Here is a 57,249-nt window from a genome sequence, read left to right as displayed (position 1 = left end):
ATCGAGTGGAGCGCGGCGAGCCCTGACACGGCCGTCAAACCGGGCGAGTACGAGGTGTTCCGGGTGTCGGCCGGTCCATTGCCCAAGGCCGACCGGGCCGTCTTCAAGGTCCTCCAGACCTACAGTGACGGCCAGGTCGTCCGGTGGATCGACGAACCGGCGGTCGAGGGCGCACCCGAGCCGGAGCATCCGGCTGCGGTGCTCGCCCTCACCCCCGCCGGCTCCACGGCCGACAGCGAACACGCCGGACACCTCGCAACGGCCGCCGCGACCACGACGACGGGCGGCGGCACGCCACCCGTCGCGTGGTGGGCCCTCGCGGCCACCGCGGCCGCCGTACTGGCCGCCCTCTGGGCGGTGCTGATAGCGGTCCGCACCGCCCGGCGCAGAGGGGGTGATGAAGCGGCGGCGTAGCCGTCACACGCGGTGAAGGGTCCCTCCAGGGCGCTGAACGTCCTGAAGGGACCCTTCATGGTGATACCGTCCCCTCCATGGATTTCAAGCTCGAGCTGGTGATCGTGCCGGTGTCCGACGTGGACCGGGCCAAGGAGTTCTACGCGGAGAAGGCCGGCTTCACCGTCGACCACGACCACACGGTCAGCGAGAACCTGCGCTTCGTCCAGCTGACCCCGCCCGGCTCGCCGTGCTCGATCGCCATCGGCAAGGGCGTCATCGATTCCGAGCCGGGCACGGCCGCCGGCATGCAGCTCGTGGTCGACGACATCGACGCCGCCCGCGCCGAGCTCGCCGGCCGCGGCGTGGACGTCAGCGACGTCACCCGCGGCCCCGGTGGCGCGTTCGTGTTCTTCACCGATCCAGACGGCAACCGCTGGTCAGTGCAGGACACCTCCGGCTGATAATGTCCACTGGGGACAAAAGAGAGGCCGGGCCGGCCCCGACAGGGTCCCGAATCCCGGCAAAGTTGCCGCGAGCGCGGCAGGCTAGATATCCGTCACTTGACCGATGTCTCGACATGACCCTAGGTCAAGGGTGGCCTAGTGACTTCTCCCGACTGGCATGACGAGTTAGAGCTCATGGCCGAGCTGTCGAGCGTCAACAACCACATCGCTCGGTTCGTGCTCCTGCTCCTCGACGCGGATGCCGGCCGACGGGAGCAAGTCAGCGTGGCCGACGAGGCCCACCTGGCCGGACGCCTCGTAACCCTAGGCCGCGCACTGCAGGACCGGGCGAAGCGTCGTGGCCCGACACACCACAGCGACGCCGGTCCGGTAATCGAGGTCCCAGGCCCGCATCTGCGACGGCAGATCGAGCCCGGCCGAACAATGATCGCGGCCGGTGGCAAACCATGACCACTCGCAGGCACACGAAACCCACGGTTTGCCACTGGGACCTCGAGCCAGCCAGAAAAATTGGATTTCCCGCCAATTCGTTAGCCGTTGCTGGATATGCTGCCGTTGTGGTACATGTCTGGGTCGGCGCTGGCGACAGTAGTGCTAAGCACTCCAAACGTCACCAGCATCGATACCATGACAGCTACGATTGCCCTTGTAATACGCATTTTGGCCTCCCCGACATAGGCCCGATAAATGACAGTGAAAGAGAGGTTAGCGCACCCCTAAAACCTGGTGGCGGGAAGTTGGTATAGAGATCAGCTAACATACTCTTTCCACCAAAACGATCCCATGACGGATTTAAAAAGTCAATAACGAGTCAATACTCAGAGTTAAGAAAAGGTGTACAGATAGTAACGATTCCGTCACGGCGACAGCACCAACCAGGTCCGGCTGTCGCTCGGATGGACGTTGTCCATTTTCAGGTGACGTCGTACTGTCGAAGGATGCCGGGTGCGACCACCCTTGTCGGCAGGGACGTCGAGCTCGCCCAGCTCACCGGATGGGTCGACGACCTCGTGGACGGCACCGGTCGGGCCGCGTTGATCGAGGGTGAACCCGGTATCGGCAAGTCCTCACTTGTGCGGGCAGCTGCGGCGGTTGCCGAACGGCGCGGCTGCCAGGTTTTCCGCGCAGCGTGCGACGAACTAGGGCAGGCGCTGCCACTTCAGCCGTTGCTGGATGCCTTGCGGGCACGGGAATCCGCGGGAGAGCCCCGGCTGGCCACCATCCTGCGGCTACTCCAGGACGAGCTCGGAAGCAGCGCCGACGCCATCGTGGCGGCTTCTGAGCAGATGCTCACGCTGGTAGCCGAACTGTGTTCCACGATGTCGACCCTGCTGATCATCGATGACTTGCAGTGGGCCGATCCAGCAACCCTCAGCGTGTGGGAATGGCTTGTCCGCTCGGCCGAGCGCGCGCCGTTGCTGTTAATCGGCACGACGCGTCCGGTACCCCAGCGCGACGAGCTGCTCGCGGTGCATCGTGCGGTTGGGGCGGAGGGCACGATCACGCTCGGTCCGCTCCCAGCAGCATCCGTTGCCAAGTTGATCAGTGGGATAGTTGGCGCCAAGCCCGGTGCGGACCTGCTGGAGCTGGCGGATGGTGCGGCGGGAAACCCGCTGTACGCAAGTGAGTTGATAGCAGGCCTAGCTCGCGCGAAGCGCATCAGCGTCGACACTGCAGGGGTCGTCAAGGTGGCCGGCGGACCCGTTCCGGAGTCGCTGGTCGCCGCCATCGCACAACGGCTGGACTTCTTGTCACGGGAGATGCGTGCGGGACTCCAAGCTGCGGCCTTGCTAGGCGTGGAGTTCTTGGTGTCCGATCTGGCCATAGTGCTCGGCCAGCGCGTGACCGAACTGGTTCCCGTGATCGACGAGGCTCTCGCCGCAGGGGTACTCGAGGAGGCTGGGGAGCGCTTGTCCTTCCGGCATCCCTTGATCCGTGATGCGCTCTATGACGATATTCCGGCCGCAGTCCGTCCGGCCTGGCATCTGGATGCTGCCAAGGCATTGGCTGAGGCTGGCGTGCCGATCACCCGCGTCGCTCGGCAGCTGTTGCGTGCGGTCGAATCTCCAGGCGCTGGCCCGCTGGACGACACCCTACTGAACTGGCTGGTCGACGCGGCGCCGACACTCGTCGCGCGGGCCCCGCAGGCTGCGGTGCACCTACTGCGGCAGGCGACTCGCCGGCTGGCCGCGACTACGAGGCGGGGTGCGATTCTTGCCGGCCGGTTGGCAGATGCGTTGCACCGCAGCGGAAACAGCGTCGGCGCGGAGCGAGTCATCACCCGGGCTATGTCGGTGATCGGCGAGCCTGACCTACTCATCGATCTTCACTCGACGCTAACGCAGTGCCGAAGAATGATGGGCAAGTCTGATGAGTCCCTCGAAGCACTGTCTCAGGCGCTTGCCGTGCCAGCGATTTCGGCGCAGCAACGAGCCCGATTGCTCGTGCTGACTGCACGGGCACATTGGGATCTTGGTGAAGTCGGCGTCGCCGGCCAAGTTGCCACAGAGGCCTTGCGCACGGCCGAAGAGGCCGACGACCGATGGGCCATCGGCTGGTCCCTGCACGTGCTGACCATCGTGTTGGGGACGCGTGGGGACATCGCCGGTGCGCTTCCTCTGTTTGATCGTGCCTTGTCCGTCGTTGGAGACAACCCGGGTCTCACCGATCTCGGCTTACTGCTGCGCATCAACCAGACGGTTGCTCTCGGGGACACCGACCGCTACGCAGAGGCGATTGCGGCGGCCGAACGAGTCTGCCAGCTTGCTGATGAGGCGGGCAGCCTGGTTCGGCTGGCGCAGGCGCAAACTGCATTAGGCGAACTGCTATTCGAGGTCGGCCGTTGGGATGATGCGCTGACCGAGGTGGACATCCTTCCGGACGAGTTCAAAGATCCGAGTGCGACTTGCTGCGACCGAGGCATCGCTGCCGCCATTGCCTTCCACCGCGGCGATCCGGCAACCGCCCGGCAGTTGCTGACCATCGCCGAGCCCAGCGCGGAGCGGATTGGCAATCGAGTTGTGTTCTCGTTGGCACTGGCTCGTAGCCTCGACCACGAAGTCTCCGGCGCCCCCGACGCCGCACTTGCCGTGCTCACCGAAGGTGCTGCCAATCAAGTAGAAGAGCTGGGGGAGATGGAGGATCTGCTCCCCGAAGCTGCACGTTTGGCGGTAATCACGGGGAAGACCGACATCGCCACAGACATCGCCGACCAAGTGGACAGGCTTGCCGCTCGGTCTCAGGTACCGCACCGCCTCGCCGCAGCAGGATACTGCCGTGGGCTGTTGAACGACGACCCCTCCTTACTACTGCAAGCGGCCGAAAGCTACAACGAGGCCGGACGGCCGCTGCTGCGCGCCCGAGCTTGTGAGGCCGCCGCCATTGGGTTCGCCAGCCGCGGTGACCACAACTCCGCACGAGATGCGTTCACGCGTGCCCACGATACTTACGACGGGCTCGGCGCGAGCTGGGACCTGGGGCACTTGCGTGCACAGCTTCGGCAGCACGGAATCCGTCGGGGTCCGCGGGCAAAACACCGGCGGGCCACGACGGGTTGGGGTGCCCTCACGCCGACCGAGATGAGGATCGCCGAGATGGTGGCCGAGGGGTTGCCGAATCGGCAGATTGCGGAGCAGTTGGTGCTGTCGCCGCGGACGGTCGGCACGCATGTGTCGCACATACTGGCCAAACTTGGGGTTCGCTCTCGGATCGAGATTGCCCGCGAGGCCGCAGTGCGGTGAAAGCGTCCTTCCTCACGCTGGAGGTGAGGAAGGACGCTTTCATCGCCCTCCTCAGGCCGCGGGTTTGAGGCCGTAGGCGCGGATCACGGTTTGGTCGAGGGCGTTGCCGGTGGTGTCGGTTGCCTTGACGCGCAGGGAAACGGCGCCGGTGGTGTTGGCTAGTTTGGGGTGTTGGACGGTGGCCTGGTAGGACCCGTTGCCGAGGGCGACCAGGTCGATTTTGCGCCATGTGCCGCCGTCGTTGAAGGAGACCCAGGCTTGGACGGTCTTGATCTCCCCGGACGTGCCGGCCACGTGGCCGGGGGTGAGCCGGAACGTGTAGGCCGACTGGTCGGGCGCACGGTTCAGGTCGTCCAGCGCGAGGTCGAAGTCGACCTGCACCAGCGAGGGTAGCTCGGTCTCCTCGGCGGCCGGGCGGCTGGACTTGAAGGTCCAGGTGGTGTTGGTCTCGGTGGAGTACGTCGACCATGGTGTGGCCCGTTTTCCGCTCAATGTCAACCGGTAGGTGGCCGGGGACGCCGAGGCCGGGAAGGAGCCGACCGGGAAGGACGGGATCTCCTGGAGCAGCTGGCTGTTGATGAACAGCTTGGAGCTGTACACGTCGGTCCCGCCGCCCCAGCCGAAGTGGCCGCCGGAGTCGGAGTGCGGGAACAGGCCCATGATGAACTGGTCACCGGTCCGGGACACCGCCGGTCCCCAGAGCGGGGACGGACCGGGTCGGGACACCCGGCCGAACCAGGTCTCGGAGAGCAGCGCCCGCGGTGAGTAGGCGGTGTAGGCGTGGTCGAACTCGCCGTCGAACGGTGCGTTGGACCAGGCTACGTGCAGCCACTCGGTGTCGTTGGCGGACACGAAGTAGGTGCGCGCCAGCGGGCGGGGCACGTCCCGCACGAACCCGACGGAGAAGGTCGGCCACGGCCGGGAGATGTGTCGCACGTCGTCGCCGAGCACGGGCACGTCGGCGGTGTACGACGTCAGGATCTGCGCGGTGTTGCGCTTGTCGATGGTGTAAGTCAGCGAGTCGGGTACCCGTTGCTTCTCGGGGAGGAGCAGGTCGTAGAAGTACGGGCTGATCCGCGTCCCGGAGATCTCGACGTTGACCGGTCCTTGTTTGAGCAGGTCGGTGAGCATGGTGCCGGCGGCCTGCTCGATGGTGAGGCCGTGGATGGTCACCTCACCGGGATTGCCCGCGCCGGCGAGCAGAACCCCGGGCCGGTTGTTGAAGATGATCGCCGCGAACGCGCCGGCCGCGGTGGCGTTGGCGATCTTGGTGGCGAAGGTGAGCTCGCCGCGGGAGATCAGCGCGATCTTGCCGCGCACGTCCCGGCCTACGTAGTCCTCCGGCTTGCCGAGTCCGACGTAGACCAGCGGCAGGTTGTGCTTGCCGTCCACCGGCACGGCGTTGGACATCGGCTGCGGGTCGAGCTGGATCTTGTCCGGCTTGGTCACCCGGGCCAGCAGCGGCGGCGCCACCAGGTCCCACTTGCTGTAGAACTCGAAGTTCCCCTTGGTCACGGTGGACGTCGGCGAGGCGTAGCCGCGGGCGATCGGCGGGCTCAGCGTGAACGAGCTGTGGAAATTCAGCTCGTCCCCGTCATCCCGGTGGTAGGACAGCGTGAACGTGGTGGGCGCCACCGGTTTCGCGGTGTCCAGCAGCACCTGCTTCGCCGTCCGCGCGTCCAGCGTGATCGCCCGGTCGCCGGTCACCTCCAGCTGCGGGTCGGCCACGGTCGCCACCTCGAGCGCGAACGTGTTCGCCGCGTCCGCGGTGGCCAGGTAGCCGGCCAGGTTGTACGTCCCGGGCCGCACCCGGAAGGTGACCTTGTTGCTGTCCTGGGAGTAGAACTTCTGCAGGAACTGCCCGTCCCGCAGGCTCCACAGCTCCGCCCAGCTGATCACCGCGGCCGGCCGGCCGTCCCGGGCGATGCCGGTCACCTCGACGTTGTACATCTCCGGCTCGACGAGCGCGCCGATCGTCGTGTGCACAACGACGTCACCCGACGAAGCCACCAGATGACCGCCGAACTGGTCCAGCCGCCCCGCGGTCGGGTTGACCGTCACGGTGACGTCGGACTTCCCGCCCGCCGGCACGGTCACGCCGGGCTGGCTCACCGAGAACATCCCGTCCGGCGCCGGCCCACTGTCCTTTCCGGACACATCGAGCGACAGCGCGAGCGTCACGTCGGCCGCGGTGTCGTTGGTGTAGGTGACGGTCTTCGTCACCGGCTGCTGCCCGGTGTGCGGGAACGCGAAGTAGCCGAGGTTCAGCGTGCCGGGGCTGGCGTACACCTGCTGGCTGTACCCCCGGGCCACGTCCAGCCGCCCGCCGCCCTGCTCGTACACGGTCTGCTCGGGCTGCGTCTTCGACGTCGAGATCAGGGTGTCCTTGAGCTGTATGTTGCTGTAGCCGGGGAAACGCTGCGCCAGGATCGCCGCGGCGCCGGCCACGTGCGGGGTGGCCATCGAGGTTCCGGACAGCTGCTGGTAGTTGCCGTCCACGATCGGGCCGAGGTTGGTGCCCGCCGCCCGGGCTGCCACGATGTCCACGCCCGGCGCGGAGATGTCCGGCTTCACGCCGAAGTCGCCCAACCTGGGGCCACGGCTGGAGAACCCGGCCAGCCCGTCCTTCTTGTCCACCGCCCCGACGGTGAGCGCCTCGTCCGCCCAGCCGGGACTGGCGATCGTGGACTCGCCGCTGCCCAGGTTCCCGGCCGCGACCACGATCAGCATGCCGGAGGACTTGCTGATGGAATCCACGGCCTGGGTCAGCGGGTCGTCGCCGTTCGGCGCGGGGGAGTTGGTGCCCAGGCTCATGTTCGCCACGTCGGCGCCCTGCTCCGCGGCCCACTCCAGGCCCGCGATGATCTGGTCGAACGAGCCGGAGCCGGCGGAGTTGAGCACCTTGGCGTTGATCAGGCTCGCGCCCGGCGCCACGCCCTTGCGCACGGTCGGCGCGCCGACGCCTTTGCCCGCCACAATGGACGCCACATGGGTGCCGTGTCCGAAGTGGTCGGTGGCGTCGGTGTCGTCGGAGAAGTTCTCCGCGGCCACCACCTTGTCGCCGTCCAGATCGGGATGCGTGGCGTCGATGCCGGTGTCCAGCACGGCCACCTTGACCCCGGTGCCGTCGAAGCCGGCCGCCCACGCCTGCGGCGCGCCCACCTGCGGCACGCTGTCCGCGAGCGTGACGTTCGCCCTGCGGTTGAGCCAGATCTTCCGAACCGACGCGGCCGCCGCGGTCACCTGACCGTCCGAATCGGACAGTGTGGCCCAGAACGAGCTGGCGCCGGCCTTGCTCTCCTGAACCGACTGGGCGTTGATGCTGTTCAGGGTGTGCCGCGCGGTGGTGCCCACCGGCGCGGCGAGGGCCCGCGCCTGCGCCCGGTCCGGCGCGTACTGCACGATCAGCGGCAGCGCGCCGCTACGTGCGTCGTCGTAGCCGTTCGCCACCAGCGCGGTGATGTTGAACAGCTCCTCGTCCAGCTTGCCGGTGGCGAGCAGCGCCATCGCATCGGACGGGATCACGTACAGCTGGTCGGAGACCTTGCGGCTGGCGTAGCTGACGTTCGTCCGGCCGGCGGCAGGCTTGAGGGTGGCGTTGGCGTCGCCGTTGGAGAGGGTGTGCAGCTCGACGACGTCGCCGGTGACCAGGGTGACGGTGTGCCGGGCCGTCACGGTGGGCTGCCGTGGGGTCTGGGTGGGCGCCGCGTGGGCCGGCGCCGTGAGGGTGAGGCTCGCCGCGGCGGCGAATCCGAGGGCCGCGACGAGGGATCTGCGCATGCCGGACGGTCGACTCATCTGCTCCTCCTTGCAGGGTCGCTCGCTCGAGTCAGCGGAGTTGAGGACGGAGATGAAAGATCGCAATCCGACCCTGACACGGGCGCGGCGTCTTCCGGAAGACGTCACGGCTTCCTTTTCACGACACTGACGTGAAAAGGACACACAAGCCGTGGGATCATCCGGCGCGTGCTGGGCGTACTCGGTCTCACCCGGGCGGAGCAGGATCTCTATGAGCAACTGGTCGGCTGCCCGCCGCTGACCGCCGGGGAGCTGGCCGAGCTCGTCGAGGAGGGCTCCGCCGAGCCACTTCTCGCCCGGCTGCGCGAGCTCGGCCTGGTCTCGGCACACGGCACCCGGTGGACGGCGACCCCGCCGAACGCCGCGCTGCAGGTGCTGCTCAGCGACCGGGCCCGGGCGCTGGCCCAGGCGCGCCGCTACGTGGCGGAGCTGACCGGCCGGTTCGGCCACGGCGACAGCGAGCTGCCGGCCATGGTCGAGGTGATCTACGGCCGGGAGGAGATCATCCGGCGGTTCCAGGAACTGCAGCTCGGCGCCCGGCGCCAGTTCCGCGCCTGCGACGCGCCGCCGTACCCGGCCAACGACGCGGCCGTGGTGAACACGATGGAGGTGGACCAGTTGCGCAGCGGGCTGCGGTTCCGCATCCTCTACGACCGCCGCGCGCTGGACATCCCGGGCCGGCTGGCCGACCTGGAGGCCGGAGTGGCGGCGGGGGAGCACGCCCGGGTGACCGACGTGCCGATCAAGATGACGATCTTCGATGACACCGCGGCGATCCTGCCCCTGCGCTCCCCACCGGACGTGGAGTCCCGGCTGGTGATCTACCACCCGGTGCTGCTCGACGCCCTGTCCGCGCTGTTCGAGATGTACTGGGACCGCGGGCTTCCGCTGCACGCCGCCCGCGGGGCTGACGAGCCGTCCGCGGCCGAGCGGCACCTGCTGGTGCTGCTGGTGGGCGGGCTGACCGACCAGGAGATCGCCGCCCAGCTCGGGATCAGCGACCGCACGGTGCGCAGCCGGGTGCGCACCATGATGGCCCGGCTCGACGCCGCCACCCGGTTCCAGGCCGGCTACCAGGCCGTGCTGCGTGGCTGGATCGCCGATGCCCAGCCGTGAGCCCGACGGCGTCCTCGGCCTCGGGCCCGCCGAGCTCGCCGCCTACGAGCTGCTGCTCGGCCGCCCGCCAGCATCCCTGGTCGAGCTCGATCCCGAGTGGACCCGCCCCGAGCCGCTCGCGGACCTCCTGGCAAAGTTGGAAGACCGCTCGCTGGTGACCTGCGTGCCCGGCGGGTCTGCGCCCCAGTACCGCGCGATCGCCCCCGCCGTGGCGTTCGACGCGCTCCTCGCCGAGTACGAGGAACGCCTCGACCACGCCCGCCGCCACACCGGCACGCTCGACGCCGCCTATCAAGCCCGCCCTACCACCCGCGACACCTCCACCGTGGTCGAGGTCGTCACCGGCCAGCGCGCCGTCCGCCAGCGCCTGCTGCAGATCAAACGCTCCGCCCGCGGCCACGTCGCGATCCTGACCAAACCCCCGCACGCCGCCGACCCCGACTCCGACCGCGGCCCGCTCGCCCGCGGCGTCACCTGCCGCGCCATCTACGACCGCGCCGCCATCGAACATCCCGGCGCACTGTCCACAGTGGAACAACTGATCCACCACGGCCAGCAGGCCCGCGTCCTCCCCGACCTCCCCGCCAACCTCTACCTCGCCGACGACAAAATCGCGGCCCTACCCCTGCAACGCCACCAACCCGCCACCGACGCCATCATCCTGATCCACCCCTCCGCCCTCCTCGACGCGCTCACCAAACTCTTCGAAACCCTCTGGCACCGCGCTCTCCCGCTGCACCCGCCACCCACCACCTCCGACCCCGAACCCCAACGCCTCATCACCCTGCTGCTCTCCGGCCTCACCGACGAGGCCATCGCCCACCAACTGGGCCTCTCCCACCGCACCGTCCAACGCCGCGTCGCCAAACTCATGGCCGACCTCGGCGCCCACACCAGATTCCAGGCGGGTGTGCAGGCCGCGCTGTACCGGATGCGCCAGGGCTAGGGCGTGTTCGAAGTGCCGCGTTGGGGTACCGGGGTTCGGCGGTTGGGGGTGAAGTGGCCGATCACACCCCGGCACCTGCCAGGGCTAGGGCGCGCGCACCACGCGGAGGAAGCCGGGGAGGAGCCAGGGGCGGGGGCCGCTGATGCGGAGTTTGCCGGAGAGGACGGCGCGGGCTTTGGAGATGCGGTGGAAAAGCATCAGCATGAAGGTTTCGGGGTCGAAGGTCATGCGGATGTCGGGGCGGGAGTCGGGCTCTTCGGCGGAGAGCACCCCGTTCTGGAGGACCATCGTGACCGGAACGGTGTGTGGGGAGCGGAACTCGACGGCGACGCGGCGGGCACGGGGCGGCGCGTCGCTGTCGAGGAAGACGCCGGAGCCGTAGCGGGCCAGGCCGATGATGAACAGGTCGAACACCAGGGCGGCGTCGGGTGCGGAGATCGTCCAGGGCGTCCCGATCGGCAGGGCGATGTCGCGGCCGTGGATGAGGAGCTCGTTGGTCATGTGGGCGATGGCGCCGGCGAGCGGAACTTTGGCGCCGCCGAGCCAGGAGATCGGCATGGCCGGGTCGAGATCGGCGCTGGCGTTCAGCATGTGCTCGAGGTCGGCGCGGATCCGGTCGACGACCGCGCGCGGCTCCCGTTCGGTGTAGGAGTCGAGCTCGTCGTCGTTGAGCGAGGCGAGGTTGTCGACCGTGGTGGCCGAGATCAGGCCGGCGACCTGGGCCGGGTCACCCGGCGGGATCAGGTACCGGTACAGCCGCGCGGTGGTCGCGACGTGCGCGGCGGTGTCGGCGATCGACCAGTGCGCGGTGGCCTTGACGTGCGGGTCGGGGACGGACAGCACCAGCTCGGCGAACCGGTCGAGGGCATCCCGGAACGACGCGCGCACCGCCAGCCATCGCTCCTCCGGAACAGACGTCAGCACGCATCCCAGCATGGGTGCTGACGCCCGCCGAGGCTTATCGCGGCTTGCTCACTCGGGATCACCCGGGTATCGCCCTGTTCCGGACCGTCCCGGCGCCACGAGCACGACCTGCTTGCCGACCGTCCGGTTGTGCTCGAGGTCATCGTGCGCCCGCCGGATCTCGTCGAACGGGTACACCGTGGGTGCGCCGAGGTCGAACGTGCCGTCCGCGATCCGGTCCAGATAGCGCTGCAACACATCGCCCGGCAGGTCCCCGCTCTCCCCGCCGTACGCGGTCAGCCGCACCGCCTTGGGCAGGTACCCGATCGGGTAGAAGTCCGGCACGATCCACTCGTTGGAAAGCATTCCGGTGAAGCACACCGTCCCACGCACCCGGGTCGCCGCCAGCGTGTCCGGCAACGTCGGCGTCCCCACCAGCTCCAGCGCCGCATGCACTCCTTCCGGCACGATCTCCCGCACCCGCCCGGCCACCCGGCCGTCATCGACCAGCACGTGATCCGCCCCACGCTCGGTCAGCAAACTGGCCCGCTCCGCCCGCCGCGTCGTCGACAGCACCGCAGCCCCGAGATCCTTGGCCACCGACGTGGCCGCGATCCCGGTCGCCGACGTGCCGCCCCGCACCAGCAACGTCTCCCCGGCCTTCAGGTCCAGCGCGGTGACCAGCGACCCGTACGCCGTCTGCAGCGTTTCCGGCACCGCGCCCAGCACCTCCCAAGGCAGCTCCGACCGGAACGGGATCACGCCGACCGCGGCACCACCGTGAACTCCGCATAGCCGCCGTCGAACACGCGCCCCATCCCGCCCATCATCGCCGCCACCTGCTGCCCGGGCAGTAGCTCGGAACCCGGCGCCGCGTCGACGGTCCCCACGCACTCGATCCCCGGCACCCGCGGAAACGTCACCCCCTCCGCCAACCCCAACCGGGTGTGCAGCTCAGACCGGTTCAACCCAAACGCCCGCACCCGGATTCGCACCCACCCCGGCTCCGGCTCGGGCACCGGCAAGTCGACAATCTCCAAGTTCTCCACCGGCCCGGGCCGGCTCAACCTCACCGCGCGCATGAGGCGAACCATAGTCCACATGCGACAGCGTGAGCCGTGGTCATCCGCACTCGACGCACGAGGTGTGGGAAACCCGCCCAGCACGACGTATGGTCATCTTGGAAGAACGTTCGGATGCCAGGTGAGGGGGTACGTTGAACGACTCGGACTTCGAGCCGGAAAGCGACCTAGTCGATCTGACCGGCCTGCCACTCGAGGAGCTTCCGTCGTTGGGCGACGCGCCGCTGGCGCACTCCATCAGAAGGGTTCTGAAAGAAAGCAGCGAGGCCAGTTCGACAGTGGTTTCCGGTCATGATTCGAGCATCTGACCGACATCCTGTACCGATCGCCGAGTACGTGCTGAAGGTTGCCAGCCGGTGCAACCTGGCCTGCGACTACTGCTACATCTACACGATGGCCGACCAGAGTTGGCGCTTCCGACCCGTGCTCATCACGCCGGAAACCGTGCTCGCCGCCGCCCGTCGGATCGCCGAACATGCCGTCACGCACCGGCAGTCGATGGTCAAAGTAGTGCTCCACGGCGGGGAACCGCTGCTCGCCGGCCCGGAGCTGCTCGATCATGTGGCAGCGACCATTCGCGGGAAATTGCCGCCCACCACAACTCTGGATCTGCGGGTCCAGACCAATGGCGTGTTGCTTGATGAGCGGTTCCTGAAATTGTTCGAAAGCCACGAAATTCGGGTCGGTGTCAGCCTCGACGGCACCCGCGCGCAGCACGACCGGCATCGCGTCGGGGCCGCCGGTCGGAGCAGTCACCGCGACGCCGTCCGCGCCCTCCGGTTGCTGAACCGGCCCGAGCATCGCGACCGCTACGCCGGTCTACTGTGCGTCATCGACATCGAGCATGACCCCCTCGACACCTACGCGGCGCTGCTGGAGTTCACCCCACCGGTCGTGGATTTCCTGCTGCCGCACGGAAACTGGTCCGCGCCGCCGCCCGGGCGAGTACCGGACGACCCGCGCACCCCGTACGCCGACTGGCTGATCGCCGTGTTCGATCGCTGGTACGCCGCACCTGTCCAGGAAACTGCGGTCCGCCTGTTCCAGGAGACCATCAACCTGCTGCTCGGCGGTCGCAGCCGCACCGAGCAGGTCGGCACCGGCCCGGTCGCCTACCTGGTGATCGACACCGACGGGACCTACCAGCAGGACGACTCGCTGAAGTCCGTGCGCCCCGGCGGGCCGGAGACCGGCATGACCGTGTTCGACCACACCGTCGATGACGTCCTGGCTCACCCGGCCGTCCGCTCCCGCCAACTCGGCGTCACCGCCCTCGCCGAAGAGTGCCGACGCTGCGCCCTGGTCCGCGTCTGCGGTGCTGGCGACTATCCGCACCGCTTCCGCGCCGGTGGCGGCTTCGACAATCCGTCCGTCTACTGCCCCGACCTGCAGCGCCTCATCCGCCATGTGGCCACCCGGGTCCGCGCCGACCTGAGCACCGGGGCCGCCCGTTGACCACCCACACCCTGCCGCCGGGTCTTCTCGAGTCCATCAGCGGCCCCGGCAGCGCCGCGGAGATCGACATCCTGTGGTCGGGTCAGTACAGCCGCCGCCTGGTCCAACTCCGCACCATCCTCGACCTGGTCTCCGACCTGGCCCCCGACGCTGGCAAACGCGCTCACCTCCAGGACAACTTCGCCGCCCTGGCCACCGTTCAGCGGCACGCTCCGGACGTGGTCGCGGCCCTGCTCAGTGGGCCCCAAGCCGGCGCCTGGGCGGCGCGCTGCCTACGCCTGCTTGCCGGTGCTCGCTCGGCCGCTCCGCTGTGGTTTCACCTCGCCCACCTCGGCTCCATCGCCACTGCCGCCGGCATCCGGTCGGCAACAGGGATCGAAGCCCACGTCCCCCTTCGTTCCGGCATCCTCTGCCTACCCACCCTGGGCCAGGCCCTCACCGACCAGACCGCCCCCTGGATCCTTGCCACCTGCACCCCGTCCACGCCCTTCGTGGTCAACGGTTCCTCACCGCGCGAATGGCACCCCCTCCGTCTACTTGAGACAACGGCGTTCTCCATCCCGCTTGACGACACCGACCCGTACTGGACCTGCTTCAACCTCCCGCTCGCTCGCCTCACCGGTTCCGGACTGCACCGATGGCGCCATCAGCTCACCGACGCGGTGCAGATTCTGGCCGAGCGACACCCGGATTGGCTGACCACGGTCGCAGCCGCGGTTCGCTGCCTGGTACCGGTCGAAGCAAGCAGCCGGATCGGTGGAGTGAGCGCCAGCTCCCGCGATGCTCCCGGTGCGGTGGCACTCACCGAGCCGCTCGGCCCGGATCGACTCGCCAGCACGCTGATCCACGAGGTCCAGCATTACCGCCTCAATGCCGTACATGATCTGGTGCCGCTGTTCCGGGCAACGAAAGGCGAACTGCTGTACTCCCCGTGGCGAAACGACCCTAGGAGCCGGGCGGGACTCCTGCACGGAACGGCCGCCTTTCTCGGTGTGGCCGAGTTCTGGCATCGAGAATGGCCCATCGCTGGCTCCGGCGCCGCGTTGACCTACGCCAGAATGATCCGCCAGCTGCGCGCCGGACACCGATCTCTCAGCCACGGCCCCGACCTGACACCAGCCGGTACGACCTTGGTCGACGCGCTGCACGCAGCAATTGACCGGCTGCCGGAGACCGACCTTCCTTCCGGCATCCGCCGAATCGCCGATGACCTGGTCGCCCACCACCGGGCACTCTGGCGACTGCACAATGTGGTACCCGATTCGGTCGACGTCGCGAGGCTGGCCGACGAGTGGCAGCACCGAATGCCGATCACCGTACTGGCCGAGCCGGACGATCGGGCCACCACCACAGCCGCACCGGGCGGAGACAGCCCGCTGTTCCGGCTCGCCCTGGCCTGGGCGGAGGGCCCCGACGACGTGCAGGCGTACGCGACCGACCTGAAGGCATTCTCGGCCCGCCACCCGGGCGCGGACGCCGCAGACCTCCCGCTGCTCGCGGGCGACTATCCGGCAGCCCAGACCATTCGGCTGGGCCAGGCCGGCGGTGGCGCCGTGGACGCGGGGACCTGGGCGTCACTGTCCGTTGCGCACGGCAGAGTGTGCGCCGACCCACCACGTTCGCTGCTGGTCACCCGGCCTGAACTGGTTCGGGCAGCCTGGACCCGGCTGTCGTCGGAGACAAGCCACGACAGCAGCCGCGACCTGCTGGCGGAGCTGATCTCCCGCTACATTGCCGGAACCTCGACATCGGACTCGATGCGGCGGTAGACCCCGGCGTTCATCGTCTCCGGATGATCGGTACCGAGCTGCACACCCAACTGGTCGAGGGTGTCCCTGCGCAGCCTGTTGGCATCAACCAGGTTGCCTTCCTTCTCGAGGTCGAAGGCGAGGTTGATCGCGCAGCCCAAGGTGATGGGGTGATGCTCGCCGCGGACCACCCGCGAGCGGGCGAGGGTCTGCTCGCCGAGCACCCTGGCCTCCTCCACCCGGCCTTCCGCGGCCAGACTGTTGGCCTTCGTGTTGGTGGCGCACAAGGTGTACGGGTGATCCTCACCGAGCAAGGCGAGCAGCTTGGCCAGGGCCTCGTCGTTGAGGGCGTCCGCCTCGGGTTTCCGGTCGAGGAGCCGCAACGCGATGGCGACGTTGATCTGGCAACCCAGGGTGAAGGCGTGCTCCTCACCGAGCACGTCGCGGTACCAGGTGAGCGCCTCCTGGCCGATCTTGAGCGCCGCGGCCAGGTCACCGGTCACCCGGTGGGCGTTGCTCAAGGTCATCATGGCCGACAGCGTGTGTTCGTGGTGGCGGCCGAACTTGCTCCGGCAAGCGTCATAGAGCTCCACCGACTGCTGCAGTGCCTCGTTGTTGTGCCCGGCCTTTCGCAGCAGGATTGCCAGATTGCGTTTGGCCAGCAGCAGGTCGGCGTGGTTGGCGGGTAGTTTCTGTTCGTGGATGGGTATCTTCTCGCGGGCGAGCGCCAGCCCGCGCTGGAAATTTCCCAGCGCGTAGAGGTCTCGGATCAGGCAAACGTAGGAGAACAGCGTTCGGGTATGGTCTTCTCCATAGATCTCCCGCCGCAAGCCGACGTTCTCGTCGTCGAGCTCGAATGCCTTGCGGAAATCCCCGAGAATGCGGTAGTTCAGGGCCAGGTTACTGAGCGCCCGGAGCGTATCCGGATCCCGTTCCCCGAGGACAGCGCGATGCCGGTCCAGGTTGTGCAGGTCGAGCTCGAGCGCCTCATGGAACCTTCCGGCCACGCGCAGGTTCGCCGCGAGGTCCTGGCGCGTGAGCAGGGTGTGCTCGTGGTCCGCGCCCAAGGAACTGGTCAACCGGTCCAGCGTGTCCTGATTGAGTTCGCGGGCATCCTTGTACTTGCCGAGCACGCGCATGGAGTTGGCCACGTGCCGCGCTGCGAGCAGGGTGTATTCGTCATCAGGCCCGCAACTGGCCCGCCACGAGTCGACCGTGGCCTGGCCGAGGTCGACGCTGGTGGTGTAATCGCCGATGGCGAAGTGATAGCGGATCTGATCCAGTACGACCTGCCGAACACCGCGCTCCAATGACAGGATCATGCCGGCAGGTACCACGTGCGGAGCGATCTGGGCATGCCGGGGCCACGTTGCCGGCTCGTCGGGCGTTCCCGAGTTGGCGGCGGCCAGCATGGCGTGGGCGGTCTGCTGGACCGCGGCCCGCTCGTCGGTGGGAATGCTGTCTCGCAGCACGGCACGGATCAGGCTGTGTACCCGGATGAAGTCGCGACCGGGATCGAGTTGCACCAGAGCATAGCGCCCTAGCTCACGTATCGCGCGGCGCATCAGGATGTCGTCCTGCAGCTCGCTGTTCGGCTGCGCACTGCGCCCCCGGATCAGCAGTGGGATCGCGATCGGCTGCGAGCTGATGAAGGCACACAACTGCAGCAGGTACGCCGCAGCCGGGGAACTCGCCTTGACGCTGTCGTAGGCGAGTTCGAGCGCGGCGGCCACCGTGCGCGGGTAGTTGGCCGGCATGCCCTCGTCCAGGATGATCCGCGGGCTGCTTTCGAGCGCACGCAGATAGTCGGCCAGCGGCATCCCCGTCTGCTCGTGCACCGAAACCGCCTGCTCGAGCGCGAGGGGCAGGTGCCCCAGTTCCTCGGCCAGGGTCAGCGCCCATTCCTCGGTCAGGCCCGACCATCGTTTCTGGAGCAGCGCGACGCTCTCCTGGGGAGTGAAGACGTCGATCTCGATGGCGGTGGGCACCCCGGACCAGCTTCGGCTGCGTGAGGTCACAAGCACCTGCCCGGGACCGTTCGGCAGGTACCGCTGCACCGCTGACGGTTCGGGGGCGTTGTCGTAGATCAGCAGCCAGTTCCGGTGGGGAATGCCCACCCGCAGGGCGTCGAGCACCCGGTCGACGTTCTCGTCGACGTCCGTGCTTTCGGCCAGCCCGAGCCGCCGGGCGAGCGAGGTCAGCGAACGCCGGATCGATGGCTCGTCGTCCGCCTGCACCCACCAGACCAGCTCGTAGTCGAACTGGTTCCGGTAAGCGAACTCCACCGCGGTCTGACTCTTGCCGATGCCCCCCAGGCCGTGCAGCGGTTGCGGAACGAGGGCGGACTGAGTGTGCTGCGCCAGCGTGTCACGGAGTTGCTGGAGAAGGTCCTCGCGCCCGGTGAAGTTGCTGTTCCGAGGCGGCACCCCACCCCACACGTCGGGCGGGACGGGTTGGGTGCGTACGGACTGGTCGCTCTTCACGTCTGGCGACTTCACGTCGCCTCCAGCGCTGTCATCGTCATCAAGACCTTCTCTGTGCTCGCCGATCGGCTGCTCCGGCGTGGTGGGCTGAGCTGGTTGGAGCGATCGGCACAGCGTGCGTACACGCTTGGTCAGGCCGGACCGAAGTGCCAAGTCATCGATCAGGCGGTGCAGTTCCACGACCGCGTAGCGGTCCTCGAGGTCGTGGGTGATGACCTCGAGATAGCTCAGCAGCGGGAACGGGTCGGCTTGGGTACGAAGCCGTTCGTAGACGTCAACCGCCGTGCCGGGATCTTCCGGCGCGAGCGATCGGTACGACCTGAACGCATGATGCCGGATCGCGATCTTGGCCGTCTCCCGGGGGACGCTGTCCAGGTTCGCCCGTACCAACTGGTCGAGCTCGTCGTCGATGACCGAGGGAAACAACTCCTGCACGAGCGCGTCGAGCCGACGCCATTGCGCTGATTCCTCGCCGACGAACCTCAGGACGGTCACCAGTTCGGCAACCACGCCGAGCTCAATGCAGGTGTCGACAATTGTCCAGTTGTCGTGACCGGCCGGTCCCTCGTCGAATGCCGCGCCGTATTCTTCGCGCAACTGCTCGATTACACGCTGGCGCCGGTTCGGATCGGCCATTACCGCATTGACCGCATCCATCAGCCGTGATTTGTCCTTGATGGACAGTCCGCGCCGGGGAGCCGTTGACGGCTCCCGACGGCTCGCTTCGCTCGTCAACGTTCTCACCTCGCTCAACGGCGGCGCAGCCTACCCGACGCAGTGGGCGGGTCGCTCATCAGCTCGAAGGCGTTACCTGCCGCCCGAGCAGTCCCCCTGTCATTCGAATCGACAGCGCCTGAACCTCACGCGAGCCTCGGTGGAGGATGGGTGAGGCACAGCCGCCCACTTGGGTGAACCGAGGCACAAGTATCCCGCATCGGTGCCGCCTTGATGGCTGTTCGCGTAGGTCGGAATCGTTCCGACACCAACCCGTGGAACCGCCCCCCGCCGCTCAGCGGCCCAGGGTGGATGGCCATGCGGAGGGAAGCTCACGGCCATCCGGGCGACATCGGTGTCGACGGCAGGGTGGCCAGTTCTCCGTCTCCGTGCGGCTGGCGGTACTGGTCCCAGCCTGGTGGCCGCGATGGTTTGGGTTCAGCACGCTCTCCCCAATCGAAACCCACGCCTGATTTCTCACGTTATTGCTCAAGAACGCGCCGGGCTCCGATACGATCGTGAAACACCGACATTCGGAGTGGTGAGCCGCAATCACCTACTTGGGTGAACCGAGGCAGAAGTATCCCGCGTAGGTGGTGCCCTTGACCGTGGTTCGCATGGGTTGGAACCGATCCGACACCAAACCGCGGAACCCGCTGACCACGACGTCCTGGTATAGCTGCCGCGAGACGATCAAGACCAGGTCGCAGTCGGGGTTGCCGGCCAGCGCCGCCCTGGCCGGTCTGGAGTCCAGCAGCCGGCAGGTAACCACCAGCGCCGGGCCGACCGGGCCGAACAGCCCGCCGGCCAGCGGTCCGTGATGGATGGCCATGCGCAGCCGCAGCTTCGGGTGTGCCCGGGTATCGGCCCGCAGCCGGCGCAACGCCCGCACGAGGTGATCTGTGAAGTTGGCGACGACCAACGCGACATCCGTGTCGGCCGGCAGCACCGCCAGTTCCCCGTCGCCGGTCGGCTGGCGGTACCAGCCCTCTCGGGCGAGGCCGGCCGCCGCGGCGGCCCGAGTCAGTGCCCGGGCGAGCAGCATTTGGGCCGCTCGCTGGTCGCGGGCGGTGAGCTTGCTGAACCGCTCGATGTCGACGGCCACGACATGCCCGTACCGCAGCTCGCCGCTTTCCACGAACGCCCCGTCGATGCCCATGGTGTCAATTGTTATCCAGCCATGAACCAAGCGGATCAACTATGGACTGTACCGGACATTAGTTGACGTAACTTCTTGTCAGGCGTTGTTGGGACATGATTGACCTGACACAATCTGACAACGTCTGACGTGCCGCGGGATCAGGGGCGTGACGAATGGCGCAGGGTGTCCCGAGACCGGCTGACCTGCCGCCCGGTCCAACCCGTGATCTGGTGCTGGCACTGCACGACCTCTACCGGGCCGCCGGCATGCCGAGCATGCGCATGATCAGTACGGCGATTCGGCAGCGAAACGATCTGCCGGACACGGTGAGCCACGAGACCGTCGGGCAGATGCTCCGCGGTGAGGCGGTGCCGGGGTGGATCAAGCTCGAATGCGTCGTCCGTCAACTCGCTGCGCTCGCGATTCATCGCCCGGACGTCGAATCCGAGGTCAAACGATTCCACGAACTCTGGTTGCCCGCCTTTTCCGGCACGCCGGGTGCTCCGTCCCCGGCCGTGGCTGCCCCGCCGCACGCTTTGGTCGAACCTCCGGCGCCGGCCGCGGACCTCGTCGGCGACGTGCCGGCGCGCAATATCCGTTTCGTCGGCCGGGAGCACCTGATCCAGACGGTTCACGAGATTCTGCGAACGGGCGCGCAAGTGGTCACCCTCAACGGGATCGGTGGGGTGGGGAAAACCCAGCTCGCGATCGAGTACCTCCACCGGTTTCAGGACCAGTACGAGTTCGTCTGGTGGATCCCGGCCGAGCATCCGTCGCAACTGCGCGCCTCACTGGCCGAGTTGGGAACCCGGTTGCACCTACCTCGCAGCGAGGCCATGCAGCACCCGCCGGCGCAGGTCCTGGACGCGCTGGCCCGTGGCGAGCGGCGGTTTCTCCTGGTGTTCGACAACGCGGGGAGGCCGAGCCGGCTGCCGCCGCTGACCACCCTCGGGCCCGGCCGCGTCCTGATCACGTCGCGCGACCCGGACTGGACCTACCACGGCTCACATCTGGAGGTCGGCGTATTCCGGCGCGAGGAAAGCGTTCGGCTGTTGCGGGACCGTGCCCACCTCGGTGCCGCCGACGCGGAGCTGGTCGCCGAGAAGTTAGGCGATCTGCCGCTGGCGGTGGATCAGGTCGCGCTGCATCTGGCCACCGGTGTCCCGGTCGGTGCCTTTCTTGACGATCTCGACCAGCAGCTGCAGGCTGTTCTGTCCGACCCGCGCGGCAAGGCGAGGAGCTACCCGGCGACCGTGCCGGGATTTCTCAACGTCGCGTTCACCCAACTCGCGGACAGCGCCCCGGCCGCGGCTCAGCTCCTGGAGCTGTTCGCTTGGGTGGGTGCCGAGCCCTTGTCGCTGGCCCTGCTGCGCAGCGGCCGCCAGGGCACGGTGACGTCGCCGCTGCGCGAGGTGGTGCGACACGCTCCGACCTTGAACTCGGCGGTGAAGGACCTACGCCGGCACGGTCTGGTCGCGGTGATCGACGGGGATCCGGTTCGTATCCAGGTCCATCGCGTCTTCCAGCGGGTCCTGAAAGACTGGCTCGGCGAGATACGGCTGGCCCGAGGCCGCGCGAACATCCAGGCGATTCTCGCCGCCGCGAATCCTGGTGAGCCGGACGACTCCCGGTTCTGGGGTCACTATGCCGAGGTGAGCCCGCATGTCATCGCCGCGGATCTGGCCACCGCCACGGAGTTCGAGGTCCGCCGGGTCGCGCTCGACCAGGTTCGGTACCTGTTCCGGATCGGTCACTACCAGGAGAGCAGGGCACTCGGGGAAAGGTTGGTCTCCGCGAGCCCGAGTGGCGGGTCGTCCGACGCCGATCACCATTTCTACGTTCTGGTGCGGCACCACCTGGGCAATGTACTGCGGATGCTGGGAGACTACGCGGCCGCGAAGCAGGTGACCCTGGATGCGCTCGAGTACCTGGACAGTCATCCCGAGTTCGGGCCGCAGCAAGAGTACATTGCCGACCTGGAAAAGAACCGGGCCGCCGATCTGAGAATCTCCGGCGAGTACGGCCGGGCGCTGACCGTTGACAAGGCCAGCCTTCGGCGACTACGAAACGACGATGATGACGAGGACCGTATTCGGACGATCCACAGCAACATCGCGGTGAGCTACCGGCTGCTTGGTCGATTCGACGAGGCATACGACATAGACAAGGAAATCGTCCGGTGGCGAACGGCCATCCGCGGTGCGCAAGATCCACGCACCCTGTTCGCCAGGAGCAATCTCGCTCGCGACCTGTTCGGGCTGGGCCGATACGCCGATGCACGGAACGAGGTCCGGGCAGTCCTACCCGCTTACCGGACCGTGGTCGGCGAGAACCATCACGGCGTGCTGCTGGCGGTCCGGACCGAGGTGATGGCATTGCGGAAGCTGGGCGATGCGTGGGACGCGGCCCAGCTTGCCGAGCAGAACCGCGAAGATCTCAACACCTGGTTCGGAGCGCGGCACGAGCATACGTTGGCGGCCGGGATCTCACTGGTTAATGCGCGGCTGGCGGTACGGGACCTGGGGACGGCGGCGGTGGAGGCGCCAAAACTGTTTGGTGGATGCGCCGAGCTTTTCGGGGAGGAACATCCCATGACGCTTGCCGTTGCGGTCAACTGGGCTTCGGTTCTTCGTGCGCTGGGGGACGTGCATGGGGCGCAGCGGCAGGATAAGGAAGCGGCGGGGAAGTTGCGGCGTGTTCTTGGGGAAGAGCACCCGTATACGTTGTGTGCTGAGCACAACCTTGCCGTGGATCTGGCAATGCTAGGTCAGAATGACGAGGCGACGGTGGAGTTCAGATCTGTTCTCGGCAGGTCCATGCGGGTTCGGGGCGACAGCCATCCGGATACGTTGGCGTGTGCGGCAAACGTTTCAGGCGAGCGGAAACAATGGGTTGAGTGTGATATTGAACCGCCGCCGGCGTAGGTATGGCCGGTGTCAGGGGTCACCGCCGGTGCGCGAGGTGCGCCGGTCGTCGGTGCGGGTGGTGTCCTGGGCGAATTTGCCGGCCTGGTGAAGGGCTTCGCGGGCTTCGGGGAGGAAGGACCAGAAGACGTGGAAGTCGTGGGTGGGAACGGGGTAGAGCTCGATGCGGGCCTCGACGCCGTGGGCGCGGGCGCGGTCGACGAGCTGGTGGGCCTCCTCGAGGGTGGTGTCGCCGGTGGCGGCCTGGACGAGCAGGGGCGGCAGGCCGGTGAGGTCCGCGGTCAGGGGGCTGACCAGCGGGTCGTCGGCGGGGTGGCCGTTGAGGTAGAGCCCGGCGAAGTGGCGGCCCTGCTCGGGCGTCACCACGACCTGATCGGGTTTGGCCTTGCCGAGCAACTCGCAGGTGAGGTCGACCCACGGGCACAGCAGCAGCGCGCACCCCGGTTGCGGCAGGTCCTGCTGCTTCAGGCTGAGCAGCAGGGAGAGCACCAGCCCGCCGGCCGCGGAGTCGCCGGCCACGGCCAGCGTCGCCGGGTCGGTGCCGCCGTCGAGCAGCCAGACGTAGGCGCGCAGCACGTCCTCGAGCGCGGCCGGGAACGGGTGCTCGGGGGCGAGGCGGTACTCGGGCAGCAGGGTCGCGGCGGAGGCGGCGGCCGCGAGCGCGCCGGCCAGGTGCCGGTAGCCGAACGCGGAACCGGTGACATAGCCGCCGCCGTGCAGGTAGAGCAGCCCGAGCGGGCGTTCCGGCTGCGGTGTGAGCAGCAGCGACGGGACCCCGCCGGCGTTGACCGGGCGCACGTCCACGTCGTCGAGTTGCGGGAACTGGCCGTGCATGTCCTCGGTGGCGGTGCGCAGGTTCTGCAGGTCCTCATCGGCGGCGGCGAACTCGGCGAACGGCTCCCACATCCGGGCCATCCGGCCGGCCAGCTCGCCGCCCACCGAGCGGGTCGCCGAGATCGCCTCGTCCACGCCGCTGAGCAGTTTCCGGGTGCGGTCCAGCAGCGCCTCGCCGGCCAGCGTCAGCTCGACCCGGTGCGTTGACCGGCGCAGCAGTGCGCAGCCGACCAGCCGCTCCAGCGCGCGGATCTGCCGGCTCAGCGCCGGTTGGGACAGGTAGAGCCGGGCCGCGGCCCGCCCGAAGTTGAGCTCGTCGGCCACCGCCACGAACGCCCGCAGGTGCCGCAGCTCGATCGCGTCCGGCGCCTGCGGCAGTGCCAGCACCTTCCCCATCCCCTCGTCCATGCCGCCGATTCTGGCCCAACCCGGTGCGCCGCGGTCATGCCGGCCGCGCACCACGGCCATACGCACTCGGCCTTTCCCTTCGGCACGGACCGGGTGCGAGCGTCACCACCATGAGCATCCGGGTCGCCGACGTGCACCTCCGTGGCCGCACGGGCACCCTGCGCGGCCGCGTCCACCAACCGTCCACGCCGGACCGCGCGCTGCTGGTTCTGCTGGACGGCAACGTCGACGAGGTCGACCCGCTCTGCCGCGCGTTGTGCACGCGCGCCGGCCTCGTCGTGCTCGCCGCGCCGGTCACCGGCCTCGACGACGCCACCGCCGTCGTGGAGTGGGCGGCCGACCACGCCGCCGAGCTCGGCGCCGACCCGCACCGGCTGCTGCTGGCCGGCGTCGGTGCCGCGACCGCCCTGGCCGCCGAGGTCGCCCGGCAGGCCACCGCCACCGGCTGGCCCGTGCTCCGGCTGCTCGACGAACCACCGACGAGTCCAGAAAGGACAAGGCCATGACTGGGGACCGCGACCACCTGGTGACCGACGGACCGTTCGCGGAGAGCAAAGAGGTAGCCCTCGCCGGCTGGATCCGGCCCGGGACAAGCCGACTTGTCACGGGAACTACCCGCGACAAGTCCATCCTGTCGTGGGAACTTCCCGCGGCAAGTGCGGCATCACAAAATTGGTCCTCTCAGCGTGACGTGCATTGGACTTCATAGTAGGACCAATCCCGCCATAGTTTGGTGGCATGACGACGAGCCTGATCGACAAGACCCCGCGGCCGGCCCTGCTCAGCCGCGCCCTGCTGCTGGTGTTCGTGATCAGCTTCAGCGGCGGGAACAGCTTCTACCTGCTGGTGTCCGTGGTGCCGGGATACGCCACAGCGTCCGGGGCCGGCGGCGGGGGTGCGGGCCTGACCACCGCCGCGCTCATGCTCGCCACGATCCTGGCCGAGCTGGTGATCCCGCGCCTGGTGGCCCGGTTCGGCTACCGGATCGTGGTCGCCGCCGGTCTGGTCCTGCTCGGCACCCCCGCGCTGGCGCTTCCCGCGGCGGCCGGCCTGCCCGCGATCCTGGTGATCTGCCTGGTCCGCGGCCTCGGCTTCGCCGTGCTCGTGGTGGTCTGCGGGGCACTGGTCGGCTCGCTGCTGCCGGCCGAGCGCCGCGGCGAGGGCCTCGGCGTGTACGGCGTCGTGGTCGGCATCCCGGCCGTCGTCGCCCTGCCACTCGGCGTCTGGCTCGCCGGACAGGTCGGCTACGCCGCCGTGTTCACCGCCGGCGCGCTGATCCCGCTGGCCGCGCTGCCCGCCACGGCCGGGCTGCCGGGCCGCACTCCCACCGCCGAGGCACCGGCCGGCGTGCTGGCCGGGCTGCGCGACCCGGCGCTGGCCCGACCGGCGTTGGTGTTCGCCGCCACCACCACCGCCGGCGGCATCGTGGTCAGCTTCGTGCCGCTGGCCGTCGCCGGACCGCTCGCCGCGCCCGCGCTGTTCCTGCACGCCGTCGCCGCCACCGTGGCCCGCTGGTGGGCCGGCCGGCACGGCGACCGGCACGGGGCCACCGGCCTGCTCGTCCCCGGCCTGGTCACCGCAGCCCTCGGCATCGCGGCTCTGGTCCTGACCACGAGCCCGGTCGCGGTGCTCGCCGGGATGATCCTGTTCGGCGCCGGCTTCGGCGTCATCCAGAACGCCACCCTGGCCCTGATGTTCAACCGGGTGCCCGAGTCCCGCTACGGCACCGCGAGCTCGGTCTGGAACCTGGCCTACGACACCGGATACGGCGCGGGCGCCGCCGGTTTCGGTCTCGTCGCCGCGCACACCGGCTACCCGGTCGCGTTCGCCGTCACCGCCGGGCTCATGCTCACGGCCCTGCGCCCGGCCCGCCGCGGCTAGTCCGCCTCTCCGGAATTTTTAACGCGGTTGCGTTCCAGCGAACGGTCAGTTGTCGGGTGGATTGTGGCTGAGTTCCGTCACGGTCCCCTGAGGCTGCGTTGGTCGGCGCGAGGCTTTGTCAACCCGCGAAGATCCATCAGACACACCCAGGTAGGCCGAATGGCCGGGGCCGGCGAGGGTCGTTGTCCTCTATTGCCGACCCGGGCGTTTGGGCCACAGTAAGGGATGCCGGGAGGAGAACCGGCACCACGGCCCGGGGTTGGTAACGGGACCGCGGCGGGTTGGGTGAGGCTGCCGCGGAATCACGCTGCTGCCATGGCGACATCAACCCCGGGTCGGTCCCTATCCCGTGTACAGGTCGGACAAATGTGGGACCGCGCTGGGCGCGGCCCCACAGCTTTGTCGTTAACGGGAACCCACCGTCAGGCCGTCGCCGAGCGCGATCGTGATCAGTTGCTGGTGGGTCAGCGATGGCACCGGGCTGGCCGGCCGCCCGCCCTGCTTGGCGTCTCCGGGGACGTTGGCACTGTCCAGCAGGATGCTGGTGCCGTCGAGCCGGTCGACCTCGACCCGGTACAGGGTCGGACCGCCACCGTTCTGGGTGAGCGTGCTGGTCAGGATCGCCTCGCCGTTCGGCCCGGTCTGCCGGTTGCACGAATACTGAGCGTCCGCAACGGTTCCGCCCGGGCACGCGAGCGGCTGGGAGTTCCCGGACGGCGGGGTGACCAGCGCCATCAGGTTGCCCTTCTGCACCCCGGACACGCTGATCGTGGCCCACGCCGAGTACTCGCTCACCCCGCCCTGGCAGCCGTTCTCAAGCGGCACAAGGGGTTGGAAGACGTAGTAGAACTCCAGTGGCCCGTGCGGGGTGCCCTTGGGGTACTCCCCGGTCGGGTTCGCGGTGAGCTGGCTGCCCGCCGGCAGCGCGGCCTGCACGGACGACGTGAGCGCGCTGGTGAGCCGGGCCGACGTGGCCGTGGCCTCCGCGGCCGGCACCTGTGGCACCGCGGTCCGGCCGCCGCACGTCACGGGGGTCGACGTCGGTGCCGATGACGAAACCGGCGACGAGTCCACTGTGGACATCGGGGCGGGCGGCGCACCCCCCGCGCCCACGGAGCCCTCCTGGTTTCCCGGCAGCAGCACCGCCACCGCGCCGAAGGCGATCGCGACCACCCCGGCCGCGGTGGCCACCCAGGGGTTGGCCACCCGGCGGATCCGGGCCGCGCGGCGCCCGCGGGCGATCACCCCGTCGACGTCCACGGTGGACGGGGGCACCTCCCCGATGGCCTCGTCGAACATCTTTCTGTCCATCACACTTTCTCTTCCGCTAGTCGGGCACCTCGGCGGCCCGGGCGCGCAACGTGTCGAGCCCCCGCGCGGTCTGGCTCTTCACGGTTCCGGCCGAGCAGCCGAGGATCTCGGCGGTCTCCTCCACCGAGAGATCGCAGTAGAGGCGCAGCACCACGGCCGCACGCTGCCGCGGCGCGAGCGTGGCCAGCAGGTCCAGCAGCCCGGCCCGCTCCACGACCCGGTGAGCCGGCGCCGCCGGGACGTCCGGCAGCGCGTCGGTCGGCTCCTCCCGCCGCCACGGCCGGTCCTTCTCGTCCAGCCAGGTGCGGACCAGGATCCGGCGCACGTACGCGTCGAGGTGCTCGACGCCGGCGACCCGGTGCCAGTGCCAGTACAGCTTGCCGATCGTGATCGACACCAGGTCGTCGGCCAGATGCCAGTCCCGGCACAGCAGGTACGCGGTGCGCCGCAGCACCTCCATCCGGCAGGTGACGTAGTCCCGGTACCCGGCTTCGTCCGACCGCTTCACCCGACCTCCAGCGTGCGCCTCTTACATCACGGTTAACGGCGACGCGCACCGCCGGGGTTGCGCCTTGGCTACCGTTTTCGGCATGAGGTGGGGAGCTCTGGTCCTGATCGGTCTGGCAGCGTCGGCATGCGCGGTCAGCCCGGTCGCCGCACCGCCGGCCGGCGTGTCGCGCTCGTCCGCGGGAGCGGCGCCGGCCAGCGGCTTCCCGGGCCAGCCGGGCGACGTGCCGTACCCGACGAAGGACTGGCCGCGGGGCGAATGGCCGGCCGGTACGAACCGCACGGCGGTCGACCGGGTGGTCGACGAGGCGTTCGCCGGGGGAGCGGACAAGCGGGTCCGCGGGGTCGCGATCGTCCACCACGGCCGGCTGATCTACGAACGGTACAGCGCCAACCCGCTGGACGGCGCGGACGAGAATATGCCGTCCTTCTCGGTCGCCAAGTCCATCACCTCGGCCGCGGTCGGAATCCTGGTACACCAAGGAAAGCTCACGGTCACCGCGCCGGCCGGCGCGCCCGAGTGGCCCGCGGGGGACCCGCGCGCCGCGATCACCCTCGACGATCTGCTGCGGATGAGCAGCGGCCTGGAGTGGAACGAGGACACCGACATCGCCGCCTCGACCGGCACCCACGACGCGGCGAAGTTCGTGGCGGAGCGCAAGCTCACGCACCCGCCGGGGACGAACTTCCACTACTGCACGGGATGCACGTTCATCGTCGACCGCGCCATGGCCACCGCGCTTGGCGGCGGCGCGCGGTTCACCGAGTTCATCAAGGCCGACCTGTTCGGCAAGCTGGGCATGAGCGTCACGCTGTCCTACGACGACCAGGGCACCTGGCTGGGCGGGTACGCGGCGTACGCCCGAACCCTCGACTACGCCAAGTTCGGCCTGCTGTTCCTGCGCGACGGAATCTGGGACGGCCAGCGGATCTTACCTCCACACTGGGTGGACTACAGCCGGACCCCGAGCCGCACCAACGCGCAGTACGGCTCGGGGTGGTGGCTCGATCCGCAGTTGCCGGGCACCTTCTTCGCCGTCGGCGCCCGCGGCCAGGTGATCGGCGTCGACCCCGGCCACGACCTGACCTTCGTGATCACCTCGACCGACGCGGGCAGGTCCAAACCGGTCAGCGACGTGATCATGTCCGTGTTCGCGTCAGGTTGAGACCGGGACCGGCCGGCGGATGCCGAACGCGGCGGTCAGCACACCCAGCGCGGCCACGATCAGCGGCACCACCAGCGCGGCGTGGAAGCCGTCCAGCAGTCCGTCCGGCGTCGGGCCGGTGGCCGCGTTGTCCACCGCGGTCACCACGGCCAGCACCAGCGCGCCGCCGAACTGGAACGAGGTGTTCACCAGGCCGCTGGCCAGCCCCTGCTCGTGCTCCGGGATTCCGTTGGTGGCGGCGATGTTCAGCGGCCCGTAGGCCAGCCCGAAGGCGAGCCCGGCGAGGATGAAGGTGGGCAGCAGCGCGGCGTACGGGGTGTCCGCGCCGATCCGCAGGAACAGCGCGTAGGCCACCACCGCGGAGCCCAGCCCGGCCACGATCATCCGCTGCACGCCGAACCGGGTCACCAGCGGCGCCACCCGCGGCGCGATCAGTGCGACCAGGAACCCGGCCGGAAAGATCGCCAACCCGGTCTCCAGGGCCGACCAGCCGCGCAGCTGCTGCAGGTAGAGCGTGGTGATGAACTGCGTGCCGAACCAGGCGCCGACCAGCGTCATGGCCCCGAGGTTGGCCCGCACCAGCGCGCCGGAACGCAGGATGCCCAGGCGTACCAACGGGTTCGCCGTCCGCCGCTCGATGATCACGAACGCCGCGAGGAGCGCCGCGGCCAGCGCCAGCAGCACGATGGTGCGGGCCGAGGCCCAGCCGGCCTCCGGCGCCGAGACCACCGCGTAGACCAGGATCAGCATGGTGGCCGTGACGGTGACCGCGCCGGCCACGTCGAAGCCGCGGGCACCCTCGGCGAGTTGTCCCAAGCGCGGGATGAGCCGGACCCCGGCGATCAGCGTGACCAGCGCAAGCGGCACCGGCAGGAAGCACACCCACTGCCAGCCGACGCCGGTGAGCAGGCCGCTGAACACCAGGCCCAGGGAGAACCCGGTGGCCCCGGTAGAGGTGTAGATCGACAGCGCCTTGTTGCGGGCCGGGCCCTCGGCGAAGCTCGTGGTGATGATCGACAGGCCGGCGGGCGCGGTGAACGCGGCGCTGACCCCCTTGACGAACCGGGCCGCGATCAGCAGCGAGCCGTCGTTCACCAGCCCGGACAGGCCCGAGGCGACGAGGAACACGGCGAGCGAGACGAGGAACACCCGGCGCCGGCCGAGCAGGTCCGCGGCCCGGCCGCCGAGCAGCAGGAACCCGCCGTAGCCGAGCACGTAGCCGCTGACCACCCATTGCAGGGCGCTGGTGGACATGCCGAGCTCGGTGCGGATGGACGGCAGCGCGACACCCATCATCGACACGTCGAGGGCGTCCAGGAACAGGGCCGCGCACAGCACGAGCAGCGTGGCCCAGGCGCGGCGGCTGAGCCGGCCGGTGCCGGTGTCGAGCGAATTCTCTTCGGTGATGGTCACGACGTTCTGACTCCCCACTGTTGCCGGACCGATCGGTCCGGGACCGACCGGTCCGATCATGGTGGGGTGCGCCGGCCGCTGTCAAGGCGATTGGGACCGATCGGTCCGCTAGACTTGCTCCAGGAGGTGGCAATGGCACGACGACCTGCGGCGAATGCCCGTGACCACATACTGGACACCGCGGCGGACCTGTTCGACGCCCACGGCGTGCACGCCGTCGGGCTGCAGCAGATCATCGACAACTACGGCTGCGGCAAGAACATGTTCTACCGTGAGTTCGCCAGCAAGGACGAACTGGTCGTGGCCTACCTGCGGCGCTGCACCGAGCACTGGGCCGGCATCGTCGGCACCGCCGCCGAGCAGCACCCCGAGGACGACGCCGCCCAACTGCTCGCCATCGTCCGGGCCGTGGCCGCGGATGCCACCGTCACCCGCAACCGTGGCTGCGCGCTGCGCAACGCGCTCGCCGAGTTCCCCGAGCCCGGCCACCCCGCGCACGGGGTCGCCGTCGACCATTTCACCGCGGTCCGCGCCCAGCTGCACGACCTCGCCAACCGCACCGAAGCCCGCGAGCCCGCCATCCTCGCCGACCGGCTCATGCTGATCATCGACGGCCTCTACGCCAACGGCGCCACCCTCGGCTCAGCCGGCGCCGCCCCCGCCGCGGTCGCCTTCGCCGAGGACGTGCTCGCGGTCGCCACCGGTCAGCCGTTCCGCGATCAGCATGGCCGCCAGGATCACGACCAGCGTGCCCAGCTGGGCGGCGACCGAGCCGCTGCGTCCTAACGGGACGGTGGCGAGCGCGACGGCGGCCGCGCCGAGCCGGAAGCCGTTGCGGGGAAGGGAAAGCACCAGGCGGAAGAGCACGTCGCCGAGCAGGAACAGCGCAACGCCGGCGGCGAGGAGCCAGGCCGTGGCGGGGGAGGCGTGCTCGAAGGCGTGGCCGACCGCCTTCTTCATGCCGGCGGCGAGCACGATGATGCCGTAGAGCAGCACGAGGTGCGCGTAGCCGTAGGCCAGCAGTGCCGCGCGGGGCCGGCGGTCGTGCGGGATGCCGCCCAGCGAACGCTCCGCGGCCTCGTCGTCGCCGGTGAAGTAGGACCACCACAGGCATCCGGTCAGCGCCAGGCCGAGCACCGCGACGCCGGCCAGCGCGCCGTCCATCGGCAGGGGTGCCGCGCCGATCCCGATGGCCACGATCGACTCGCCGAACGCGATGATCACCACGAGGCCGTGCCGCTCCACGAAGTGCGCGGCCTGCACGATGAACCCCTCGGTGCCGGTCAGCACCGGCGTGATCATCTGCAGCACGAACGCGGCGGCCCAGAGCACGTACTCCGCGGTCCCGCCGACCGCGGCGGCGACCAGCACCAGGATCGCCGACGCCAGGTTGTACGGCGCGAACCGCAGGATGGCCCCGACGACGCTCTGCGTCCCGGACTTGCTGAACAGTCCCATATGGACGATCGTGACCACGAGATAGCCGATGCCGAACGCGATCCCGTTGCCGTCGAACGCTTTCGGGATGGCCAGCGCCATCACCAGGAACCCGCCCATACCGGCGATGAGCAGCAACCGCCGCACCGTGGTGTCCGGTGGCACGGCGTTGGTGAGCCAGGCGTACCCGTCGTACATCCACCAGGTGACGCCCAGCATCAGCACCGCCGGCAGCTGCCCGCCGGCCCCCGGGTCGGCCACCAGGACCGTGGTGAGCTGGGTGATCGTGAACACGAACACCAGGTCGAAGAACAGCTCCAGAGTGGACACCCGCACCGTCTCGGCAACTCGGTTGCTCATGCGCGGCATCCTCCCGCATGCTCCCACCATGACGGTGCGGGTGCGGCGGCTGGAACCGGGCGACTGGCAGCTCTGGCGCGACGTCCGGCTCACCGCGCTCGCCGAAGCGCCCTACGCGTTCGGCTCCACCCTCGCCCGCGAGCAGGCCTTCGACGAGGCCGCCTGGCGCGGCCGGCTCGCCCCGGCGAACGGCATGACCGCCGCCGCGTTCCTCGACGGCGAGCCGGTCGGCGTCATCGGCGGCTGGAGCCCCGCGGGGACCGGCACCCTGCTCCTGGTCGCGCTCTGGGTCGCCCCGGCCGCCCGCGGCCACGGCGCCGGCGACGCGCTGGTGACCGAGGTGGCCGGCTGGGCCACCGAGCACCGCTACCCGCGGGTCGAGCTCCGGGTGGCCGACGGCAACCACGCCGCCCGCACCCTGTTCCTGCGCAACGGTTTCATCCCCACCGGCCGGCGCGAACCCCTGGAGAGCGACCCGACCGTCGGCACCGAGCTCCTGGTCCGGGAACTGTCGTAGCCCCGGCGTACGGTCACGACATGGCGCACACCGTCGGCCTGACCTTCGACTGCGCCAACCCGACCAAGCTCGCCGAGTTCTGGAAGCTCGCACTCGGTTACGAGGACCAGCCCCCACCCGCCCCGTTCACCACCCGCGAGGAGTGGCTGGCCAGCTTCGACCTCCCCGAGGACGACGACGGCGACGGCGTCTGGCTGCACGACCCCACCGGCGCCGGCCCGACGCTGTCCCTGCTGCAGGTCCCCGAACCCAAGGTCGCCAAGAACCGCCTGCACATCGACATCAAAGTCTCCCGCACCGGCGCCCCCGAGGACCGCTGGAGGCTCATCACCGAAACCGTCGAACGCCTGCAAACCGCCGGCGCCACCATCGTCTGGTCGGACCCCGAGCACCACGTCACCATGGCCGACCCCGAAGGCAACGAGTTCTGCGTCACCTGATCCCCGCGGCTCCGACGGTGACCAATGCCCTGAAGGCGGCCTTCAGGACGGTCAGCGTCTCGAAGGCCGCCTTCAGGGCATCGTGAAGCGCCCCGCCCCGGGCCGATCGTGTTGACTGGCCCGGTGAAGTTCGCTGTGTACGGTCTGCACCGGGGAAGTAGCGCCGATCCCGAGACGCTGGCGCGCCGGGCGCGGCTGGCCGAGGACGTCGGGTTCGAGGCGCTGTGGGTCGGTGATCACATCGCGCTGCCGGCCGGCGGTTACGACCCGCCGGGCCAGCCGCGCCTCGAGGCGGTGGTCGCGCTGGCCCATCTCGCCGCGCTGACCAGGCGCATCCGGCTGGGCGTCGGCGTGATCGTGCTGCCGCAGCGCCAACCGGTGTTGCTGGCCAAGCAGTTGACGTCGATCGACCACCTGTCCGGCGGCCGGCTGACGGTCGGGATCGGCGTCGGCTGGGCGGAGCCGGAGTTCCGCGCGATGGGCGTGCCGATGTCCGAACGGGCGGCGCGCACCGACGAGTACCTGGCCGCGATGCTGGCCCTCTGGGAGCAGCCCGAACCCCGGTTCGCCGGGCGGTTCGTCTCCTTCGACGGCGTCACCCAGCTACCCCGGCCGGTGCAGCGACCGCACCCGCCCGTCATCGTCGGCGGCCACGCGCCGGCCAGCTACCGCCGGGCTGTCCAAAGTGGACACGGCTGGTTCGGCTGGGACCTCGACCCCGGGCAGGTCGCCACCACCCTGGCCACGATCCGCGAGACGGCCACCCGCTACGAGCGCCCGGCCGCGCTGGGGGAGTTGGAGATCACCATCACCCCGCCCGCGGTGCCCGACCTGGACACCGCCCGCCGCTACGCCGAGGCCGGCGTGCACCGGCTCGTCCTCCAGCCACCGGACATGGACGGCCGGGCGATGGACGAGTTGATCAGCACCGTCGGCGACACGCTCATCGGGAACATCTAGTGTGTCCTGAAGGTGACCTTCGGGACGTTGAGCGTCCTGAAGGTCACCTTCAGGGCACTCTAGAACACCCACGGGCAGAACGGCGCCCGCGGCCAGCCGAACGCGGTGCTGGCCGGCGCCAGGGCGGCCGGGTCGTCGACGGCGACCAGGCCGGCGTCGGCCAGTGCCAGCAGCGGGGTGCCGCCGAGGTAGAGCGCGCCCAGCTCACGGACGTCCAACCGCAGCTGCGGCGTGGCGGAGGTCGGCTCGCAGCGGGCATTCGACGGGTCTCCGGTGAGGTGCCAGCGACCCGCGTTCCACGGGCAGCGGGTGTCGGTGAGCTCGAGGACGACATCGACCGGGGCGGCGTAGCGGCGCCCGGCGAGCGCGGCGGGCACGTCGACGACGCGGCACCACAGATTGTGGCTCACCTTCGGCGTGGCCGAGGGCAGGCTGACCAGCAGGTGCAGCAGCGGGTCGTCGACGGCCATCCGGTGGCAGACGACCTGCACGGTCAGGTCGAGGTCGAGCAGCCGGTTCCAGAGCACCCGGTGCGCGGCCGTGTCCACGGCAGCGAGCTCCACCAGCTCCACCGTGCCGGCCGGACCCACCGGTGAGTCGGCCATCCAGCGCCGGAACAACGCATAACCCCGCAGCGAACCGGAGTCGGAAACGGTGAGCACGGACAACGGCTCGGCGCCCAACCGCGCCATCCACGGCGGCAGTTGCAGCGCCCACCGCCACAGCCCCGGGGTGGCGCGGCCGACCCACCCGGGCCGCTCCGCCCGGGCCGCGTCGAAGCACGGGCTCAGCACGCCGGCGTGCCGATCGGCGTCCACCCGCTCGAACTCGACGGTGAGCGACGAGACGGCCGGGACCTCGCGCAACGCCGTACCCCGCGGCACCGCGACCCGCACCTCGGTCGACGCCAGCCCGTAGCCGAACCGGCCGTAGATCTCCGGTTCGGAGGCGAACAGCAGCGACACCGGCTCCATTCCGCGCTGGTGCACCCCGTCCAGGTGATGATCGATCATGGCGCGGAGCACGCCCTGGCGGCGGTCGCGTGGATGCACGGCCACCCAGGTCAGACCGGCGCCGGGCAGCCGCCCGCCGGGCACCGGGACGTCGAACGAGTGCACCGCGTGCACCCCGGCCAGCCGGTGCGGATCATCCAGGAACGCCCCGGACACCCGGTCCCACTCCAGGACCGCCGGCGGGAACCCCGGCTCGAAGGCCTCCTCGGTGAAACCGAACGACCACCGCACCAGTTCCTGGATGGCCGGTCCGTCCGAAGTGGACAGTGGGCTGATTTTGGCGTCCATGCGCGCGATCCTGCCAGCCCCCGCGGAATTATCGCTACGGATTACGGCCGGGAGCGGGGCCCTGCCGCAGCACGGCGAGGGCCGCGTCGAGCAGAACCCCGCGCAGTTCGTCGTCCGATACCCCCGCCATGTCCGGGCTCCAGCCCAGCGCCGCGCCGAGCACCTCGGTCGCGGCGACCGCACGGATCCGGTCGGCCGTGACAGGGGACGGGCCGGCGAGCCAGGCGTGCAGCCGCCGCATGATCTCCAGCAGGTCCTCGTAGAGCGGCCCGATGGCCTGCAGGACGGCCGCGCCGTCCCGGGTGAACATCGCCGCGATGGGCCGGTACCCCAGCAGCACGTCCAGGCACTCGCGCAGCACCAGCCGTACGTTCGCTTTGCCGTGCGGCAGCGTCGAGGCCTTGTCCGCCACGGTCTTCCACTCCGCGATGAGCGGTTCGATGATCGACAGCAGCAGCGCCTGCTTGGACGGGTAGTGGTAGTACAGCGCGGCCTTGGTCATGCCGAGCCGTTCGGCGATCTCCCGCAGGCTGGTCTTCTCATAGCCATGCTGGGCGAACAGCTCCAGCGCGACCTCCCGGATGGCGCTCCGCGTGTCGCTCACCATCCGCGGCGCACCTCCTCGTCCACGCTGAACATCCTCTCAGGAGCCTGACGCTACCGTCGAAACGGACTTGCGGTACCTTGCCCATCCACTTACCGTGCGGCAAGTAAGTATCGCTCAGGGGAGGGAGCACCATGTTCGAACGGCTCGCCCGCGTCGTCGTCCACAACCCGTGGAAGGTGATCGCGGTCTGGCTGCTGGCGACCATCGCGATCGTCGGCTTCGCCCCGTCGCTGGCCGACGTCACCGCCCGCGACCAGTCCAACTTCCTGCCTACCAGTTACGAGTCGGTCCAGGCGCTGGAGCTGGCCAAGACCGCGTTCGGCCGGTCCAACGACTCCTCCGCCACGATCGTCGTCAAACGCACCGACGATGCGCCGCTCAGCGCCGAGGACCAGGCCAAGGTGGGGGAGATCGCCCGGCAGGTGCAGAGCGCCGGCATCGAACGGGTCACCAGCGTGGCCACCGGGCCACAGGCGTTGTCCCCCAACAAGAAGGTGCAACTGGTCAGCGCCGGGCTGCAGGGCGTGGGGGACGACCCGAAGCTGATCGAGGCGGTGAAGAAGATCCGCGAGGTGGCCCGCCCGGTGGTCGGCGGCACCACGCTCACCATGGCCGTCACCGGCGACGTCGCGATGTTCGTGGACAACGAGAGCGCGTTCAACAACGCGTTCGTGATCGTCGGCGTCGCCACCGTGCTGCTGATCATCATCCTGCTCGCGCTGATGTACCGCAGCCCGGTCGCGGCGTTCCTGCCGGTGTTCACCGTCGGCCTGGTCAGCGCCGTCGCACCGGGCCTGATCGCCTTGATCGCCAAGGCGTTCGGCTTCCAGGTGGACCAGTCGCTGCAGATCCTGCTGACCATCGTGCTCTACGGCGTGGGCACCGACTACATCGTGTTCCTGCTGTTCCGCTACCGGGAACGGCTGCGCGCCGGGGACGACCCGAAGCAGGCCCTGGTCACCGCCGTCAGCCGGATCGGCGAGGTGATCGCCTCGGCCGCCGGTGCGATCATCATCGCGTTCAGCGCCCTGCTGCTGGCCGTGTTCGGCGGGTTCCGCAGCTTCGGGCCGGGCCTGGCGATCGCGGTCGCGCTGATGGCGCTGGCCGTGGTCACGCTCATCCCGGCGGTGGTGTCGCTGCTGGGCACCAAGGTGTTCTGGCCGTCCAAGTCCTGGCGGCGCACCCCGAAGGGCACGGCGTTCCAGCGCCTCGGCCGGCTCACCGGCCGCCGCCCGGGCCTGGTCGCGCTCGCCTCCGGCGGCGTGATGGTCGCGCTCGCACTCGGCATGCTGGGCTTCAAGTCCGACTACGACCAGACCGGCAACCTGCCCCAGGACACCGAGTCCGCCCGCGGCTTCGCCGACCTGCAATCCGGCTTCCCGGCCGGCGCGCTGAACCCGACCTCGGTCTACCTCCGCAGCACCACCGGGCAGCGGCTGGACTCCGCGGCGCTGCAACGGTTCGCCGACGAGTTGAAGGTGCCCGGTGTCGGCGGCGTGATGCCGGCGCAGAACGGCAGCCCGGCGCAGCTCAACCAGGACGGCACCGTCGCCAGGATCGACCTGCTGCTGGCCAGCCACCCGTACACCAACGAGGCACTGGACCTGGCCGGCGACAAGCTGCGCACCGTGGCGCACGAGAAGGCACCGCCCGGCACGACCGCGCTGGTCGGCGGCTCGAGCTCGATCTTCGCCGACATCCGCTCGGCCAACAACCGCGACCTGCTGGTGATCTTCCCGGTGGCCGGCCTGCTCATCGCGCTGATCCTCGGCCTGATGCTGCGCAGCCTGGTCGCCCCGATCTACCTGATGCTGGCCGTGGTGCTGGGCTTCCTGTCCACTCTCGGCGCCACCGTGATCGCCTTCCAGGGTATCGGCGGCAAGGCGGGGCTCATGTTCTCGCTGCCGATCATCCTGTACCTGTTCGTGGTGGCGATCGGCACCGACTACAACATCCTGATGATCGCCAGGCTCCGCGAGGAAGCCAAGGAGGGCAACGATCCGCGCACCGCGGCGGACCTCGCGGTCGAGCACGGCGGCCCGTCCGTCGGCGCGGCCGGGCTCATCCTGGCCGGCTCGTTCGCCTCGATGCTGCTGGCCGGCATCGCGTTCCTGATGGAGATGGGTTTCGCGGTGTCCATCGGCATCCTGATCTCGGCGTTCGTCATGTCGATGTTCCTGGTGCCGAGCCTGACCGCGCTGCTGGGTCACAAGGCGTGGTGGCCGGGCCATGGTGACGAACCCGACAAGCCCAGGTTGCCAGCAGGCGAACGACGCGAGCCGATCGCCGTTGACTGAGGTCAGCGCGGGTGAGGTCATACCGGCGGCGGGTTAGCCCGGCCGGGTGATCTCGCCCGCGTTTCACATTGTGGGAAACCGCGCTTGCTCCAAATGGACCAGTCCGGCTAACAATACGTCGCTACGGTGCAATGGTTTCGTTATCCGCGCACATGGTCGGGGGCGTCAGGCACGGACGGAGTGTCGATGTCGACGGAGCTTGTCGAGGTGACCGCGGTCCTCGCGCACCGGCCTGAGCAGGTATGGCATGTGTTGAGTGATCCGGCGCTGTACCCCAGGTTCATCCGCGAGGTGGCCTGGAGCGAACGGGTCGGGCACGGCCCGGTGGGCGGTGGCGCCCGCTACCGGGTCCGGTTCAGCGTGGACGGCGCGGCCGCGGTGCCGGACGAGATCGAGATCCTGGTGCACCGCCCGCACGAGCACCTGGTGCTGGTCAGCCAGCAGTGGGACGGCGGCCACCTGTCGGTCCGGCTCGCGCCCGCACCCCGCGGCCGCACCGAGGTCCAGGTGATGCTGTCTATCCCGGAGGTGCTCTCCGCCGGCATCGGGCTGACCGGTTCCTGGCTGCGCAAGCGGGTCCGGCAGGCCCTCGAGCTGATCGAGCACCACCTGTCCGGCCGCGCGGTCACGGTCACCCGCACCGGGCTGGACCAGGCGGCCAAGGGGCATTCCTCGCTCGCCGTGGCGAAGACGCTGATCCGGGCCGGGGTGCTGAGCCCGGGCCGGCCGGACCGGGTGCTGCGGCAGATCAACGCGCTGGCCAAGTGGGGCGCCACCGTGGCCGGCGGGTACCGGGCCAACGCCGGCCGCCACCCCGACGAGCTCGCCGTGATCGACGAGCGGCGGCAGCTCACGTTCGCCGAGCTGGACCGGCGCGCCACGCGGCTGGCCAACGGGCTGGCCGAGTTCGGCGTCCGCGCAGGCCGCCGGGTCGCGCTGATGTGCCGCAACCACGCGGGGTTCGTCGAGTCGGTGGTGGCCTGCGGCAAGCTCGGCGCGGACGTGGTGCTGCTGAACACGGGCCTGTCCGCCGACCAGGTGTCCAGTGTGGTCCAGGCGCACCGGCCGATCGTGCTGCTCGGCGACGACGAGTTCGTGCCGCTGTTCCACAGCCTGCCGATGTCCCTGCCGTGGATCTCCACCTGGAGCGTGCATCCGGGGGAGACCACCATCCACACGGTGATCGAGGAGTCGTCCTCCCGGCCGGTCAAGCCGCCCGCGGTGGCCGGCAAGATCATCGTGCTGACCTCGGGCACCACCGGCACGCCCAAGGGTGCCCGGCGGCGCAACCCGCGCGGGATCAGCACCGCCGCCGGGCTGCTGTCCAAGATCCCGTTACGCGCGGGGGAGCGGATGCTGGTGTCTGCGCCGCTGTTCCACACCTGGGGCCTCGCCGCGCTCCAGCTCGGCATGGTGCTGCACGCGACCCTGGTGCTGCAGCGCCGCTTCGACCCGGCGGACGCGCTGCGCGCGGTCGACCGCTACCGCTGCACGTCCCTGTTCGCCGTGCCGATCATGTTGCAGCGCATCCTCGACGTGCCGGACCGGGTGCGCGGCCAGTTCCGCACCAAGTCGCTCCGCGTCGTGGCCAGCAGCGGCTCCGCGCTCCCCGGCCCGTTCGTCACCGCGTTCATGAACACCTTCGGCGACGTGTTGTACAACCTGTACGGCTCCACCGAGGTCTCCTGGGCCAGCATCGCCGACCCGGCCGACCTGCGCGCCGCCCCCACGACTGCGGGGCGCTGCCCGCACGGCACCCGGGTCGGCATCCTCGACGCGGCGGGCCGCCCGGTCCCGCCCGGCGTGATCGGCCGCATCTGTGTCGGCAACGACATGCTCTTCGAGGGCTACACCAACGGCACCAGCAACGAGATCCACGACGAGCTCATGGTCACCGGCGACCGCGGCTACCTCGACGCCGACGGCCGCCTGTTCGTCTGCGGCCGGGACGACGACATGATCGTCTCGGGCGGCGAGAACGTCTTCCCCCGCCCCCTCGAAGAGCTCCTCATGACCCTCCCCGGCGTCCTCGACGTCGCCGTGGTCGGCGTCCCCGACCGCGAGTTCGGCCAGCGCTTCGCCGCCTACATCGCCGTCCGGCACGGCACCCGCCTCAACGCCCACGCCGTCCGCAACTACGTCCACGAGCACTTACCCCGCTTCGCCGTCCCCCGCGACGTGATCTTCCTCGACGACCTGCCTCGCAACGCGACGGGGAAGGTCGTGAAGCGGGTGCTGGGCAGCGAGTATTGAGGGCGATGAAGGGGGCCTTCCTCACCCCGGGCGTGAGGAAGGCCCCCTTCACCGCCCTTTCACCCCCGTGCGGCTGGGCGGATTCCCAGCAGCGCCACCGCGAGCGCGCAGGCCATGAAGATCGCGGCCAGGACGAAGGCGTTGCCCGCACCGCCCGCGAGACCGTGGGTGAGGTCGGCGGAGCTGACCAGGATGGCCAGGCCGAGCGAGCCGCCGACCCACTGCATGGTCTGCTGGATACCGGACGCCACACCGGATTCGTGCGGGGGCACCGAGCTCAGCACGGTCACGGTCAGCGGCACCACGCAGCAGCCGAGCCCGATGCCGAGCAGCACCATCGGGCCGAGCAGGCCGCTGACGTACCCGGTCGACGAGGTAACCCCGGTCAACCAGGCCATTCCCGCGGTCCCGAGCAGGCCGCCGGTGAGCACCAGCGGCCTCGGGCCGTAGCGGGTGAGCAGCCGGGGCACGATCTGCGCCATGCCGAACACGCCGAGCGTCATCGGCAGGAACGCGAACCCGGCGGCCAGCGGGGTGAACCCGAGCACGTCCTGCAGGAACTGGGTGAGCAGGAAGAACACCCCGAACATGCTGACCACCAGCAGGAGCATGGTGAGGTAGGCGCTGCTCCGGTTGCGGTCGGCGAACAGGTGCAGCGGCATGATCGGTTGCGCGGCACGGCGCTGGATGATCAGGAACGCGCCGAGCAGGAGCACCGCGCCGACGAAGGACAGCACGGTGTAGCGGTCGCCCCAGCCGGATGCGGCGGCCCGGATGAACCCGTACACCAAAAGCGTCATCCCGGCGGTGCCGGTCGCCGCGCCGGCCACGTCCACCCGGCCGGTGCCGCGCGCCGGCTCGTTGATCAACCGCGGTGCGGCCACCGCGACGGCCAGCCCGACCGGCAGGTTCACGAAGAACACCCACGGCCAGGACGCCCACGAGGTGAGCATGCCGCCGAGGATCAGCCCGACCGAGGCGCCGGCCCCGGACATCGTGGAGAACAGCGCCAGCGCCCGGTTGCGCGCCGGTCCCTCGGCGAAGTTCGTCGCGATCAGGGCCAGCGTGCTGGGCCCGGCGAAGGCCGCGCCGACGCCTTGCAGCGCGCGGGCGGCGATCAGCCACCACCCGGCGCCGGCCAGGCCGCACAGCAGCGAGGCGAAGGTGAACAGCAGGATGCCGCCGACGAACACGCGCCGCCGGCCGAACAGGTCGCCGGCGCGGCCGCCGAGCAGCAGCAGCCCGCCGAACGCCAGCATGTACGCGCTCTGCACCCAGGACAGCCCGGCCGGGCTGAAACCCAACTCCCGCTGGATGTTCGGCAGGGCGATGGTCACGATGGTGGCGTCCACGACGATCATGAGCTGGCAGGCCAGGATGATCGACAGGATCGCGCCGGGGCGGTGCCGGGCGGCGGCGTCGGGCCGCACACCCGGCAGGGTCGCCGGTGTCGACATGGGTGTGGTCAACTCCTTCGGCAAACTGAAGGCAGACAGAAAGGTGGCCGCCGGCGCCTGGCGGTGTCATGATGAGAAGTGGAGAACCTCTCCGCTTCAGTACGATACGGAGACGGTCTCCGCTTTGCAAGGGAGTTGTGGATGCGCGCCGACGCCCGCCGCAACCGGGAACGGCTGCTGGCCGCCGCCATGGAGGCGTTCGGCGAGCACGGGGCCGAGGCGTCGCTGGACGACATCGCCAAGCGGGCGGGGGTCGGCCCGGGCACGCTCTACCGGCATTTCCCCACGAGGCTGGCCCTGCAGGAAGCCGCCTACCGCGAAGGCGTCGAGGCCCTCTGCGCCCGCGCCGACGAGCTGGCCGTCAAGCTGGAACCCGGCACCGCGCTCGCCGCCTGGCTCCGGATCATGGTCGACTACCTGGGGGAGAAGCGCGGCCTGGCCGCCGCCCTGCTGGCCACCCAGGACAAGACCTCCGAGCTCTTCGTCTCCTGCCACAAGGCCATCCACGCCGCCGGCGGCCGCCTCCTCGACGAGGCCAAAAACACCGCCGCCGTCCGCCCCGACGTCACCCTCAGCGAGATCCTCAAGCTGGTCAACGGCATCGGCCTGTCCACCGAGCAACTCCAGGACCGCACCGAGGTCGCCGAACGCCTCCTCGCCATCGTCCTCGACGGCCTCCGCCCGCAGCCCTGAGTACCGCACTTGTCGCGGGTACTTCCCGTGACAAGTGGCACCTGTCGTGGGAACTACCCGCGACAAGTCGTGCTGATAGAACGGAACGCTACGTTCTAGTGGTATGCTCGGGGGCATGAGCACGCCGATGAGTGGCCGAAGGGCCGAGGCGGCCCGCAACGACGGCCGGATCCTGGACGCCGCCCGCGCGGTGTTCGTCGCCGACCCGAAGGCGCCGATCTCCGCCGTCGCCGAGCACGCCGGCGTGGGCATCAGCGCGCTCTACCGGCGCTACCCGTCCAAGGAGGACCTGCTGCGCACGCTGTGCGCCGACGGGCTGCGGATCTACCTGGACGCGGTGGAGGCCGCGGTGGACGACCAGGGCGACCCGTGGCACGCTTTCGCCCGGTTCATGGAACGCATCGTGGACGCGGACACCCAGTCGCTCACCCAGAAGCTGGCCGGCACGTTCACCCCGACCGAGGAGCTGGTCCGCGACTCCGAGCGCGGCCAGATGCTCAACCAGCAGCTCATCGAGCGGACCAGGAAAACCGGCGTGCTCCGGCCGGACTTCGACGTCAACGACCTGTCGATGATCTTCGAGCAGGTCACCGCGGTCCGCCTCGGCGACGAGAACCGCACCCGGGAGCTGCGCCGCCGCTACCTCGCGCTGTTCCTCGACGCGCTGCACGCCCGCGACGGCCAGGCCCCGATCCCCGGCTCGCCGCCCACCTGGCAGGAGATCGTCGCGCGCTGGGCACCCTGAAACGCGATCACCGAGACCACACCGGCGCCCCGTAATCTGTGCTGGTGGTCGCACCCGTGGTGGACTCCGAGCCGGGTACGCCGGAGGACAGCGCCGACCGGCGACCGGCCCGGCGCCCCCTCCCCGCCCTCGCCCGTTCCGTCGCCGCGGTCGGCGCCGGCGTCCTGCTCTACCTCGCCAACCCGCCCCGGCCCACCTGGTGGCTGGCCCCGCTCGGGTTCGTCGTGTTGGGCCTGGTGCTGCACGGCCGAAAGCGGGCCCGGGCCGGGTTCGGTTACGGCTTCCTGGCCGGCGCCGGCTACTTCACCCCGCTGCTGGCCTGGACGGGGGTGTTCGTCGGCCCAGTCGCCTGGCTTCCGCTCAGCGCCGCCGAAGCCGTCTTCCTCGGCCTGGTCGGCGCCGCGATCGTGCTGGCCTCGGTCCTGCCCGCCGCCCCGCTCGTGGCCGCCCTGCTCTGGACCTGCGGCGAGGCGCTGCGCGCGGTGGTGCCGTTCGGCGGCTTCCCGTGGGGCAAGATCGCGTTCGGCCAGCCGGAGGGCCTCTACCTGCCGCTGGCCGCGGCCGGCGGCGCCCCGCTGATCGGGTTCGCGGTGGCGCTGACCGGTTTCGGCGGCGCGGAGCTCCTCCGCCGCCTCGCCCGGGACCGGCGACCCCGGATGATCATCGCGCCGGCGCTCGCCGTGGTGCTGCCGGTCACCGCGGCGCTCGCGGTGATTCCCCTGGTCGGCACGGATGCCAACGCCGGCGAGGTGACCGTCGCGGCCATCCAGGGCAACGTCCCGCGGGCCGGCCTCGACTTCAACGCGCAGCGCCGGGCCGTGCTGGACAACCACGCCAACCGCACCGAGCAGCTCGCCGAGGACATCCGGGCCGGCAAGACACCCAAGCCGGACCTGGTGATCTGGCCGGAGAACTCCTCCGACATCGACCCGCTCCGCAACGCCGACGCCTACGCGATCATCGACCGGGCCGCGAAGGACATCGGCGCGCCGATCGCGGTCGGCGGCGTGACGATCGGCGACGACCGGCTGCCCCGCAACACCATGATCCTCTGGGACCCGGTGCGCGGCCCCTCCGACTTCTACACCAAGCGCCAGCTCCAGCCGTTCGGCGAGACCATGCCGTACCGGAGCCTCTTCCGGATCTTCACCAAGGAAGTGGACCGGGCCGGCAACTTCCAGCCGGGCAGCGAGCCGACCGTGTTCGGCATGGGCGCCGCCCGGGTGGCCCTGGCCACCTGCTACGAGGTCGCCTTCGACGGCGTGGTCCGGGACTCCGTGCGCAACGGGTCGAACCTCCTCGCGGTGCCGACGAACAACGCCACGTTCGGGTTCACCGAGATGACCTATCAGCAGCTGGCCATGGACCGGGTGCGGGCCGTCGAGCACGGCCGCACCGTGGTGGTGGCGGCCACCAGCGGGGTCAGCGCGATCGTCCGCCCGGACGGCTCGGTCACCCAGCAGACCGGCCTGTTCACCCCCGCGGCCCTGGTCGAAGAGGTGCCGCTGCGGGCAACGGTTACGCTGTCAGATCATCTCGGCGCATCGCCGGAGTGGGTCCTGGTGATCGCCGGGCTGGCCGCGTTGGCCTTCGCCCTCTGGCGGCGCCGGGGAGACAAGCGGGTCGGGGACCGGCGCGGGAGCGCCATCGAGGAGGAGAACGGATGACGGAGGCGCTCGAACCGGTGCTGGTGGTGATCCCCACCTACAACGAGCGGGAAAACCTCGAACCGATCGTCAAACGGCTGCACGACGCGCTGCCGAAGGCGCACGCGCTGGTCGTGGACGACGGCAGCCCGGACGGCACCGGAGAGCTCGCCGACACGCTCGCGGCCGCCGACGAGCGGGTACATGTCCTGCACCGCACCGAGAAGGCCGGCCTCGGCGCCGCCTACGTGGCCGGTTTCCGCTGGGGCATCGAGCACGACTACCGCGTGCTGGTGGAGATGGACGCGGACGGCTCGCACGCGCCGGAGGACCTGCCGCACATGCTCGACGCCCTGTCCGACGCCGACCTGGTGATCGGCTCCCGGTACGTACCGGGCGGCAAGGTGGTCAACTGGCCGATGAGCCGCCAGCTCATCTCGCGCGGCGGCAACCTCTACTCCCGGCTCGCCCTGGGCGCCAAGGTCAAGGACATCACCGCGGGCTTCCGCGCCTACCGCCGCGAGGTGCTGGAGAAGCTCAAGCTCGGCACCGTGGCCTCGCAGGGCTACTGCTTCCAGATCGACCTGGCCTGGCGCACCATCGAGGCCGGTTTCACCGTCGTCGAAGTCCCGATCACGTTCACCGAGCGCGCCGTCGGCCAGTCCAAGATGAGCAAGGCCATCGTCCGCGAGGCCCTCCTCCGGGTCACCAAGTGGGGCCTGCGCCGCCGCGCCGCCCAGCTCCGCTCCCTGCTCAACCGCCGATGACCTGGGACCACCCGGACTCGCTGGACGCGATCGTCGCCGCGCCCGGCTCCCACCGCGTGGTGTTCGAGAACGATGCGGTGCGGGTGCTCGAGGTGACCGTCGAACCCGGCGTGCACGAGCCCGAGCACACCCACCGCTGGCCCAGCGTCATGGTCACCGACGAGCGGGCGCGCATCCGCTACTTCGCGGGCACCGAGCTGATCTTCGAGTCACCGGACCCGCTGCCCGACCAGCCCACCCCGCGGGCGAACTGGCTCGACCCCGAAGGCCCGCACTCGGTGGAGAACATCGACACCGTCCGGCTGCACGCCCTGCGGTTCGAGCTCAAGCAGGGTTGATGATCAACCCGCCTCGTGGAAGCACGGGGCGGTGATCGCGTCCCGCTCGCGGTTGACGACACCGGCGTCGACGTCCGTGCTGCCGCGCGCGTTCATGCCGGCGTAGGGCTCCAGGCCGTGGAACGGGGCCCACTTGACCACCCGGGGCTCCAGGCCGTGTTCGGTCGGGAACAGCTCGGGCTCGGGCCGCACACGGTGCTGCAGCACGTAGGGGCCGTCCAGCGCGGACTTCACCGCCGTGCGCCAGGTCTCGGTGTCGACGACCCAGCCGGCGACGATGCCCTGCCCGCCGTGCAGCAGGGTCGGCTTGAGCACCAGCTCGGCGCGCGCTTGCTCGGCGTAGTCGAGGAGCTCGACCCGCTCGGCTCCGACGGTGACCGGGCCGGGGCGGACCATCCGGGTCCACGGCAGCACGCGATCCAGGCTGGCCAGCTCGGCGCCGGTGCAGAGGTGCCGGTTCGCCTCGTCGGAGAGCATCGCCAGCGCACCCTTGCTGCCGTACAGCTCGGCGTCCATCGGGGTGAACAGGGTGACCTCGCCCCGGTCCGCGGCCCGCAGGATCGGATCGGCGAGCTCGTGCATCGCCGGGTCGAGCAGGTCCTCGACCTGGAAGATCCGGTAGAGCACGTCCACCGGCGCCGCGCCGAGCCAGACCCGGCCGTCCCGCACCGACAGCTGCCCGAGATGGCACGGGGTGACGTCGACGCCGAGCTCGCCGAGCAGCCCCGCGCTGGACGCGAGCTGGGCCGTCAGCAGCGGGAACACCCACGGCAGCGTGACCGCCGCGAACCGGACCCCGTCCGCGCCGTCCAGCCCGCATTCGGCGAGCAATGTGTCGACCATTTTCGCCATGGGGTCGACAAATGTCAGGTTGTTCGACTCGACGAACTCCGCCAATACCGGGTGCCGCAGAAACAAGCGATTGAGCAGGCCGGAGTCGAGGCTGCCGACCGTGCTGCCCATGTTGAACTCCAGCAACCGGAACGCGGTGCCGTCGTGGTACATGTCGGGCCGGGCCAGCCGGGTCGGCGTTTCCCGCGCGGCCCGCTGCACGGCGCCGACCTGCACCTCGGCCATGCCGACCGCCCGGGCGAACGCCGCGAGATCACCGCCGAACAGCCGTCGCGGCAGCGCCGCCAGCGCCGCGTACACCGTGGCCAGGTCGCCGGTGAGCTCGGCCAGCTCCGCCCGGTCCAGGAACACCGGGCGGCTCAGGCACTTTCCCTCCATCGACGTCGGCCCGAGCACGTCCGCCGCCAGCGCCAGGTCGGCCAGCTCGTACGCGCCCAGCCCGCGCGCCGCGACCTCGTCCAGATACCGCCCGGTGATCTCGTTGCGGCTCATGCCGTTGCCGACCCTTCCCTGGCGGCGGCGGGCGCACCCCGCCGGTAGTTGATCAACGGCAGCGCGGTCACCGCGAGGCTCACCAGAGCGGCGCCGAGGATCGCCCCGTCCAGACCCAGCCCGGCCAGCGCCCACCCGCCCAGGATCGCGCCGACCGGCGAGCCCGCGTACGCGATCGTCGACACCAGCCCGAACACCCGGGTCTGCAGTTCCAGCGGCACCCGCTCGTACTGCAGCGCCCCGAAGATCGGGTTCAGCACCGCGGACGCCACCCCGACCAGCACCATCACCACGAGCACCGCGGCCAGCTGGTGGGTCAGCAGCACCAGCAGCGACGGCGCGCCGCAGATCGCGATGCCCACCAGGAACGTCGGGTACTGGGGCAGCTTCGGGGCGAGCGCGGTGAACGCGATGCTGCCCAGGACCCCGCCCAGGGCGAACGCGCCGAACACCGTGCCCAGCGCCGCCGGCGAGCCGAGCACCGTCGACACCCAGACCGGGACGAACACCGCCCAGCTCGCCTGGCCGAACACGTTGGCGAAGGACAGCAGGATCAGCATCCCGGTCAGCAGCCGGTCCGCGCGCAGGTACCGCGCCCCACCCCGCAACGCGGCCAGGTACGGCTCGCGGTCCTCGGTTCGCTCCAGCTCCCGCGGCGCCCGCACCCCGGCCGCCACGATCACCGCGCACACCGCGAACGAGACGGCGTCCACCCCGATCGCGCCCGGCGCGCCCAACCACAAGATCAACAATCCGCCGGCCGGCGCCCCGACCAGCGAGCTGCCCCGGGTGAAGCCCGCGTAGGCCGCGGTCACCCGCTTCATCCCCAACCCCGCCGCCTTCGCCAGCGGCCCGAGCAGCACGTGCTTGGCCCGGTCCCCGATGCCCCGGCAGCCACCGCTCACCGCGACCAACCCCAGCAGTGGCAGGTACCCGAGCCGGGGCACGGCCGCGACCGCCGCCATCGCCACCGCGCTCCCCAGATCCGCGACGACCGAAGCGACCCGCAACCCGAACCGGTCCGCCAGCGGCGTGGCGAAGATCCCGGTCACCAGATATGGCACCAGGTGCGCCACCGCGACCAGACCCATCTTGACCGGGCTCCCGGTGCTCACCAGCACCAGCCACGGCAACGCCACCAGCGAGACCTTGTTCCCCAGCGCCGAAAGAATGTCCGCGGCAAACAGCGCCGTGAACCGGCTCCGCGCACTCATCTCCGGCACGGCTATTTGTACCCCGGCCACGGATAAAACACGTTCGGCCGATGCCCGTATTTGTTGGTGCGCCGTTCGGTCTAGGGTCCCGGATCGGCGACCGCGTCGATTTCGAGCGGGAAGCAGGCGTCGATCAGGCCGTTAATTTCCACCGGTGTTCGGGTGGACGGCGGGTCGGTTCACGACGATCATTGAAACCCGGGGTGCACTGGATGCCCCGTGGGGGTGCGTTGGGGCGCTGGGGCATCCAGTGCACAGAGGACGGCCGCCCGGTGCGGGACCCGGGCGGCCGTCTGGCTCGTGTCGGCGGGTCAGGCCGAACGGCTGCGGCGTCCGCGCAGCTCCTGCAGGCGCTCGGCGAGCAGATCCTCGAGCTCGGGGATGCTCCTGCGCTCCAGCAGCATGTCCCAGTGCGTGCGCGGCGGCTTCGACTTCTTTGGCTCCGGCTCGGAGCCGTCGATCATCTTGGACTCGGTGCCGTGCAGCCGGCACTCCCAGATCGACGGGATGTCGGCGTCATCCGAGAAGGGGACCTCAAAATCGTGGCCCTTGGGACAGGCGTAACGTACTGTACGACGAGGCGCCAAGTCGTGATTACGGTCAGTCTCGTAGCTGACCGCGCCAAGCCGGCTTCCTCGGAGAACTCTGTCGGCCATGGCGTTGTCCTTTCGTGAGGCCCGTTGCCGGGCCAGGGCGGTGCTCACCTAGAGCAACGAGACAGCCGGCCCAAAGGTTCCCGCCTGCCCGGGTGCGGTCGCTCAGGGTGACGTGCTTCACCCCTCAACAACAGCTTCCTCCTTAGGGAGACGATTCGCTCGAGTTCGTGACGCGTCCTCGCTCAATGAACAGGGTGAGATCGCCCATGTGGGGGATACCGTTGGGCTTGATGGCGGCCGGCTGACACCGGTCGTCCTCAACCCGGCCGGGTGTACCCGGTCGGGCCCCGCTCAACCCCGAATCCTGACCACGAAGCGTAGCGGCCGGGTGAACGGTGCTGAGTTTACGGTACGTGTCTGGTCACGACGTCACCGGCTGCCGGAACTCTGCCGGCCCGCCGAGCGTGGCCGGCGGTGTGTTCCCGGACGCGAGCACCGCCTTGCGCACGTTGACCGTCAGCAGGATGGCCAGGCCCACCACGAAGAACACCACCAGCGACACGATCGCGGTGCGGTAACTGCCGGTGTTCTGCAGGGTCAGCCCGAAGATCAGCGGGCCGAGGAACGACGTTCCGGACGCGGAGAACTCGTACAGGCTGAAGTACTCCGCCTCGCGCCCGGCCGGGATCATGCTCGAGTACAGCGAGCGGGACAGCGCCTGGGTGCCGCCCAGCACGATCGAGAGCACCAGCGCCAGGGCGATGAACTGCACGGCGCTGCCGGCCTGCAGCACGTAGGCGACCAGCACCACGCCGATCCAGACCACCAGGCTGGCGGCCACCACCCGCTTGGCACCCCACCGGTCGGCCAGCCGCCCCAGCAGCAGCGCACCGCCGAACGCGGTGAACTGCACGACCAGGATCGTGCCGAGGAGCACCGTGTCGCCGAGCTTGAGCTCCTTCTCGCCGTAGTCCGAGGCGAGCGTGGTCACCGTGGTGATGCCGTCGTAGTAGATCAGGTAGGCGAGCAGGAACAGCAGTGTCAGCGGCACCGCCCGGAGACCGCGGATGGTGTGCCCCAGCTCGCGGAAGCCGGCGGTGAGCACGCTGCCCTCGATCGGCCGCTCGGCGATGGGGGAGCGGGGGAGATGCCGCAGCAGGCGCAGCGGAACCAGCATGAAGATCGCCCACCAGACGCCCGCGCTGCACAGCGCCAGCCGGGCAAGGGTGCCATCGTCGTCGATGAAGAAATGTGCGATCACGTTGAGCGCCAGCAGGATCCCGCCGCCGACGTAGCCGATCGCCCAGCCCACCGAGGAGATCCGGTCCCGCTCGTCCGGCCCGGCGATGTCCGGCAGGATCGAGTTGGCGACGATCTTGCCGCAGCTGTAGCTGAGGAACGCGGCCAGGAACAGCAGTGCGCCGAGCTGCCAGGACGTCCGGCCGACCAGGATCATCGCGGTGCAGCTGGCCGCGCCGAGGAAGCCGAACGCCAGCAGCATCTCCCGCTTGCGGCCGGTGCGGTCGGCGATCGCCCCGGTGACGGGCAGCACCAGGAACAGCAGCGCGCTGCCGAACGCGACCGTGTAGGCGAACAGCGAGCCGGGATTGAGCGGGATGCCCAGCACGTGCAGCCGGCCCTCCTTGCCGACCGCGTTCTCCGCCACCGACGGCAGGTAGCGGCTCATGAACACGGTGACCACGGTGGCCTCGAAGGTGTGGCTCGCCCATGCATAGCCGTACCAACCCCGGCGCTGGGCCCGCAGCTGGGGCGTGACTTCCTCGTCCATACTGAGCCGCCTCTCCGGAATTCAATGCGGCTGTTGCGTCGTGGCGCACGCGGCGGTTGTCTGGTGGATCGTGGCTGGGTGCCGTCACGGTCCCCTGAGGTTCCGTTGGCCGGCGCGAGATTATGCCAACCCCCTGCGAGGGTCCATCAGGCAGGCCCTAGGCCGCCGCCCAGACTCCGCGTTCGCGCAGGACGTCCTTGAGCACGCCCGGATGGTCGGTCATGATCCCGTCCACGCCGAGGTCGAGCAGCTCGTGCATCTGCGCGGCGTCGTCGATGGTCCACACGTGCACCTCGATGCCGCGCCGGCGGGCGCCTTCGAGCAGGTGCCTGTCGACGACGGTGAGCCGGCCCTGGCGCAGCGGCACCTGGGCGATCCGCTGGTAGCGCGCTCCACGGAACAATGCCGGGAGCCGGCCGGAGACCCACAGCCGGGTGATCGCGCCGACGCCCATCGAGGTGAGCAGCCCGTCGCCGGCACTGCGGCGCACCTTGGTCAGCCGGGCCTCGGAGAACGACGCCACACACACCCGGTGGAGGGCGTTGGTCCGGCGCAGGGTCGTGACCAGCGGGTCGATCGCGGCCTCGGTCTTCACGTCGATGTTGAGCAGCGCGCCGGGCAGCTCCTCGAGCAGCTCCTCCAGCCGGCTGACCGGTTCCCGCCCGCCGATCCTGGCCTGGCGCACGGTGCGCCACGGCAGCGCGGCGATCCGGCCGCGGCGGTCCGTGGTGCGGTCCAGCGCCGGATCATGGTGCACCACGACCACCCCGTCGCTGGTCGCGTGCACGTCGGTCTCCAGGTAGCGGTAGCCCTCCTGCCACGCCCGGCGGAACGCGCTCAGCGAGTTCTCCATCCCGGCCAGGTCGCCCATGTGCCAGCCGCGGTGCACGAATGCCCGCGGGTGCGGTCCGGCCAGGAAGGCGTGATCCATACCGTCAAGTGTGCCGGAATGCGGTGGCCGGCCGGTGCCACGAAGGTGTCCGGTCGCGAGGGGGAAGGTGTCCAGAACGCGACGTGATCATCTGCGGCGTGGCGCGTGAACGGTCACAGGGGTGGCGGGATAACGTGGCGCGCCATGACGGTGGTTGTGGACGGGGCGGCCGGGCTGCGCCGGCTCGCGGCGGCCCGGCACTGCGGCTGGTGCGGTGCGCGGCTCCCGGAAGATGGGAAGGTGGGGCGGCCGCGGCGGTATTGTTCGCAGTCCTGCCGGCAGCGCGCCTACGAGCGGCGGGCGGCCGTGCAGCGGGGCGGGCTGCCCGAGGATGCCGTGGTGCTCTCCGCCGCCGAGCTCGCTGACCTGCAAGATCGGTTGTTCCAGCTGCGCTGTGCGGCCGAGGATGTGGCCACCGCTGCGGCGGATGGAGCAACGGTCGCGGAATTGAAAGAACTGGCAACTCAGGTAATCACGACGGCGGTCGACCTTGAGCGGCTGCGCTGAGCTGTGCTTGTCCATTACTCTCCACCCATCGTTTTCGATCGAGTCCGTCCAATCCGAGGTAGCGACATATGAGCACTGACAGCCCGTCGCCGGCTGAGGTGCTCGACGCGACCGACTCCGCGTTCGCGGTCACGGACCAGCGCTGCCGGGTGCGGTGGCTGAACCGGATGATGGCCGAGCTCCTCGGGCTGACCGTCGAGCAGGCGGTCGGCCGGTCGCTCCCGGCGTTGTTCGCCGGCGCCCCCGAAGGTCCGCACGACGGCGTCGTCGTGTCGCTCCGTGTGGTCACCGCGTCGGCCTGCCGGCGAGGCGGGCCGGCGCCGGATGCGGAGCTGCGCTGGCTGGAGATCCGCTGCACGGCGCTGCCGGACGGCCGGCTGCTCTACCGGGCCACCGACGTCACCCGGTGGCGGGAGCGCGAGCTGGACGCCGCCCAGCTCGGCGACGACCTGTTACGGATGGCCGAGGAGGACCCGCTCACCGGCTTACCCAACCGGCGCACGCTCACCCGTGCGCTGGAGCACCAGCTGGCCCTGGGCGGGCGAGGCGCGCTGCTGCTGCTCGACCTGGACAACTTCAAGGACATCAACGACCTGCGCGGGCACCCGGCCGGTGACCGGGTGATGTGCATGCTGGCCAACGTGCTGCGGGAGCGGCTGGACAACGGGCACGTGCTCGGCCGGCTCGGCGGCGACGAGTTCGCGGTGGTGCTGCCCGGAGCCGACGAGCGCGAGGCGGTCGACGTGGCCGACCGGCTGCGGATCGCGATCGCGGCCGTGCCGCTCATCGGCGGCGCCAGTTCCACCCGCACCACGGTGAGCGCCGGTGTGGCGAAGTTCGACTCGGGGGAGAGCTGGCAGGCCGTCCTGGCCAACGCCGACCTCGCGTTATACGCCTCCAAGGCGGCCGGCCGGAACCGCGTCACCGTCTACGAGCAGGGCCACTACATGGACACCGCGCTCCGGGTGACCGTGATCGACCGGGTCCGGGCCGCGCTGGCCAACGGCCATCTCGCCCTGCACGCCATGCCGATCGTGAAGCTCGGCAGCGGCCGCGTCGTCGGCCACGAGCTACTGCTCCGCCTGGAAGACGGCCGCCAGCCGTACCTGGGCCCGGGGGAGTTCCTCCCCGCCGCCGAGCGCAGCGACCTGGTGCTCGACATCGACCGGTTCGTCGCCGGCTCCGCCATCGACGCGTTGGTGGATCACCCGTACCCGGGGTTGCGGTTCAACGTCAACGTCTCCGGCCGCACCCTGGAGGACGAGGACTTCGGCGACTTCGTCCTGGACCGCCTGGCTGCCGCCGGCGTCGCTCCCGGCCGCCTCGGCTTCGAGATCACCGAGACCGCCGCCGTGACCAATGTGGACGCCGCCCGCAGCCTGGCCCAGCAGTTGCGCGCCAACGGCTGCCGCATATCCCTGGACGATTTCGGCGCCGGTTTCGGATCTTTCGTCCACCTGAAACGCCTCCCGATCACCGGTGTCAAAATCGACGGCGAATTCGTCCGCGAAATCGACTACGGGAGCCGCGACACCGTACTCGTCCAAGGAATCGTCGACATCGCCCGCGGCCTTGGATTGTCCGTCGTCGCCGAATGGGTCGAACGATCGTCCCAAGTGGACGCCCTGTCCCGGTTGGGTGTCCGCGTCGCCCAAGGCTTCCACCTCGGCCGCCCAGAGCCCCTCACCGACCTCCTCGCCCGCCCCCAAGGCGCCTGGATGCGCCGCCCCAAACTCATGCGCGACCACGAAGTCACCGAAAACAGGCCCACCTAGTCCACCCGATAACGTCACTGTGACGTTATCGTCGTGGGCTTCGGGGCTCTCCACCGGGACCATCAGGGGATCACCGTGACACTCGCCGGCCTGGTTGCGATAGTTCTCGGAGCCGTGTTCCTGGCCAGGCCGACCTGGGTCTGGACACTCGGACGGCGTTCCCGCAAGCCGGGCAAGCCCACCAGGCGCGCCCGCTGGATGATCCGCATCGCCGGCGCGCTGCTGGTGCTGCTCGGCCTCATCTGGCTCAACTCGTTCGACGTCGCCATCCGCTGACCCATGTTCGATAATCGACATTATGTCAAGTAACACCTCCGCCCACGTCTATGTTGGTGCGATACACTGTTGATGTACATCGCCAACATGGAGGTGCGGGGTGTCGGTGACGCAGATCGACCTTGACGACGATGCTCTCGCCGAGGCGATGCGGCTGTCTGGCGCCAAGACCAAGAAGGATGCCGTGAACCTCGCACTGCGGGAGTACGCGGCGCGCCATCGTCGTATCGAGGCGCTAGACCACTACGCGTCGTCGGCAAAAGGATGGGACTACGCGGGCTGGCAGGAGCTCCACGACGCGGGCAAGGACATTGCTTGATTCGGTATCTCATCGACTCTTCCGGCGTGTGGCGTGTGCTGCGAGAGGAGTCACTTCGGTCGGCGTGGTCGGACGTCATCTCAGCCGGTGCCGTGGGCTCGTGTCATCCGCAGCGTGTTGAGTTCCGCCGCTCGGCCCGTGACACTGACGAGTACGAGCAGATGTCGGACATGTTCGGTTCTCTGTTTCCTGACGTGGCCGTACCCAAGAACGCCTGGCAGTGGGTTGAGTCGGCGCAGTATCGGCTGCTGCGCAACGGAGCTCATCGGGCCATGTCAGCTGTTGATCTCGTGATCTGTGCTACGGCGGCCGTACGTGGCCTAGTGGTGCTCCACGATGACAAGGACTTCGCCACCGCTGCGCGACATCTCACGGACCTGGCCGAACGCCGAATACACGACACTCCGCAGGATCGATGAGTCTGGTGTCGAAGTTCGGAAGTCGTCTGCCCGAATGTCTGAACTCGTGGGCACCCGCCTGCCGAGTCAAAGGTTCTGGGCTGATGTCGTGGCGGGATGCGCCCCAAGCCCAACAGCTGCGATGAGCCGATCTTGAACTGAGTCTCTGCGGTGGATGCTGCGTCCTGGCCCGTATCGTTTGACTGTCGGCCGGCCACGTACACTCCAATCTGTGCCTGGCCTTCGCCCTCCTCCCGATTTCGGACCTCGCGGTTCGGACCCGCCTTTGTGCTCCGAAGGGACGTTGATTAAGCAGCACTTCTTCGTGGCTCCCGCGATGTCCTCCGAGTCTGATGTGAGAGCAATCCTTGATCTCGTCGATTCATATCCCGACGCGCTCTCTGCAGTGAATTGGGACCCCGGTCTCATCGGTCAACTCGACGCTGCCAGAGCAGGGCGGTCACATTTGGTTCCGGCCGGAATGGACGCTACGTCCATCCGGTCCCAACTGTGGACCATCTTCACCGGCCGCGACGGCTGGCTGATAGCCACGGTTGCTTGGCTTCTCTCGTTATTTTACGGCCTAGGGCTCATCATATTCGGAGCCGTAGCGTTCTTCCGTGCCCGGCGCGCGTCGGCCGAACAACGTGCCCAGGTAGATCCGGGCGGGGCGCTAGAGGTTCGACGGCTGCGAGTGACGCAATACTGGGAGCGGGAAGCGCACGTCGAACAGCTTGCGCCAGGCACAAGTTCGATCAGCACGACAAGATTTCGGCTGGGTATCACAGAGGCACAAACGCGGGACCTCAGTCTGAATCTGGGCATGGCCGCAGTCCGTACCGCCTTACCGGAACTGGCCGTACGCCTTGCCAACACTCGTCTTACCGAGGAGAGCCGAGAAATAGAAAAAACGATCCAACTTTCCAACGATCGAACGGGATTCTATCGAAGGATCGCGCTGTGGCGTCTCGTGGACGCCGTGTCCATTGAAGCGCTCATGTTCCGTGACGGATTACAATGGATGCAGCGATCCACACTCAAGTATTACAGTTCGTCATCCATTGCGACAACGTTTGTTGACATCGCCAGGGCTGACATCTGAGCGTAAGCATTCAGCTCGGTGCGGCCAGGAGGCTTTGGTGGGCAGCGTGGTGGCGCAGATGTCGATGTCGTTGGACGGGTTCATCGCGGACCCGGCGGATGGCGTCGAGGAGATGTTCGGGTGGTACGGCAACGGTCCGGTCGAGTTCACCTGCCCGGATCCGCGGTGGATGTTCCGCGTGTCCGAGGCGAGCGCGGAGCATCTGCGCGAGGGGTTCGCCGGGGGTGGGCGCGCTGCTCTGCGGGCGGCGGCTGTTCGAGCACACCCGAGCATGGGCGGGAACCATCCGCTGGGCGTGCCGGTGTTCGTGGTGACGCATGCCGTGCCGGACGGGTGGCCGCAGGCTGACAAGCCGTTCACGTTCGTCACGGACGGGATCGCGAGCGCGGTCGAGCGGGCACGGGCGGCGGCCGGGGACAGGAAGGTGGCGGGATCTGGTTCTTCGACAACCTAATGGGTGATCCGCTCGGAGTAGGCGCCGGTCTTCACCGGCTGGCCGTAGAACACCGTGGGGATGCGGTTGGTCGTGGTGAAGTCGTCATCGTCGAAGTCGACGATGAGCAGGCTGTTGTGGGATGGTGGCCCAGTCTGCGTAGGGCTTGATGTTGTTGCGCAGCCAGTCCCCGGTGCGGACCGAGCAGTCGTGCATGTCGTTGCAGAGGTCGGGGATCACGAAGGACGGCGTCGGCAGCGTGGTGAAGTCGGTGGGGAACGCGGTGAACTGCCGGTTGGTCGAGGTCGGCAGAGGTT

General features: G+C 69.4%; 49 protein-coding genes and 2 pseudogenes (1 of these 51 only partly in view). 31 read left to right on the top strand and 20 right to left on the bottom strand.

Annotated elements, in window-relative coordinates:
• From VGR06_RS41995 to VGR06_RS41980, 4 genes are all read left to right on the top strand, one after another.
• Window positions 1–414: the 3' portion of a YcnI family protein gene (locus VGR06_RS41995; protein WP_327564841.1), read on the top strand. Its footprint begins 327 nt before the window's first position; the window shows 414 of its 741 coding nt (coding positions 328–741); its start codon lies beyond the left edge, outside the window; its stop codon occupies window positions 412–414.
• A gap of 77 nt (window positions 415–491) precedes the next feature.
• Complete coding sequence (locus VGR06_RS41990) at window positions 492–857, top strand: glyoxalase superfamily protein (RefSeq protein ID WP_327564840.1); 366 nt, start codon at window positions 492–494, stop codon at window positions 855–857.
• Window positions 858–998: 141 nt separating this feature from the next.
• Window positions 999–1,310: a hypothetical protein gene (locus tag VGR06_RS41985; protein WP_327564839.1), complete on the top strand. Its 312-nt coding sequence runs from the start codon at window positions 999–1,001 to the stop codon at window positions 1,308–1,310.
• 488 nt (window positions 1,311–1,798) lie between these two features.
• Window positions 1,799–4,600 carry an ATP-binding protein gene (locus VGR06_RS41980; RefSeq protein ID WP_327564838.1) on the top strand — a complete coding sequence of 934 codons (2,802 nt, stop codon included), beginning with the start codon at window positions 1,799–1,801 and terminating at the stop codon, window positions 4,598–4,600.
• 51 nt (window positions 4,601–4,651) lie between these two features.
• On the opposite strand, the gene VGR06_RS41975 is transcribed toward VGR06_RS41980, so the two are convergent.
• Window positions 4,652–8,398 (bottom strand): S8 family peptidase, encoded by a 3,747-nt coding sequence (locus VGR06_RS41975; RefSeq protein ID WP_327564837.1) that lies wholly within the window; start codon window positions 8,396–8,398, stop codon window positions 4,652–4,654.
• 168 nt (window positions 8,399–8,566) lie between these two features.
• Between VGR06_RS41975 and VGR06_RS41970 the strand changes: the two genes are divergently transcribed.
• Window positions 8,567–9,514 carry a LuxR C-terminal-related transcriptional regulator gene (locus tag VGR06_RS41970; RefSeq protein ID WP_327564836.1) on the top strand — a complete coding sequence of 316 codons (948 nt, stop codon included), beginning with the start codon at window positions 8,567–8,569 and terminating at the stop codon, window positions 9,512–9,514.
• Window positions 9,501–10,460, top strand: a complete 960-nt coding sequence (locus VGR06_RS41965; protein ID WP_327564835.1) for a LuxR C-terminal-related transcriptional regulator — start codon at window positions 9,501–9,503, stop codon at window positions 10,458–10,460. The genes VGR06_RS41970 and VGR06_RS41965 overlap by 14 nt, the downstream gene beginning before the upstream one ends.
• A gap of 84 nt (window positions 10,461–10,544) precedes the next feature.
• On the opposite strand, the gene VGR06_RS41960 is transcribed toward VGR06_RS41965, so the two are convergent.
• The 3 genes from VGR06_RS41960 to VGR06_RS41950 are packed head-to-tail and all read right to left on the bottom strand — an operon-like array spanning window position 10,545 to window position 12,445.
• Window positions 10,545–11,384, bottom strand: coding sequence for a maleylpyruvate isomerase family mycothiol-dependent enzyme (locus tag VGR06_RS41960; protein WP_327564834.1), 840 nt, complete (start codon window positions 11,382–11,384; stop codon window positions 10,545–10,547).
• Between the two features lie 48 nt (window positions 11,385–11,432).
• Window positions 11,433–12,125, bottom strand: coding sequence for a zinc-binding dehydrogenase (locus VGR06_RS41955; protein WP_327564833.1), 693 nt, complete (start codon window positions 12,123–12,125; stop codon window positions 11,433–11,435).
• Window positions 12,122–12,445 (bottom strand): alcohol dehydrogenase catalytic domain-containing protein, encoded by a 324-nt coding sequence (locus tag VGR06_RS41950; protein WP_327564832.1) that lies wholly within the window; start codon window positions 12,443–12,445, stop codon window positions 12,122–12,124. Before VGR06_RS41950 ends, VGR06_RS41955 begins: the two co-directional genes overlap by 4 nt.
• Before the next feature lie 134 nt (window positions 12,446–12,579).
• On the opposite strand from VGR06_RS41950, the gene fxsA reads away from it, so the two are divergent.
• Genes fxsA through VGR06_RS41935 form a run of 3 tightly spaced genes read left to right on the top strand, consistent with a single transcriptional unit; the run spans window position 12,580 to window position 15,669 of the window.
• The gene (gene fxsA, locus VGR06_RS41945; RefSeq protein ID WP_327564831.1) at window positions 12,580–12,753 is read left to right on the top strand and encodes an FxSxx-COOH cyclophane-containing RiPP peptide; all 174 of its coding nucleotides are present in this window, start codon (window positions 12,580–12,582) and stop codon (window positions 12,751–12,753) included.
• Between the two features lie 28 nt (window positions 12,754–12,781).
• Entirely contained in the window at window positions 12,782–13,900 is a 1,119-nt protein-coding gene (locus VGR06_RS41940) for an FxsB family cyclophane-forming radical SAM/SPASM peptide maturase (protein WP_327564830.1), read from the top strand.
• Complete coding sequence (locus tag VGR06_RS41935; RefSeq protein ID WP_327564829.1) at window positions 13,897–15,669, top strand: HEXXH motif domain-containing protein; 1,773 nt, start codon at window positions 13,897–13,899, stop codon at window positions 15,667–15,669. The genes VGR06_RS41940 and VGR06_RS41935 overlap by 4 nt, the downstream gene beginning before the upstream one ends.
• Here the strand turns inward: VGR06_RS41935 and fxsT (VGR06_RS41930) are convergent.
• Together fxsT (VGR06_RS41930) and VGR06_RS41925 are read right to left on the bottom strand one after the other, a co-directional pair.
• Window positions 15,627–18,866 carry an FxSxx-COOH system tetratricopeptide repeat protein gene (gene fxsT / locus VGR06_RS41930; protein WP_327564828.1) on the bottom strand — a complete coding sequence of 1,080 codons (3,240 nt, stop codon included), beginning with the start codon at window positions 18,864–18,866 and terminating at the stop codon, window positions 15,627–15,629. The genes VGR06_RS41935 and fxsT (VGR06_RS41930) overlap by 43 nt on opposite strands.
• A gap of 535 nt (window positions 18,867–19,401) precedes the next feature.
• On the bottom strand, window positions 19,402–20,004 hold the full coding sequence (locus tag VGR06_RS41925; RefSeq protein ID WP_327564827.1) for a hypothetical protein: 603 nt from the start codon (window positions 20,002–20,004) through the stop codon (window positions 19,402–19,404).
• Window positions 20,005–20,159: 155 nt separating this feature from the next.
• On the opposite strand from VGR06_RS41925, the gene fxsT (VGR06_RS41920) reads away from it, so the two are divergent.
• On the top strand, window positions 20,160–22,910 hold the full coding sequence (fxsT, locus tag VGR06_RS41920; RefSeq protein WP_327564826.1) for an FxSxx-COOH system tetratricopeptide repeat protein: 2,751 nt from the start codon (window positions 20,160–20,162) through the stop codon (window positions 22,908–22,910).
• Between the two features lie 12 nt (window positions 22,911–22,922).
• Here fxsT (VGR06_RS41920) and VGR06_RS41915 read toward each other — a convergent pair whose 3' ends face one another.
• Window positions 22,923–24,152 carry an alpha/beta hydrolase fold domain-containing protein gene (locus VGR06_RS41915; RefSeq protein ID WP_327564825.1) on the bottom strand — a complete coding sequence of 410 codons (1,230 nt, stop codon included), beginning with the start codon at window positions 24,150–24,152 and terminating at the stop codon, window positions 22,923–22,925.
• A 110-nt stretch (window positions 24,153–24,262) separates the two neighbouring features.
• Between VGR06_RS41915 and VGR06_RS41910 the strand changes: the two genes are divergently transcribed.
• Both VGR06_RS41910 and VGR06_RS41905 read left to right on the top strand, forming a co-directional pair.
• A complete protein-coding gene (locus tag VGR06_RS41910) occupies window positions 24,263–24,658 on the top strand; it encodes an alpha/beta hydrolase (protein WP_327564824.1) in 396 nt (131 codons plus the stop codon).
• Between the two features lie 232 nt (window positions 24,659–24,890).
• The gene (locus VGR06_RS41905; RefSeq protein WP_327564823.1) at window positions 24,891–26,033 is read left to right on the top strand and encodes an MFS transporter; all 1,143 of its coding nucleotides are present in this window, start codon (window positions 24,891–24,893) and stop codon (window positions 26,031–26,033) included.
• Between the two features lie 405 nt (window positions 26,034–26,438).
• Here VGR06_RS41905 and VGR06_RS41900 read toward each other — a convergent pair whose 3' ends face one another.
• Window positions 26,439–27,344: a hypothetical protein gene (locus VGR06_RS41900; protein WP_327564822.1), complete on the bottom strand. Its 906-nt coding sequence runs from the start codon at window positions 27,342–27,344 to the stop codon at window positions 26,439–26,441.
• Between the two features lie 16 nt (window positions 27,345–27,360).
• On the bottom strand, window positions 27,361–27,852 hold the full coding sequence (locus VGR06_RS41895; RefSeq protein WP_327564821.1) for a SigE family RNA polymerase sigma factor: 492 nt from the start codon (window positions 27,850–27,852) through the stop codon (window positions 27,361–27,363).
• Between the two features lie 82 nt (window positions 27,853–27,934).
• Here VGR06_RS41895 and VGR06_RS41890 point away from each other — a divergent pair, with 82 nt between their 5' ends.
• Window positions 27,935–29,017, top strand: coding sequence for a serine hydrolase (locus VGR06_RS41890; RefSeq protein WP_327564820.1), 1,083 nt, complete (start codon window positions 27,935–27,937; stop codon window positions 29,015–29,017).
• Here the strand turns inward: VGR06_RS41890 and VGR06_RS41885 are convergent.
• Window positions 29,009–30,430: an MFS transporter gene (locus tag VGR06_RS41885; RefSeq protein WP_414637455.1), complete on the bottom strand. Its 1,422-nt coding sequence runs from the start codon at window positions 30,428–30,430 to the stop codon at window positions 29,009–29,011. The two genes, VGR06_RS41890 and VGR06_RS41885, sit on opposite strands and share 9 nt — an antisense overlap.
• 132 nt (window positions 30,431–30,562) lie before the next feature.
• Between VGR06_RS41885 and VGR06_RS41880 the strand changes: the two are divergent.
• Window positions 30,563–30,724: pseudogene (locus VGR06_RS41880) on the top strand (TetR/AcrR family transcriptional regulator); the annotation flags it as partial.
• Window positions 30,725–31,072: 348 nt separating this feature from the next.
• Here VGR06_RS41880 and VGR06_RS41875 read toward each other — a convergent pair.
• Window positions 31,073–32,227 (bottom strand): low temperature requirement protein A, encoded by a 1,155-nt coding sequence (locus VGR06_RS41875; RefSeq protein WP_327564819.1) that lies wholly within the window; start codon window positions 32,225–32,227, stop codon window positions 31,073–31,075.
• A gap of 28 nt (window positions 32,228–32,255) precedes the next feature.
• On the opposite strand from VGR06_RS41875, the gene VGR06_RS41870 reads away from it, so the two are divergent.
• The 3 genes from VGR06_RS41870 (at window position 32,256) to VGR06_RS41860 (ending at window position 34,144) form a co-directional block, all read left to right on the top strand.
• On the top strand, window positions 32,256–32,744 hold the full coding sequence (locus VGR06_RS41870) for a GNAT family N-acetyltransferase (protein ID WP_327564818.1): 489 nt from the start codon (window positions 32,256–32,258) through the stop codon (window positions 32,742–32,744).
• Between the two features lie 20 nt (window positions 32,745–32,764).
• Window positions 32,765–33,184, top strand: coding sequence for a VOC family protein (locus VGR06_RS41865; protein WP_327564817.1), 420 nt, complete (start codon window positions 32,765–32,767; stop codon window positions 33,182–33,184).
• 123 nt (window positions 33,185–33,307) lie between these two features.
• Window positions 33,308–34,144 carry a TIGR03619 family F420-dependent LLM class oxidoreductase gene (locus tag VGR06_RS41860; protein ID WP_327564816.1) on the top strand — a complete coding sequence of 279 codons (837 nt, stop codon included), beginning with the start codon at window positions 33,308–33,310 and terminating at the stop codon, window positions 34,142–34,144.
• Window positions 34,145–34,203: 59 nt separating this feature from the next.
• Here the strand turns inward: VGR06_RS41860 and VGR06_RS41855 are convergent, their stop codons facing one another.
• Both VGR06_RS41855 and VGR06_RS41850 read right to left on the bottom strand, forming a co-directional pair.
• Window positions 34,204–35,445, bottom strand: a complete 1,242-nt coding sequence (locus VGR06_RS41855) for a GNAT family N-acetyltransferase (RefSeq protein WP_327564815.1) — start codon at window positions 35,443–35,445, stop codon at window positions 34,204–34,206.
• Window positions 35,446–35,479: 34 nt separating this feature from the next.
• Window positions 35,480–36,052, bottom strand: coding sequence for a helix-turn-helix domain-containing protein (locus VGR06_RS41850; RefSeq protein WP_327564814.1), 573 nt, complete (start codon window positions 36,050–36,052; stop codon window positions 35,480–35,482).
• 131 nt (window positions 36,053–36,183) lie between these two features.
• Here VGR06_RS41850 and VGR06_RS41845 point away from each other — a divergent pair, with 131 nt between their 5' ends.
• Together VGR06_RS41845 and VGR06_RS41840 are read left to right on the top strand one after the other, a co-directional pair.
• Entirely contained in the window at window positions 36,184–38,349 is a 2,166-nt protein-coding gene (locus tag VGR06_RS41845; RefSeq protein ID WP_327564813.1) for an MMPL family transporter, read from the top strand.
• Between the two features lie 186 nt (window positions 38,350–38,535).
• Window positions 38,536–40,602, top strand: coding sequence for an AMP-binding protein (locus VGR06_RS41840; RefSeq protein WP_327564812.1), 2,067 nt, complete (start codon window positions 38,536–38,538; stop codon window positions 40,600–40,602).
• A 59-nt stretch (window positions 40,603–40,661) separates the two neighbouring features.
• On the opposite strand, the gene VGR06_RS41835 is transcribed toward VGR06_RS41840, so the two are convergent.
• Complete coding sequence (locus VGR06_RS41835; RefSeq protein ID WP_327564811.1) at window positions 40,662–42,059, bottom strand: MFS transporter; 1,398 nt, start codon at window positions 42,057–42,059, stop codon at window positions 40,662–40,664.
• 141 nt (window positions 42,060–42,200) lie between these two features.
• Between VGR06_RS41835 and VGR06_RS41830 the strand changes: the two genes are divergently transcribed.
• The 5 genes from VGR06_RS41830 (at window position 42,201) to VGR06_RS41810 (ending at window position 46,248) form a co-directional block, all read left to right on the top strand.
• On the top strand, window positions 42,201–42,752 hold the full coding sequence (locus VGR06_RS41830) for a helix-turn-helix domain-containing protein (protein ID WP_327564810.1): 552 nt from the start codon (window positions 42,201–42,203) through the stop codon (window positions 42,750–42,752).
• A gap of 115 nt (window positions 42,753–42,867) precedes the next feature.
• On the top strand, window positions 42,868–43,497 hold the full coding sequence (locus tag VGR06_RS41825) for a TetR/AcrR family transcriptional regulator (protein WP_327564809.1): 630 nt from the start codon (window positions 42,868–42,870) through the stop codon (window positions 43,495–43,497).
• Between the two features lie 44 nt (window positions 43,498–43,541).
• Window positions 43,542–45,164: an apolipoprotein N-acyltransferase gene (gene lnt, locus VGR06_RS41820; RefSeq protein WP_327564808.1), complete on the top strand. Its 1,623-nt coding sequence runs from the start codon at window positions 43,542–43,544 to the stop codon at window positions 45,162–45,164.
• The gene (locus VGR06_RS41815) at window positions 45,161–45,910 is read left to right on the top strand and encodes a polyprenol monophosphomannose synthase (protein WP_327564807.1); all 750 of its coding nucleotides are present in this window, start codon (window positions 45,161–45,163) and stop codon (window positions 45,908–45,910) included. Before lnt ends, VGR06_RS41815 begins: the two co-directional genes overlap by 4 nt.
• On the top strand, window positions 45,907–46,248 hold the full coding sequence (locus VGR06_RS41810) for a hypothetical protein (protein ID WP_327564806.1): 342 nt from the start codon (window positions 45,907–45,909) through the stop codon (window positions 46,246–46,248). Before VGR06_RS41815 ends, VGR06_RS41810 begins: the two co-directional genes overlap by 4 nt.
• Window positions 46,249–46,251: 3 nt before the next feature.
• Here VGR06_RS41810 and VGR06_RS41805 read toward each other — a convergent pair whose 3' ends face one another.
• The 5 genes from VGR06_RS41805 to VGR06_RS41785 form a co-directional block, all read right to left on the bottom strand.
• Window positions 46,252–47,592 carry a hypothetical protein gene (locus VGR06_RS41805; RefSeq protein WP_327564805.1) on the bottom strand — a complete coding sequence of 447 codons (1,341 nt, stop codon included), beginning with the start codon at window positions 47,590–47,592 and terminating at the stop codon, window positions 46,252–46,254.
• Window positions 47,589–48,806 (bottom strand): MFS transporter, encoded by a 1,218-nt coding sequence (locus tag VGR06_RS41800; protein ID WP_327564804.1) that lies wholly within the window; start codon window positions 48,804–48,806, stop codon window positions 47,589–47,591. Before VGR06_RS41800 ends, VGR06_RS41805 begins: the two co-directional genes overlap by 4 nt.
• Window positions 48,807–49,117: 311 nt before the next feature.
• Window positions 49,118–49,462, bottom strand: coding sequence for an RNA polymerase-binding protein RbpA (locus tag VGR06_RS41795; protein ID WP_327564803.1), 345 nt, complete (start codon window positions 49,460–49,462; stop codon window positions 49,118–49,120).
• Window positions 49,463–49,823: 361 nt separating this feature from the next.
• Window positions 49,824–51,191, bottom strand: coding sequence for an MFS transporter (locus tag VGR06_RS41790; protein ID WP_327564802.1), 1,368 nt, complete (start codon window positions 51,189–51,191; stop codon window positions 49,824–49,826).
• 157 nt (window positions 51,192–51,348) lie between these two features.
• Entirely contained in the window at window positions 51,349–52,122 is a 774-nt protein-coding gene (locus VGR06_RS41785; protein ID WP_327564801.1) for a glycerophosphodiester phosphodiesterase family protein, read from the bottom strand.
• A 144-nt stretch (window positions 52,123–52,266) separates the two neighbouring features.
• On the opposite strand from VGR06_RS41785, the gene VGR06_RS41780 reads away from it, so the two are divergent.
• From VGR06_RS41780 to VGR06_RS41750, 7 genes are all read left to right on the top strand, one after another.
• Window positions 52,267–52,629: a hypothetical protein gene (locus tag VGR06_RS41780; protein ID WP_327564800.1), complete on the top strand. Its 363-nt coding sequence runs from the start codon at window positions 52,267–52,269 to the stop codon at window positions 52,627–52,629.
• Window positions 52,630–52,697: 68 nt separating this feature from the next.
• Window positions 52,698–54,404, top strand: coding sequence for a putative bifunctional diguanylate cyclase/phosphodiesterase (locus VGR06_RS41775; protein WP_327564799.1), 1,707 nt, complete (start codon window positions 52,698–52,700; stop codon window positions 54,402–54,404).
• Between the two features lie 75 nt (window positions 54,405–54,479).
• The gene (locus VGR06_RS41770) at window positions 54,480–54,680 is read left to right on the top strand and encodes a DUF6199 family natural product biosynthesis protein (RefSeq protein ID WP_327564798.1); all 201 of its coding nucleotides are present in this window, start codon (window positions 54,480–54,482) and stop codon (window positions 54,678–54,680) included.
• 100 nt (window positions 54,681–54,780) lie between these two features.
• On the top strand, window positions 54,781–54,999 hold the full coding sequence (locus VGR06_RS41765) for a type II toxin-antitoxin system VapB family antitoxin (protein WP_327564797.1): 219 nt from the start codon (window positions 54,781–54,783) through the stop codon (window positions 54,997–54,999).
• On the top strand, window positions 54,996–55,418 hold the full coding sequence (locus VGR06_RS41760; protein ID WP_327564796.1) for a PIN domain-containing protein: 423 nt from the start codon (window positions 54,996–54,998) through the stop codon (window positions 55,416–55,418). The genes VGR06_RS41765 and VGR06_RS41760 overlap by 4 nt, the downstream gene beginning before the upstream one ends.
• A gap of 283 nt (window positions 55,419–55,701) precedes the next feature.
• Window positions 55,702–56,499 carry a hypothetical protein gene (locus VGR06_RS41755; RefSeq protein ID WP_327564795.1) on the top strand — a complete coding sequence of 266 codons (798 nt, stop codon included), beginning with the start codon at window positions 55,702–55,704 and terminating at the stop codon, window positions 56,497–56,499.
• A gap of 37 nt (window positions 56,500–56,536) precedes the next feature.
• Window positions 56,537–56,953 carry a hypothetical protein gene (locus tag VGR06_RS41750; RefSeq protein WP_327564794.1) on the top strand — a complete coding sequence of 139 codons (417 nt, stop codon included), beginning with the start codon at window positions 56,537–56,539 and terminating at the stop codon, window positions 56,951–56,953.
• An 84-nt stretch (window positions 56,954–57,037) separates the two neighbouring features.
• Here VGR06_RS41750 and VGR06_RS41745 read toward each other — a convergent pair.
• Window positions 57,038–57,249, bottom strand: a pseudogene (locus tag VGR06_RS41745) (hypothetical protein); the annotation flags it as partial.

The sequence above is a fragment of the Actinophytocola sp. genome, assembly GCF_036002505.1.
Lineage (GTDB): Bacteria > Actinomycetota > Actinomycetes > Mycobacteriales > Pseudonocardiaceae > DASYTH01.
This window is presented reverse-complemented; position numbering and strand designations above follow the sequence as displayed.

What these genes read in the sequence shown, in the direction of transcription:
- VGR06_RS41840 (WP_327564812.1), top strand. Translation starts at nt 38,536, where the DNA reads ATGTCGACGGAGCTTGTCGAGGTGACCGCGGTCCTCGCGCACCGGCCT.
- VGR06_RS41810 (WP_327564806.1), top strand. Translation starts at nt 45,907, where the DNA reads ATGACCTGGGACCACCCGGACTCGCTGGACGCGATCGTCGCCGCGCCC.
- VGR06_RS41980 (WP_327564838.1), top strand. Translation starts at nt 1,799, where the DNA reads ATGCCGGGTGCGACCACCCTTGTCGGCAGGGACGTCGAGCTCGCCCAG.
- VGR06_RS41835 (WP_327564811.1), bottom strand. Translation starts at nt 42,059, where the DNA reads ATGTCGACACCGGCGACCCTGCCGGGTGTGCGGCCCGACGCCGCCGCC.
- VGR06_RS41830 (WP_327564810.1), top strand. Translation starts at nt 42,201, where the DNA reads ATGCGCGCCGACGCCCGCCGCAACCGGGAACGGCTGCTGGCCGCCGCC.
- VGR06_RS41875 (WP_327564819.1), bottom strand. Translation starts at nt 32,227, where the DNA reads ATGAGCAACCGAGTTGCCGAGACGGTGCGGGTGTCCACTCTGGAGCTG.
- VGR06_RS41900 (WP_327564822.1), bottom strand. Translation starts at nt 27,344, where the DNA reads ATGGACAGAAAGATGTTCGACGAGGCCATCGGGGAGGTGCCCCCGTCC.
- VGR06_RS41785 (WP_327564801.1), bottom strand. Translation starts at nt 52,122, where the DNA reads ATGGATCACGCCTTCCTGGCCGGACCGCACCCGCGGGCATTCGTGCAC.
- VGR06_RS41965 (WP_327564835.1), top strand. Translation starts at nt 9,501, where the DNA reads ATGCCCAGCCGTGAGCCCGACGGCGTCCTCGGCCTCGGGCCCGCCGAG.
- VGR06_RS41990 (WP_327564840.1), top strand. Translation starts at nt 492, where the DNA reads ATGGATTTCAAGCTCGAGCTGGTGATCGTGCCGGTGTCCGACGTGGAC.
- VGR06_RS41925 (WP_327564827.1), bottom strand. Translation starts at nt 20,004, where the DNA reads ATGGGCATCGACGGGGCGTTCGTGGAAAGCGGCGAGCTGCGGTACGGG.
- VGR06_RS41865 (WP_327564817.1), top strand. Translation starts at nt 32,765, where the DNA reads ATGGCGCACACCGTCGGCCTGACCTTCGACTGCGCCAACCCGACCAAG.
- fxsT (WP_327564826.1), top strand. Translation starts at nt 20,160, where the DNA reads ATGGCGCAGGGTGTCCCGAGACCGGCTGACCTGCCGCCCGGTCCAACC.
- VGR06_RS41915 (WP_327564825.1), bottom strand. Translation starts at nt 24,152, where the DNA reads ATGGACGAGGGGATGGGGAAGGTGCTGGCACTGCCGCAGGCGCCGGAC.
- VGR06_RS41950 (WP_327564832.1), bottom strand. Translation starts at nt 12,445, where the DNA reads ATGCGCGCGGTGAGGTTGAGCCGGCCCGGGCCGGTGGAGAACTTGGAG.
- VGR06_RS41780 (WP_327564800.1), top strand. Translation starts at nt 52,267, where the DNA reads ATGACGGTGGTTGTGGACGGGGCGGCCGGGCTGCGCCGGCTCGCGGCG.
- VGR06_RS41795 (WP_327564803.1), bottom strand. Translation starts at nt 49,462, where the DNA reads ATGGCCGACAGAGTTCTCCGAGGAAGCCGGCTTGGCGCGGTCAGCTAC.
- VGR06_RS41890 (WP_327564820.1), top strand. Translation starts at nt 27,935, where the DNA reads ATGAGGTGGGGAGCTCTGGTCCTGATCGGTCTGGCAGCGTCGGCATGC.
- VGR06_RS41825 (WP_327564809.1), top strand. Translation starts at nt 42,868, where the DNA reads ATGAGCACGCCGATGAGTGGCCGAAGGGCCGAGGCGGCCCGCAACGAC.
- VGR06_RS41790 (WP_327564802.1), bottom strand. Translation starts at nt 51,191, where the DNA reads ATGGACGAGGAAGTCACGCCCCAGCTGCGGGCCCAGCGCCGGGGTTGG.
- VGR06_RS41910 (WP_327564824.1), top strand. Translation starts at nt 24,263, where the DNA reads ATGAGCATCCGGGTCGCCGACGTGCACCTCCGTGGCCGCACGGGCACC.
- VGR06_RS41870 (WP_327564818.1), top strand. Translation starts at nt 32,256, where the DNA reads ATGACGGTGCGGGTGCGGCGGCTGGAACCGGGCGACTGGCAGCTCTGG.
- VGR06_RS41800 (WP_327564804.1), bottom strand. Translation starts at nt 48,806, where the DNA reads ATGAGTGCGCGGAGCCGGTTCACGGCGCTGTTTGCCGCGGACATTCTT.
- VGR06_RS41845 (WP_327564813.1), top strand. Translation starts at nt 36,184, where the DNA reads ATGTTCGAACGGCTCGCCCGCGTCGTCGTCCACAACCCGTGGAAGGTG.
- VGR06_RS41805 (WP_327564805.1), bottom strand. Translation starts at nt 47,592, where the DNA reads ATGAGCCGCAACGAGATCACCGGGCGGTATCTGGACGAGGTCGCGGCG.
- VGR06_RS41855 (WP_327564815.1), bottom strand. Translation starts at nt 35,445, where the DNA reads ATGGACGCCAAAATCAGCCCACTGTCCACTTCGGACGGACCGGCCATC.
- VGR06_RS41905 (WP_327564823.1), top strand. Translation starts at nt 24,891, where the DNA reads ATGACGACGAGCCTGATCGACAAGACCCCGCGGCCGGCCCTGCTCAGC.
- VGR06_RS41850 (WP_327564814.1), bottom strand. Translation starts at nt 36,052, where the DNA reads ATGGTGAGCGACACGCGGAGCGCCATCCGGGAGGTCGCGCTGGAGCTG.
- VGR06_RS41975 (WP_327564837.1), bottom strand. Translation starts at nt 8,398, where the DNA reads ATGAGTCGACCGTCCGGCATGCGCAGATCCCTCGTCGCGGCCCTCGGA.
- VGR06_RS41775 (WP_327564799.1), top strand. Translation starts at nt 52,698, where the DNA reads ATGAGCACTGACAGCCCGTCGCCGGCTGAGGTGCTCGACGCGACCGAC.
- VGR06_RS41815 (WP_327564807.1), top strand. Translation starts at nt 45,161, where the DNA reads ATGACGGAGGCGCTCGAACCGGTGCTGGTGGTGATCCCCACCTACAAC.